At 69.6% G+C, this 55,292-nt stretch carries 53 protein-coding genes, 2 pseudogenes and 1 riboswitch (2 of these 56 running past the window's edge); of the genes and pseudogenes, 30 read left to right on the top strand and 25 right to left on the bottom strand.

Features of this window, described 5'->3' with window-relative positions:
* A protein-coding gene (locus JMO03_RS08280; protein WP_202842375.1) for an alpha/beta hydrolase family protein crosses the window boundary here: on the top strand, positions 1–148 show its final stretch. 920 nt of this gene lie to the left of the window's left edge; only the last 148 of its 1,068 coding nucleotides appear in the window; its start codon lies beyond the left edge, outside the window; its stop codon occupies positions 146–148.
* Here JMO03_RS08280 and JMO03_RS08275 read toward each other — a convergent pair.
* Positions 94–1,755 carry a pyridoxal-phosphate dependent enzyme gene (locus tag JMO03_RS08275; protein ID WP_202842373.1) on the bottom strand — a complete coding sequence of 554 codons (1,662 nt, stop codon included), beginning with the start codon at positions 1,753–1,755 and terminating at the stop codon, positions 94–96. The genes JMO03_RS08280 and JMO03_RS08275 overlap by 55 nt on opposite strands.
* Positions 1,752–2,459, bottom strand: a complete 708-nt coding sequence (locus JMO03_RS08270) for a transposase (RefSeq protein ID WP_202842371.1) — start codon at positions 2,457–2,459, stop codon at positions 1,752–1,754. The genes JMO03_RS08275 and JMO03_RS08270 overlap by 4 nt, the downstream gene beginning before the upstream one ends.
* Before the next feature lie 215 nt (positions 2,460–2,674).
* Here JMO03_RS08270 and JMO03_RS08265 point away from each other — a divergent pair, with 215 nt between their 5' ends.
* On the top strand, positions 2,675–3,088 hold the full coding sequence (locus JMO03_RS08265; protein WP_337926383.1) for a lipocalin-like domain-containing protein: 414 nt from the start codon (positions 2,675–2,677) through the stop codon (positions 3,086–3,088).
* Positions 3,089–3,217: 129 nt separating this feature from the next.
* On the opposite strand, the gene JMO03_RS08260 is transcribed toward JMO03_RS08265, so the two are convergent.
* Positions 3,218–4,183 (bottom strand): GlxA family transcriptional regulator, encoded by a 966-nt coding sequence (locus JMO03_RS08260; RefSeq protein ID WP_202842368.1) that lies wholly within the window; start codon positions 4,181–4,183, stop codon positions 3,218–3,220.
* A 295-nt stretch (positions 4,184–4,478) separates the two neighbouring features.
* On the opposite strand from JMO03_RS08260, the gene JMO03_RS08255 reads away from it, so the two are divergent.
* Positions 4,479–5,972, top strand: coding sequence for a serine hydrolase domain-containing protein (locus tag JMO03_RS08255; RefSeq protein ID WP_202842366.1), 1,494 nt, complete (start codon positions 4,479–4,481; stop codon positions 5,970–5,972).
* Between the two features lie 81 nt (positions 5,973–6,053).
* On the opposite strand, the pseudogene JMO03_RS08250 reads toward JMO03_RS08255, so the two are convergent.
* Positions 6,054–6,236, bottom strand: a pseudogene (locus tag JMO03_RS08250) (oxidoreductase); the annotation flags it as partial.
* Between JMO03_RS08250 and JMO03_RS08245 the strand changes: the two are divergent.
* On the top strand, positions 6,160–6,948 hold the full coding sequence (locus tag JMO03_RS08245; RefSeq protein ID WP_337926382.1) for a cupin domain-containing protein: 789 nt from the start codon (positions 6,160–6,162) through the stop codon (positions 6,946–6,948). The pseudogene JMO03_RS08250 and the gene JMO03_RS08245 overlap by 77 nt on opposite strands.
* Here JMO03_RS08245 and JMO03_RS08240 read toward each other — a convergent pair.
* Positions 6,855–7,382 (bottom strand): GNAT family N-acetyltransferase, encoded by a 528-nt coding sequence (locus tag JMO03_RS08240; protein ID WP_238345998.1) that lies wholly within the window; start codon positions 7,380–7,382, stop codon positions 6,855–6,857. The two genes, JMO03_RS08245 and JMO03_RS08240, sit on opposite strands and share 94 nt — an antisense overlap.
* Positions 7,383–7,497: 115 nt before the next feature.
* The gene (locus tag JMO03_RS08235) at positions 7,498–9,084 is read right to left on the bottom strand and encodes an SDR family NAD(P)-dependent oxidoreductase (RefSeq protein ID WP_202842360.1); all 1,587 of its coding nucleotides are present in this window, start codon (positions 9,082–9,084) and stop codon (positions 7,498–7,500) included.
* A gap of 481 nt (positions 9,085–9,565) precedes the next feature.
* Here JMO03_RS08235 and JMO03_RS08230 point away from each other — a divergent pair, with 481 nt between their 5' ends.
* The 3 genes from JMO03_RS08230 to JMO03_RS08220 all read left to right on the top strand — a co-directional run bounded on the left by JMO03_RS08230 (position 9,566) and on the right by JMO03_RS08220 (position 12,763).
* The gene (locus JMO03_RS08230; protein ID WP_202842358.1) at positions 9,566–10,492 is read left to right on the top strand and encodes a helix-turn-helix domain-containing protein; all 927 of its coding nucleotides are present in this window, start codon (positions 9,566–9,568) and stop codon (positions 10,490–10,492) included.
* 145 nt (positions 10,493–10,637) lie between these two features.
* On the top strand, positions 10,638–11,387 hold the full coding sequence (locus JMO03_RS08225) for an SDR family oxidoreductase (RefSeq protein WP_238345997.1): 750 nt from the start codon (positions 10,638–10,640) through the stop codon (positions 11,385–11,387).
* 263 nt (positions 11,388–11,650) lie between these two features.
* On the top strand, positions 11,651–12,763 hold the full coding sequence (locus tag JMO03_RS08220; RefSeq protein WP_202842353.1) for a serine hydrolase domain-containing protein: 1,113 nt from the start codon (positions 11,651–11,653) through the stop codon (positions 12,761–12,763).
* 1,027 nt (positions 12,764–13,790) lie between these two features.
* Here JMO03_RS08220 and JMO03_RS08215 read toward each other — a convergent pair.
* Genes JMO03_RS08215 through JMO03_RS08205 form a run of 3 tightly spaced genes read right to left on the bottom strand, consistent with a single transcriptional unit; the run spans position 13,791 to position 18,172 of the window.
* Positions 13,791–14,675, bottom strand: a complete 885-nt coding sequence (locus JMO03_RS08215; RefSeq protein ID WP_238345996.1) for a Rossmann-fold NAD(P)-binding domain-containing protein — start codon at positions 14,673–14,675, stop codon at positions 13,791–13,793.
* A 15-nt stretch (positions 14,676–14,690) separates the two neighbouring features.
* Positions 14,691–16,286: an FG-GAP repeat domain-containing protein gene (locus JMO03_RS08210; RefSeq protein ID WP_202842351.1), complete on the bottom strand. Its 1,596-nt coding sequence runs from the start codon at positions 16,284–16,286 to the stop codon at positions 14,691–14,693.
* Positions 16,283–18,172 carry a TonB-dependent receptor plug domain-containing protein gene (locus tag JMO03_RS08205; protein ID WP_202842349.1) on the bottom strand — a complete coding sequence of 630 codons (1,890 nt, stop codon included), beginning with the start codon at positions 18,170–18,172 and terminating at the stop codon, positions 16,283–16,285. Before JMO03_RS08205 ends, JMO03_RS08210 begins: the two co-directional genes overlap by 4 nt.
* A 278-nt stretch (positions 18,173–18,450) precedes the next feature.
* Here JMO03_RS08205 and JMO03_RS08200 point away from each other — a divergent pair, with 278 nt between their 5' ends.
* From JMO03_RS08200 to JMO03_RS08190, 3 genes are all read left to right on the top strand, one after another.
* Positions 18,451–19,389, top strand: a complete 939-nt coding sequence (locus JMO03_RS08200; protein WP_202842348.1) for an acyltransferase — start codon at positions 18,451–18,453, stop codon at positions 19,387–19,389.
* A 221-nt stretch (positions 19,390–19,610) separates the two neighbouring features.
* Entirely contained in the window at positions 19,611–21,173 is a 1,563-nt protein-coding gene (locus JMO03_RS08195) for a beta-N-acetylhexosaminidase (RefSeq protein WP_202842346.1), read from the top strand.
* 73 nt (positions 21,174–21,246) lie between these two features.
* Entirely contained in the window at positions 21,247–21,921 is a 675-nt protein-coding gene (locus tag JMO03_RS08190) for a hypothetical protein (RefSeq protein WP_202842344.1), read from the top strand.
* Positions 21,922–22,530: 609 nt separating this feature from the next.
* On the opposite strand, the gene JMO03_RS08185 is transcribed toward JMO03_RS08190, so the two are convergent.
* Positions 22,531–23,016 (bottom strand): RidA family protein, encoded by a 486-nt coding sequence (locus tag JMO03_RS08185; RefSeq protein ID WP_202842342.1) that lies wholly within the window; start codon positions 23,014–23,016, stop codon positions 22,531–22,533.
* Positions 23,017–23,084: 68 nt separating this feature from the next.
* Between JMO03_RS08185 and JMO03_RS08180 the strand changes: the two genes are divergently transcribed.
* Complete coding sequence (locus tag JMO03_RS08180) at positions 23,085–24,077, top strand: LysR substrate-binding domain-containing protein (RefSeq protein WP_202842340.1); 993 nt, start codon at positions 23,085–23,087, stop codon at positions 24,075–24,077.
* 45 nt (positions 24,078–24,122) lie between these two features.
* On the opposite strand, the gene JMO03_RS08175 is transcribed toward JMO03_RS08180, so the two are convergent.
* Positions 24,123–24,509, bottom strand: coding sequence for a hypothetical protein (locus JMO03_RS08175; RefSeq protein ID WP_202842338.1), 387 nt, complete (start codon positions 24,507–24,509; stop codon positions 24,123–24,125).
* A 210-nt stretch (positions 24,510–24,719) separates the two neighbouring features.
* On the opposite strand from JMO03_RS08175, the gene JMO03_RS08170 reads away from it, so the two are divergent.
* From JMO03_RS08170 to JMO03_RS08160, 3 genes are all read left to right on the top strand, one after another.
* On the top strand, positions 24,720–25,832 hold the full coding sequence (locus JMO03_RS08170) for a sensor histidine kinase (RefSeq protein WP_202842336.1): 1,113 nt from the start codon (positions 24,720–24,722) through the stop codon (positions 25,830–25,832).
* Entirely contained in the window at positions 25,829–26,608 is a 780-nt protein-coding gene (locus JMO03_RS08165; RefSeq protein WP_202842334.1) for a LytR/AlgR family response regulator transcription factor, read from the top strand. Before JMO03_RS08170 ends, JMO03_RS08165 begins: the two co-directional genes overlap by 4 nt.
* A gap of 199 nt (positions 26,609–26,807) precedes the next feature.
* Positions 26,808–27,395, top strand: coding sequence for a DUF6151 family protein (locus JMO03_RS08160; RefSeq protein WP_202842333.1), 588 nt, complete (start codon positions 26,808–26,810; stop codon positions 27,393–27,395).
* A gap of 130 nt (positions 27,396–27,525) precedes the next feature.
* Here JMO03_RS08160 and JMO03_RS08155 read toward each other — a convergent pair whose 3' ends face one another.
* Positions 27,526–28,386: a diguanylate cyclase domain-containing protein gene (locus JMO03_RS08155; protein ID WP_202842331.1), complete on the bottom strand. Its 861-nt coding sequence runs from the start codon at positions 28,384–28,386 to the stop codon at positions 27,526–27,528.
* 340 nt (positions 28,387–28,726) lie between these two features.
* Here JMO03_RS08155 and JMO03_RS08150 point away from each other — a divergent pair, with 340 nt between their 5' ends.
* A complete protein-coding gene (locus JMO03_RS08150) occupies positions 28,727–29,239 on the top strand; it encodes a Rid family hydrolase (protein WP_202842329.1) in 513 nt (170 codons plus the stop codon).
* Between the two features lie 123 nt (positions 29,240–29,362).
* Here the strand turns inward: JMO03_RS08150 and JMO03_RS08145 are convergent, their stop codons facing one another.
* The gene (locus tag JMO03_RS08145) at positions 29,363–30,727 is read right to left on the bottom strand and encodes a M14 family zinc carboxypeptidase (RefSeq protein WP_202842327.1); all 1,365 of its coding nucleotides are present in this window, start codon (positions 30,725–30,727) and stop codon (positions 29,363–29,365) included.
* Positions 30,728–31,234: 507 nt separating this feature from the next.
* Between JMO03_RS08145 and rox the strand changes: the two genes are divergently transcribed.
* Positions 31,235–32,680, top strand: a complete 1,446-nt coding sequence (rox, locus tag JMO03_RS08140) for a rifampin monooxygenase (RefSeq protein WP_202842325.1) — start codon at positions 31,235–31,237, stop codon at positions 32,678–32,680.
* A 69-nt stretch (positions 32,681–32,749) separates the two neighbouring features.
* Here rox and JMO03_RS08135 read toward each other — a convergent pair whose 3' ends face one another.
* From JMO03_RS08135 to JMO03_RS08125, 3 genes are read right to left on the bottom strand one after another with little or no spacing between them, the layout of a single operon-like run.
* Positions 32,750–32,953, bottom strand: coding sequence for a hypothetical protein (locus tag JMO03_RS08135; protein WP_202842324.1), 204 nt, complete (start codon positions 32,951–32,953; stop codon positions 32,750–32,752).
* Complete coding sequence (locus tag JMO03_RS08130) at positions 32,950–33,360, bottom strand: VOC family protein (protein WP_202842323.1); 411 nt, start codon at positions 33,358–33,360, stop codon at positions 32,950–32,952. Before JMO03_RS08130 ends, JMO03_RS08135 begins: the two co-directional genes overlap by 4 nt.
* Complete coding sequence (locus JMO03_RS08125; RefSeq protein ID WP_202842439.1) at positions 33,357–33,785, bottom strand: helix-turn-helix transcriptional regulator; 429 nt, start codon at positions 33,783–33,785, stop codon at positions 33,357–33,359. The genes JMO03_RS08130 and JMO03_RS08125 overlap by 4 nt, the downstream gene beginning before the upstream one ends.
* A 331-nt stretch (positions 33,786–34,116) precedes the next feature.
* On the opposite strand from JMO03_RS08125, the gene JMO03_RS08120 reads away from it, so the two are divergent.
* Complete coding sequence (locus JMO03_RS08120; RefSeq protein ID WP_202842322.1) at positions 34,117–34,578, top strand: hypothetical protein; 462 nt, start codon at positions 34,117–34,119, stop codon at positions 34,576–34,578.
* A 27-nt stretch (positions 34,579–34,605) separates the two neighbouring features.
* Here JMO03_RS08120 and JMO03_RS08115 read toward each other — a convergent pair whose 3' ends face one another.
* The gene (locus JMO03_RS08115; protein WP_202842321.1) at positions 34,606–35,508 is read right to left on the bottom strand and encodes an SDR family NAD(P)-dependent oxidoreductase; all 903 of its coding nucleotides are present in this window, start codon (positions 35,506–35,508) and stop codon (positions 34,606–34,608) included.
* Between the two features lie 123 nt (positions 35,509–35,631).
* Here JMO03_RS08115 and JMO03_RS08110 point away from each other — a divergent pair, with 123 nt between their 5' ends.
* The 3 genes from JMO03_RS08110 to JMO03_RS08100 all read left to right on the top strand — a co-directional run bounded on the left by JMO03_RS08110 (position 35,632) and on the right by JMO03_RS08100 (position 37,432).
* Entirely contained in the window at positions 35,632–36,108 is a 477-nt protein-coding gene (locus JMO03_RS08110) for a YehS family protein (protein ID WP_202842320.1), read from the top strand.
* 112 nt (positions 36,109–36,220) lie between these two features.
* Positions 36,221–36,445, top strand: coding sequence for an Lrp/AsnC ligand binding domain-containing protein (locus tag JMO03_RS08105; RefSeq protein ID WP_202842319.1), 225 nt, complete (start codon positions 36,221–36,223; stop codon positions 36,443–36,445).
* A gap of 225 nt (positions 36,446–36,670) precedes the next feature.
* The gene (locus JMO03_RS08100; RefSeq protein ID WP_202842317.1) at positions 36,671–37,432 is read left to right on the top strand and encodes an MBL fold metallo-hydrolase; all 762 of its coding nucleotides are present in this window, start codon (positions 36,671–36,673) and stop codon (positions 37,430–37,432) included.
* A gap of 448 nt (positions 37,433–37,880) precedes the next feature.
* Here JMO03_RS08100 and JMO03_RS21630 read toward each other — a convergent pair.
* The 3 genes and pseudogenes from JMO03_RS21630 to JMO03_RS08085 all read right to left on the bottom strand — a co-directional run.
* Positions 37,881–38,462: pseudogene (locus JMO03_RS21630) on the bottom strand (GAP family protein); the annotation flags it as partial.
* A 106-nt stretch (positions 38,463–38,568) separates the two neighbouring features.
* Positions 38,569–38,970, bottom strand: coding sequence for a GFA family protein (locus JMO03_RS08090; RefSeq protein ID WP_337926381.1), 402 nt, complete (start codon positions 38,968–38,970; stop codon positions 38,569–38,571).
* A 130-nt stretch (positions 38,971–39,100) separates the two neighbouring features.
* Positions 39,101–39,904, bottom strand: coding sequence for an alpha/beta fold hydrolase (locus JMO03_RS08085; protein WP_202842313.1), 804 nt, complete (start codon positions 39,902–39,904; stop codon positions 39,101–39,103).
* 240 nt (positions 39,905–40,144) lie between these two features.
* Between JMO03_RS08085 and JMO03_RS08080 the strand changes: the two genes are divergently transcribed.
* From JMO03_RS08080 to JMO03_RS08045, 8 genes are all read left to right on the top strand, one after another.
* Positions 40,145–41,074 (top strand): pseudouridine synthase, encoded by a 930-nt coding sequence (locus tag JMO03_RS08080; RefSeq protein ID WP_202842437.1) that lies wholly within the window; start codon positions 40,145–40,147, stop codon positions 41,072–41,074.
* A 133-nt stretch (positions 41,075–41,207) separates the two neighbouring features.
* On the top strand, positions 41,208–42,149 hold the full coding sequence (locus JMO03_RS08075; protein ID WP_202842311.1) for an ATP-binding cassette domain-containing protein: 942 nt from the start codon (positions 41,208–41,210) through the stop codon (positions 42,147–42,149).
* Complete coding sequence (locus JMO03_RS08070; protein ID WP_149101452.1) at positions 42,146–42,907, top strand: ABC transporter permease; 762 nt, start codon at positions 42,146–42,148, stop codon at positions 42,905–42,907. The genes JMO03_RS08075 and JMO03_RS08070 overlap by 4 nt, the downstream gene beginning before the upstream one ends.
* 205 nt (positions 42,908–43,112) lie before the next feature.
* Positions 43,113–44,066 (top strand): glutaminase, encoded by a 954-nt coding sequence (locus JMO03_RS08065; protein WP_202842309.1) that lies wholly within the window; start codon positions 43,113–43,115, stop codon positions 44,064–44,066.
* Between the two features lie 78 nt (positions 44,067–44,144).
* Positions 44,145–44,939 (top strand): EAL domain-containing protein, encoded by a 795-nt coding sequence (locus JMO03_RS08060; protein WP_484497248.1) that lies wholly within the window; start codon positions 44,145–44,147, stop codon positions 44,937–44,939.
* Between the two features lie 162 nt (positions 44,940–45,101).
* A complete protein-coding gene (locus JMO03_RS08055) occupies positions 45,102–45,512 on the top strand; it encodes a hypothetical protein (RefSeq protein WP_202842305.1) in 411 nt (136 codons plus the stop codon).
* An 11-nt stretch (positions 45,513–45,523) separates the two neighbouring features.
* Complete coding sequence (locus JMO03_RS08050; RefSeq protein WP_202842303.1) at positions 45,524–46,831, top strand: extracellular catalytic domain type 1 short-chain-length polyhydroxyalkanoate depolymerase; 1,308 nt, start codon at positions 45,524–45,526, stop codon at positions 46,829–46,831.
* Between the two features lie 105 nt (positions 46,832–46,936).
* On the top strand, positions 46,937–49,477 hold the full coding sequence (locus JMO03_RS08045) for a cation-translocating P-type ATPase (protein WP_202842301.1): 2,541 nt from the start codon (positions 46,937–46,939) through the stop codon (positions 49,475–49,477).
* A 159-nt stretch (positions 49,478–49,636) separates the two neighbouring features.
* Here JMO03_RS08045 and JMO03_RS08040 read toward each other — a convergent pair whose 3' ends face one another.
* Complete coding sequence (locus JMO03_RS08040; RefSeq protein ID WP_273544237.1) at positions 49,637–50,368, bottom strand: MOSC domain-containing protein; 732 nt, start codon at positions 50,366–50,368, stop codon at positions 49,637–49,639.
* 14 nt (positions 50,369–50,382) lie between these two features.
* Positions 50,383–50,459, bottom strand: a riboswitch (S-adenosyl-L-homocysteine riboswitch).
* 349 nt (positions 50,460–50,808) lie between these two features.
* On the opposite strand from JMO03_RS08040, the gene JMO03_RS08035 reads away from it, so the two are divergent.
* Entirely contained in the window at positions 50,809–51,210 is a 402-nt protein-coding gene (locus JMO03_RS08035; protein WP_202842297.1) for a hypothetical protein, read from the top strand.
* A 60-nt stretch (positions 51,211–51,270) separates the two neighbouring features.
* Here JMO03_RS08035 and JMO03_RS08030 read toward each other — a convergent pair whose 3' ends face one another.
* The 3 genes from JMO03_RS08030 to JMO03_RS08020 all read right to left on the bottom strand — a co-directional run bounded on the left by JMO03_RS08030 (position 51,271) and on the right by JMO03_RS08020 (position 54,291).
* On the bottom strand, positions 51,271–52,188 hold the full coding sequence (locus JMO03_RS08030) for a hypothetical protein (RefSeq protein WP_202842296.1): 918 nt from the start codon (positions 52,186–52,188) through the stop codon (positions 51,271–51,273).
* A complete protein-coding gene (locus JMO03_RS08025) occupies positions 52,185–53,618 on the bottom strand; it encodes a glycosyltransferase family 2 protein (RefSeq protein WP_337926380.1) in 1,434 nt (477 codons plus the stop codon). The genes JMO03_RS08030 and JMO03_RS08025 overlap by 4 nt, the downstream gene beginning before the upstream one ends.
* Before the next feature lie 259 nt (positions 53,619–53,877).
* Positions 53,878–54,291: a RidA family protein gene (locus JMO03_RS08020; protein ID WP_202842291.1), complete on the bottom strand. Its 414-nt coding sequence runs from the start codon at positions 54,289–54,291 to the stop codon at positions 53,878–53,880.
* 136 nt (positions 54,292–54,427) lie between these two features.
* On the opposite strand from JMO03_RS08020, the gene JMO03_RS08015 reads away from it, so the two are divergent.
* Positions 54,428–54,838, top strand: a complete 411-nt coding sequence (locus JMO03_RS08015; RefSeq protein WP_202842289.1) for an Lrp/AsnC ligand binding domain-containing protein — start codon at positions 54,428–54,430, stop codon at positions 54,836–54,838.
* Positions 54,839–54,952: 114 nt separating this feature from the next.
* Here JMO03_RS08015 and JMO03_RS08010 read toward each other — a convergent pair whose 3' ends face one another.
* Positions 54,953–55,292: the 3' portion of a VOC family protein gene (locus JMO03_RS08010; RefSeq protein ID WP_202842287.1), read on the bottom strand. 140 nt of this gene lie beyond the right edge of the window; the window shows 340 of its 480 coding nt (coding positions 141–480); the start codon falls outside the window, past its right edge; its stop codon occupies positions 54,953–54,955.

The raw sequence follows: 55,292 nt of genomic DNA, 5'->3' as shown, positions 1-55,292 counted from the left end.
CTTGTGCACCGATCCGCCGGGCTTCGATCGCGCGGACTTCCACCGAAAGTTCAATGCGCAGGTCCTGGAATTCTTCAGCAGGAACCTGCCCGCTCAGGGGGCCATCGCTCCAGCGGCCGCGACGGCCGGGGGAGACAGCGGGCGATAGCGGGACGGAGACAAGGGTGTCGGGAGCCTCGTGCCGCCTGCCGGCTCGATGTTGTTCCCGGACAGGACGGTCGCCACCTGCTGTCCGGCGAAATGGGCCGGGTAGGCCCGGATGGCGGCGATCCCCACCGCGCCCGCGGGTTCCAGCACGATCCCGGCGCAGTCGTGCGCCAGGACCATCGCACGCGCGATGTCTTCCTCGTCGACCAGCAGGACATCGTCGACGATGCCGTGCATGTCGTCCACGGCATCCGCGATGGGCACCCGCACCGCGATCCCATCGGCCATCGTCTCCGCGGCGGTGGTCTCGACAACGCGCCCGCCGCGCCAGGAGCGCGCCATGCTCGGGGCCGCGGCGGCGCACACGCCGATGACGCGCGTGGCGGGCGAAGCTGCCTTGGTCCAGCGCCCGATGCCGTTGAGCAGTGCGCCGTTGCCCAACGGCACCACGAGACTGTCGAAGTGCCGGTTGCGCGCCAGCAGCTCGATCGCGATGGTGGCGTGTCCCTCGCTGATCTCGGGTTCCTGGCCGTCTTCCACCATCCGCATTCCCGCCCGGGCAGCGAAGGCTTTCGCAGCGGCCTTGGCCTCGTCGAAGTCCGTGCCGTGCAGCCGGACTTCCGCGCCCAGCGCCCGCATGCGGGCGATCTTCAGCGGGTTCGCGTTATGGGCGGCGTACACCACGATCGGGAGCCCATGGAGGCTGCAGACGTAGGCCATGGCCTGGCCCCAGTTGCCGGCACTGGCGCAGACGACGCCTTCGCGTTCGCCGCGCCGGAGCATCTCGCTCACCACGAACGCCGCGCCCCGGGCCTTGAAGCTGCGGATGGGGTTCGCGAACTCGAGCTTGAGCGTCAGCCGGCACCCGAGTGCCTCCGACAGCGGCTCGTACTCGAACTGGGGCGAGTTCGCGAATTCCGGCGGGATGTCCCGGGCGGCGCGCGCGATGCGGGCGAGGCTGAGGCGATGGCGGGGCCTGGCCTGTGCCACGAGCGAGGCGTGTTCGGCGATCGGCCGGATCGGGTCGACATCCGAGGCCCGCGTGGTCATCAGCACGCCGTCGAGGTGATCGATCTCGTGCTGGACGAGCTCGGCCATGTCGGGGGGGCAGGTGCCGCCATTCGATTCGCTGCCCACGCTCGTCGTGGTAGGCGAGACTGACGCTGCGATGCCGCAGTACGCGGACGACCGGTCTGGGACGCTCAGGCAATCGTCCCAGACTTCCTGCATCTCGCTGCTGCGCCAGGTGATCTCCGGGTTGATCAGCGCGAATGGCGTCGCTCCCAGGTGCATGGCCACGATCCGCTTCGGGATTCCCACCTGCGGCGCCGCGATGGCCCGGCCATAGCCGCTTCGGGCGCGGAACTCGGCGAGCGTCGCATGCATGGCCTGCAGCTCGTCCGCGAGGCCGGGATCGGGGAACGACACCGCGGTGCACGGTGCTTCGAGTACGGGATTGCCCAGGGTCAGGACCGGGCGTGATGCGTTGGCGGCTGTCTTGTCCATGCGCGCAGTCTGCCCGTTCCGACCCAGGGAATCGCAGCGAAACCGGGCGCCCGAATGCGGCGAAACCGCGCAAGAAACCGGGGTCAGGTTCGACTTTCTCATGCTTCGGCGAGCGGCAGCGATGCCTTTCGCGGCCGACCCCTCTTACCCGGTCCCACAGTCCGGCCCAGCTGCGCTTCGATGGACGTGCGAACGCGGTCCGGACCATACAGCTGCTGGCGCCGCAGGTGCAGACGGATCGCATCCGTCTCGGCGGCATCCACGCGTTCCATCACCAGGGCGCGCCAGGCGCGATGCCTGGTCTGCGGGTCCGGCCCCAGCGCCAGCCAGGCACGATGCGGGTGCAGCAACGGATCATCGGCAGGCGACGTGTTGCTCCGGTGGCTCGACCACCGGTAGCGCGCAGGATCTTCGACCATCCCGGCGCGCAGCGGGTTGAGTTCGATGTAGCGCTGGCAGCGCAACAGGTAGGCATCCTCCAGGACCGGGCACGACCTGTAGCGCCCTTCCCAGAGGGTGCCGGTACGGTGGTAGCGGTCGTTGACGTAGCGCACGTAGCACCGGCCCAGCGCCTGCATCATGCGGCCCACGCCCCCCGCCGCCATCGGCGTCGCCAGCAGGTGGACGTGGTTGGTCATCAGCACGTAGGCGTGGATGCTGCAGTACTCGCGCCGCGCGATGTCGCGCAGGTCCTGCAGGTAGCGGATGCGGTCGAGATCGGTGAAGAAGCAGGGCTGGCGGTCGTTGCCGCGCTGGACGATGTGTTGCGGGATGCCGGGCAGGTCGATACGGGGCTGGCGGGCCATGATCGCGTCCTTGCGATGACGGGGGTCCAGACTGCGACGGTCGAGTGCCTGCGGCGATCGGCGACCGCCGCACCCGGGCGTAGGAAAATTCCACTCTGACCCCGGTTCTGGTCCAGGGTTGATCTCGGGGAAGGATCCGTTGCAGAGTGGGGACGATGTCCTCGCCCCCCAAGCTGAAAACGGGATCCGGGCCGGTTGCGGCGTCGCCTGCGGTCGTGGGCACGTGGTGCCTGGTGTCGTATGAAGTGGAGGTCGCGTCCACGGGCGAGCGGTTCCCGGCGATGGGCGACCGCCCGACGGGCTACACGATCTTCAGCCGCGAGGGCCGCGTGTGGTTCATGCTGACCGGCGATGGCCGCCTGCCGGGCGACAGCGACCGCGAGATGGCGCAGTTGCTCGAGACCCTCATCGCGTATACCGGTCGCTACCGGATCGAGGGCGACGACTGGGTCACGGCGGTCGACGTGGCCTGGAACCCGGCCTGGGTCGGCACCGAGCAACGTCGCCAGTTCGCGCTCGACGGCGACCGGCTGCAGGTGCTCACGCCCTGGCGGGTGATGCCGAACTGGGCGGACAAGGGCGAGACGCGCAGCATCATCACCTTCGAACGCGTTGCCGAGGGCCGATGACGCGATCGTCGGGCGCAATCGTGTACGGCACGGGTGATGGGGTGTTGTCCGGAGGGATCGGACCGGTTCCAGGCGTAGGTGGCGCAATGCGCGCGCAGGTTTGCAGGGCTGCGCCGCAGCCGTCGGCTGTCAGCCGGCGTCGATTGTCGCTGGCGCCCTTTGGCACGTCTTCAGGCTCGACGGAGGGCTGCCCAGGACGCGGACGAAGCTGCGCCGCATGCGCTCGGCATTGTCGAAGCCGTGCAGCTTCGCGACGCGATGAATGGAGCGGGCCCCGCTCTCCAGTGCGGCGCGTGCCGCATCCACCCTCAGCCGCTCCACGGCCTTTGCAGGGGCGATGCCGATTTCCGCGGTGAACAGACGCGAGAAGTGTCGTGGACTCATGCAGCAGTGGTTCGCAAGCTCGGTCACGCTCAGCCGGCGCTGCAGGTGCGTGCGCATGTAATCCAGCAGCGCAGCGAATCGCCCTTCGGCACGTTCGATGTCCAGGAGCGGGGAGAACTGGGACTGGCCGCCCGGACGCCGGTGGTAGACGACGAGCTGTTGCGCGGTCTTGCGCGCGATGTCTTCTCCCACGTCCTCGCCGATCAGCGCGAGCGCCAGGTCGATGCCCGCCGTGATGCCGGGTGACGTCCAGATATTGCCTGCCTTCACGAATATCCGGTTGGCGTCCAGCCGCACCTGCGGGAAGCGCCTGGAGAAATCCGCGCCGTGGCTCCAGTGCGTGGTGGCGCACAGGCCATCCAGCAGCCCTGCCGACGCGAGGACGTAAGCGCCGGAACAGATGCTGACTACGCGTCGCGCGCGCCTGGCGCAGGCCCGCACGAAGCGCAGCGTGGCGGGGCAGCGGGCGGCGGCCACGGAGCCGAATCCTCCCACGACGATGAGCGTGTCGACGTGGGCCGGCGTGCCGAACGGATCCGCCTGCAGGATGACGCCGGCCGAACTGGGAACCGGTCCCGGTGTCCCTGCCACCAGCCCCCACGCGTAGAACCCGGCGGCATGTCGCTGCGCGATCTCGAACGCGGCGAGCGGACCGGTCGCATCCAGCAGCTGGAAATCGGGGTAGACCAGCATGGCGATGCGGTGGGCCATGGCACGAAACGATGGAAAGTTGTCGGTCGTGCCGGGAGCGTATCAGGCATGCTGGATGGGTCAATCCGGGGGAGACCCACGGGATCGCGATGGGCACCCGCCTCGCCATGGCGGGGCGCGGTACCCGCAGGTCACGCTGCGGAGCGGGCGCGACGCCGACATGTGGCGCGCGTTCACAGGGCAGGGGTAGATAGCCCCCCCCATCGTGCCATCGACATTTCCCCGACCGACACGCCCAGAAACCGACAGGTATCCAATGGAACGACCGAGACGATGGAGTTTCCCTGCACTGGCGATGGCGCTCGTCGCCCCGGCATCGATCTCGTTTGCCGGGGACCAGGTTCCGCCGGCGCCCGCGCACTGGCCCACGACGCACTGGGAGATGTCGTCCCCCGAGGCGCAGGGTATGAGCTCGGCGGATCTTGCGGACGGATTGCAGTTCGCCCTGGCGAAGAATCTCAACGTCCACAGCGTTACCGTCGTGAGGAACGGCGTGATCGTGCTGGATGCCTACTTCCATCCCTATGCACCGGAGGTCCGCCACGACGTTGCGTCGGTGACCAAGAGCGTCGTCTCCATGCTGGTCGGCCTTGCGACGGACCGGGGCCTTCTCCAGGGGCCGGAGCAGAGCCTCGTCTCTTCACTGCCCACCGACGTCACGGCGGGCGCAACCGACGTCGCGAAGACGATCCGGCTCGGCGATCTGCTTTCGATGCGGTCGGGTTTCGACTGCGGCTTCAAGCGTGGCGAACCGGAGCTTCGGGCCATGCGTGGCACGGAGGACTGGGCGGCCCATGCGCTGCGACTGCCGACGCTGGCGCAGCCCGGGACGCGCTTCGGTTACTGCAGTCCCAATTTCCACCTGCTTTCGGCAGCGATTTCATCGGGTACGCGAATGTCCGCCCTGGACTTCGCGCGCCAGCACCTGTTCGGGCCGCTGGGGATCACAGACGTGCACTGGCCGGCGGACGCGCGGGGCATCAGCCACGGCTGGGGCGACCTGCAGCTGCGGCCGACGGATATGGCGAAGCTCGGCCTGCTGATGCTCAACGAAGGACGCTGGGCCGACCACCATGTGCTGTCGGAAGCCTGGGTCGAGACGTCGGTCGCGCACCATTTCCGGGCCAACGAAGACAACGACTACGGGTTGGGCTGGTGGATGCCCCACCGCTTGCCGGGCTTGTTCGAAGCGGTCGGGCGCGGCGGTCAGCGCATCAGCATATCGCCTGGGAACAACATGGTGGTGGTCACCACGGGTGGTGGTTTCGAACCGTTCGACATCGGCCAGTACATTCTGAAATCGGTGCGCTCGAATGCTCCGCTCCCGCCGGATCCCGCCAACCAGAGCAGGCTCGACGAGGCGCTGCGCCGGATTGCGGCCGCTCCCGCCCATCGCTCGCCCGCATCAGCGACGGTACCCGGGCGCCTGTCGGGTCGCGTGTACGAACTGGAGGAGAACGCGCTCGGCCTGCGCTCGTTCGCGGTCGAGTTCAAGGCTCGCGGCGCAAACGCGCTGACCCTCGGACTCGCAAACGGTGACACGCTCGTCCAGCCTCTCGGGCTGGACGGCCGGTATCGCATAACGACTGTGGAGGGAGGTGCGATCTCGGCCGGGCGCGCAGAATGGTTCGAGGACGGGCGCCTGCGGATCGAGCTCAACCGCCTGAGCCGGATCAACCGCTTCGTCCTTGACGTCGTGTTCCGGGATCGGGATCTGGAACTCGTCGTCTGGGAGCCGACGGAGTTCGGCACGTTGAGGGTGCGAGGCACCGCGCGGAAGCAGCGATAGCGCTCGGATTTGCGAGCGCGCGCGAGTACGCGCACGTACCCCCGGCCAGCATGCCGCACCGTGCCGGTGCCGTCCTGGGTTTCACCAGTCCGTCGACGCGTAATCCTTGAGGAACTGGCCCCAGACGTGGTTGCCCATGTTGGTGCCGTCGATGATCGGGTCGACGATGCGTGCCGCGCCGTCGACGATGTCGGGCGGCGGGTGGAAGCGCTCCTCGATGATCTTGCGCGCGGCGATCTCGGCCGGGTCCTCGTCGGTCACCCAAGCGGCTGTTCGATCCCGTCGCCGAGGGCCGTGGCGTGGATCCATCGAGGGCGTCGCCCTGGGCGGGGCGGTCACGGTGCTGGCCTACGGGACCGACACGCCAGGCGCCGGTCCACGTCTTCATGTCCATCCGTACGACGAGACGTTCATCGTCATCGAAGGACGGGCCAGGTTCTTCGTCGGGGAAGCGACCATCGATGTCGCCGCCGGCGAAGTCGTCCTCGGTCCCGCGGGCGTTCCGCATCGATTCGAGAATCTCGGACCGGGCCGCCTGCAGACGATCGACATTCATCACTCGCCGTGCTGGATCCAGACCGATCTGGACTGGATGGCTCGCTGGTTTCATGCGGAGATCCGGCGGGGCCGACCGGGGGGGCGGTTGGGCGATTGTGTACCCGGATGCGCTGCGCTTATCCGGGCTACGGGGCTGGATCCGGACCGATCGGGACTGGACTGGCATCGGGTCGAGAAAGGTGCCCGGGACGATGTCCGGACGGCTCGCAGGGGAACAACGGGTCGGAAACTACGGGCTGTGAGGCGGGCTTCCGCGGCCGGCATTCGTGCCGGCGGGGTCGGCTACCCGGGGCGGGGCGTCTGTCTTGCCTTGCGCGCTGCGCCTCACGCCTCGAGTCCGAGCCTGAATCCGAAGACCGGCAGGTTGTCCTGGAGAAAGTCCAGATCACCGGAACGCACGAAGCCGAGCTTCTCGTAGAGCCGCCAGGCAACGGTCATCGCCTGCGTGGTGTGCAGGATGACCTGCGAATGCCCCCGTTCACGCGCCCGTTGGATGCACGCCAGGGTGAGCGCCTTGCCCGCCCCCGAGCCACGGAACGCCGGGTCGACGCCGAGCAGGCGGATTCCCGCGGCGTCCCTGATCGACGTGGCGCTGCCCCCCGAGCCGTACTGGGCCATATCGTCGAAGTAGACGATCCCGCCGACCAGACGGCCGTCTCCGGAGAGCGCGACGAGCACGTGGGTGGAGGGCTTCTCGCTCAACCGGCCGATGTCGGCCAGCATCTCGTAGTAGCGCGGCTGCTCCGCCGGCGTGGGAAATCCTTCGAGGCTGGAGTACACCCCGACCATCAGCCGGCCCAGCGCCTCGAACTCGCTGGAGTGAACATCCCGGATTGTCAGCTTCATCGTCATTGGGATGTCCCCGCCACGGGCACTGCGCCACGGCGGGGCCAAGCTTAACGGGGGACCGCGGTCACGCAAGGGGGGCGGATGCCGGGCCCGATCGCTCCGCAGCCCGCTTCGAATCTCACCAATCCGTCGGCGCATAGTCCTTGAGGAACTGGCCCCAGACGTGGTGGCCGGTATTGATGCCGTCGATGATCGGGTCGACGATGCGTGCCGCGCCGTCGACGATGTCGAGCGGCGGGTGGAAGCGCTCCTCGATGATCTTGCGTGCGGCGATCTCCACCGGATCCTCGTCGGTCACCCAGCCGGTGTCGACGGCGTTCATGTGGATGCCGTCGCCGTGGTAATCGGCGGCCGCCGTGCGCGTCATCATGTTCAGCGCGGCCTTGGCCATGTTGGTGTGCGGGTGCTTGGTGGTCTTGAAGTTGCGGTAGAACTGGCCCTCGACCGCCGAGACGTTGACGATGTGCCTGTCGCGCGTGGGCGGCTGGCCGTCGGGGGTGCGCAGCATCAGCGCCTTCAGGCGCGCGTTGAGGATGAAGGGCGCCACCGCGTTGACCAGCTGCGTCTCCAGCAGCTCCACCGCGGGCACTTCGTCCATCTGCAGGCGCCAGGAATTGCGTCCGCGCAGGTCCACCTGCTGCAGGTCCTGGTCGACGCGTCCTTCCGGGAACAGGTGCGCCTGGCCGAGCAGTTCGTCGGCCAGCAGCGGCACCTGCGACAGTTCCGCCGCACGTGCCAGCCCCGCGGGCCTGGCTCCGGACGTCCCGTTCACCAGCGACTGGCTGCCGCCCGGCAGCAGGTCCGCCGCACGCAGGCCTTCGTAGCCGCCCACCAGCCTGCGCACGTGCTCGGGCAGGGTATGCAGCGCGGCGGTTTCGCCGGCCATCATGTGCGCGTAGAACGCCGGCGGACGGCGCACGGTCTGGCAGGCGTTGTTGACGATGAAGTCGAGCCGGTCGCGGGTGGCGAGCAGTTCGGCGCAGAACGCTTCGACGCTGGGGGTGTGCCGCAGATCGAGGCCGAAGATCTCGAGGCGGTGGCCCCACTGTTCGAAATCCGGTTCCTGCGCGTAGCGTTGCGCCGAATCGCGCGGGAAGCGCGTGGTCACGATCAGCGCGCAGCCGGCGCGCAGCAGCTTCAGGCCGGCCTGGTAACCGATCTTCACCCGCCCGCCGGTGAGCAGGGCGACGCGGCCGGTGAGGTCCGCGGTTTCGGTGCGCTTGCGGAAGTTGAGCTCGGCGCAGGTCGTGCACAGCTGGTCGTAGAAATGGTGGACGCGGGTGTACTTGCGCTTGCAGACATAGCAGTGCAGCAGTTCCGGCGACTCGCCATGCGAGACCGGATCGGCCGCATTGTTGCGAGGATCGTGCTGTCCGGGCGGCTGCGGCGGGAAATAGTTGGGAGTGGTGAACACCGGCTTGCGGCGCAGGGTGCGGATGCCGGTCCGGTCGAGCAACGCTTCTGTCGCGCGCGCCTTCTCGCGTGCGCGTTCGCGTGCCTCGTTCTTGGCCTGCTTGCGGCGCGCGCGCGGTTCCGGGTGATGCACCAGCGCGACCGCCTGCAGCAGGCGGATGCGGTCGGCCGGGTCCAGCGCGTCGAGCAGGCTGCGGTCGTCGCGGATCGCTTCGAGTACCTCGAGGGCGATGCGGGCACGTTCGGACAGGGAGGCATCGCCGTGGGCGGCGGCGCGGAGTCGGCTGGTCATGGGTGGGCAACGGAAACTGGATCGGGCCGTGCGATCGCGACCCGGAGGGACGCTTGCGCGGGAGGCGGGGCAGGGCCCGCCGGGGACGACATGGTAAGGCATGTGCCGGGGGCCCCGGAGGATGGCGGGCCGGGGCGAGGCGAATGCCGCCAAGCCGCACCTGCTCCGACGTGTAGCGCTCGGGAATCAGCCGTTTCCCGGAGATGACGCACCGGCGCCGGTGATACGGGCCGGATGCCTGCGCGCGCGTGTCGGCAAGGCATGGCGCGGCGCCGGTCGGGCGCCCTTCCTTCTTCCACGACTATCATTGCCCGCGGCCGCCGCCGATAAATGTGCCTGCTGGACGCGTGTCTGGGACGGTGCGGCGCTGCCCTCGCCAGTCCCGGGACTTCACCCGCCAGATCGGATCGTCGTCATGAAGACAACAGCGAGTCCGCGAACGAAGGAACCCGTGCGTCGTTCCGAGCGTACAGGGAGCGCGTTGTCGACGTCGCCCGCGCCCTTCGACGGGCCGGCCCGGAATCGCACCTCTCCGCGCGGGCTCGAGCAGTTCATTGCCGGGGACACCCTGGCGAGCAGCGACGGTCCGGCGTGGGCCGATCTGCTGGTGAAGGTCTACTCGCGCCAGTCTCTCCAGGCGCCGTTCCTTGTCCCGGCGGTGGCCGAACCCTTCGTCGTCTGGATCGTGTCCGGGGAGGCCATCGTCGAAGAGCGGGAACTGGAGGGCGACTGGGTCGCCAGCCGCGTCCAGGTCGGCGACTTCTTCCTGACCCGGACCCAGTCGCCGTACGAGATGCGCTGGCGCGCGGTCGGCGCCGACCCGTTCGAGGTCATGCACCTGTATCTGTCCGTCCCGCTGTTCGAGCGGGTCGCTCGCGAGATGCTCGGTTGCCCGGTGCCTCCCGTCTTGCGCGACGTCTCCGGCGGCAGGGATCCGCAGCTGTCGCACCTGCTGGCCCTGGTCCACGGGGAACTGGTTGGCGAAGACATCGGCAGCGAGCTGTTCGTCCAGGGCATCGCCCAGGCCATCGCGGTCCACCTGATCCGTCACTACGCGTTGCACGGGACCGCGGACGACCGGCACGCGGCGCTGCCCCGCTTCAAGTTGCGGCGCGTCATCGCCCATCTCGAGGCGCATCTGGCCGAGCCGTTCGATCTGGCACGAACGGCGGACGCGGCCGGCATGAGCAGGTTTCATTTCAGCCGCCAGTTCAAACGCGCCACCGGGCTCTCTCCGTCCCGCTACTTCATTCGCGAGCGCATCGCTCGCGCGCAGCAGCTCCTGCAGGAAACCGACGCGAGCGTCATCGAGATCGGCATGGCGGTGGGCTACTCGAGTCCGGGCCACTTCGCCCAGGTCTTCCGGCGCGAGACCGGCGTCTCGCCGAGCCACTACCGCCAGGGCTAGGCGCTCCGCCGTTTCTTACGTTCGAGCAAGACCGCGACAGGTCGCGCAAGGGCCCGTGAGAAAGCGGGCCGTGGATGGCTTAGCGTCCTCCTTGTGATCCGAAGGCCCATCACGGTGGTGGGCCGCACGACAAGGAGTGATGACAATGCGCAATCTGGACGGAAAGATCGCACTGGTCACCGGCGCATCGAGCGGCATCGGCGCGGCGACCGCGGCAAGGCTCGCCGCAGCGGGCGCGAAGGTGGGCATCGCCGCCCGCCGGGTGGAGAAGCTCGAAGCCCTGAAGGCCGGCATCGAACGAGAGGGCGGTAAGGCGCTGGTCATCGAGATGGACGTCGTGGACCCGGCTTCGGTCGAAGCGGGCGTCGCCAAGCTCGTCGACTCGCTTGGACCGATCGACATCCTCGTCAACAATGCCGGCCTGATGCCGCTGTCCGATATCGACCGCTTCAAGGTCGACGAGTGGCACCGGATGGTGGACGTGAACGTGAAGGGCCTGCTCAATACCACCGCCGCCGTCCTGCCCGGGATGATCGAGCGCCATTGCGGCCACATCTTCAACATGTCGTCGATCGCCGGCCGCAAGGTCTTCAAGGGTCTGTCGGTCTACTGCGCCACGAAGCACGCGGTGACGGCGTTCTCCGACGGCCTGCGGATGGAGGTCGGACAGAAGCACAACATCCGCGTCACCTGCATCCAGCCCGGCGCGGTCGCCACCGAGCTCTACGACCACATCACCGACCCCGGCTATCGCCGGCAGATGGACGAACTCGCCAGCCAGATGACCTTCCTCAAGGGCGAGGACATCGGCGACACCATCGTGTTCGCGGCGCAGGCGCCGGCCCACGTCGATGTCGCGGAGCTGTTCGTTCTGCCGACCGAACAGGGCTGGTGAAGGACACGATGGCCCCGTCTGCCTTGGCGCCGATGGTCGCCCTGGCGGCCGTGGGCTTGGGGAAGGTGGCCGAAGGGTAGGTCGCCTTCCGCCGACGTGCTCGGCGCCGGATGCGGGCGGAATCGCGCTCGGCTCGCGCTCCGGCTCCCGACCCGACCCGACCCGTCTTTGGCGAACGCAGAGTAGTCGGCAGTAGCCGGCCTGGGCCCGGCTCTGGTTCAATCGGCATCACGCCCGGGCCAGGGCGCACCGGGGAAAGCATCATGCTGCGTCGCGTCGTGGTCATCGCATCGCTCGTCCTGACGGGGCCGCTGCACGCACAGCCGGCCGGGGACGGGGCGAAGCTGGCGGAGTTCAAGGCATTCGCGCAGGCATACCGTGCCGAGCGCGGGATCCTCAGCCTGTCGTACGCCATCGCCAGTGACGGACGCATCGTCGCGGCCGAGGGCTTCGGCTGGCAGGACCACGACGCCGAGGAGCCGACCACGCCGGACACCAGCTACCTGGTCGCCTCGATCACCAAGACCTTCAGCGCGGCCACCCTGCTTGCGATGGAGGCCGATGGCCTGCTCGACCTGGACGATGCGTTCTCCGAGCTGTCGGACTGGCAGGATCGCTGTCGGTGGCTGGCCACCAGCGGCAACATCTTCGGTGGTGGGGTTGCGCTGGACGATGGCTACGTGCCGCCGAGGATCGACTGCGGTGCCCGCATCAGCGTGCGCGACGTGCTGCAGATGCGGGTACTCGGCACGCCAGGCAGCAACTTCCTCTACAACCCGATCGTGTTCGGGCGCTTGTCGAACTGGGTGGAGGAGAGGACCGGGCAGCCGTTCGACCACTGGGTGCGGCGTTACGTGCTCGACAAGGCGGAGCTCGAAGACATCGCCGCCGGCTGGCGCGACGCACATGGCGCGATGGCGCTGGTTCACCTGGCGCCACCGTTCCGGCTCGCGAAGGACGAGGCGGACGGGCTGGCGCCGTCGCCGCTGCCGAATCCCGAGATGAATGCCTCCAGCGGCATCATCGCCAGCGCCCGTAGTCTGGCCGAGTACTCGCTGGCGCTCGACCAGGAACGCATCCTGCCCAGGGCGCTACTGGGACAGATGTGGACGCCGCCGACCGATCCCGACGGCAGGCCGGCCGGCTATGCCTACGGCTGGTGGACACAGCAGTGGCGGGGCCAGCAACTGGTCTGGCACGGCGGCTGGTGGCCCGATGCGTACGCCGGCCTGCTACTTAAAGTCCCCGGCAAGGGCCTGACCCTGGTGGCGCTAGGCAACACCGACGGACTGCACTGGGGCAACCGCCTGCAGGTGGCGGAAGTGGAGAAGAGCCCGCTGGCGTTGAAGTTCCTGGAGCTGTTCGCCGCGGACTGACGCCGGGCCGGCGGAACGGAATGGTCCAGAGAACCCCTTGTCCCGTTGCGCCTGCCCTGGCGAGCGAGGAAACGACTGACGCGGGTGGGACCTTGCTTCGCGATGCCGTGGGCGACCCGGCGCCGCGGGGTGCCTCGAGGCATGCGAGGAAGTCAGCGTTCGGAGCATCGGCGGGCGGGGCGCCTGCGCCTGACTCCGGCCGGCCAGGCGCAGCGCGCCCGGCATTCCGACGTCGCCCGGCACCGGTGCCGCGCACGCGAGCCATCCCGCCTCCGCGCGCGGGAAGGGGTTCCAGCGCGCGTGGCGGTCACGTCCGGGGGATCGAAGCCGGCTTTCACGTGCAGGGTTGTCCAGGCGCCGACGGCTTCGTAGCGGTGGTCGTCGCCCTGGCCTCGGGCGCCGGACGCGTCCGCAGCCTGGCTCCATCACGGGAGCCGTGGCGAGGATCGGGTGCTGCCGTGTCGTCGCGACCGGCGGCGTGCACGGGGGCAGGGGCCGACGACTGGTCCCGTTTCGCGATTTCGGCGCGTGCCGGTTCCGACGACCTGATCAGTCTCTGTGCTTGCAGCCGTCCCCACATGTCGGCCTGGTCCTGTGCATCCCATGGGGTCTGCGCGAAGGCGGGAGGGCTGGCCGCCAGCACCGTGGCACACAGGCACAGGGCGGTTGCGGACAATCGTGAGGACGCATTCTTGGTGGGCATGGGGGTGACCTCCTTGACGGGTCGGGTGCGTGGCGTATGCCACGGCGCCGATTGGAGGCCGGAGACGACATGCCGTCCATGTGGAGAAGCTAGGGTTTCGCTACGGATTCGCTACGGCGAATGTGCTGGACCTACACGGCTGTAAAGGCCGGGTGCAGATCGAGCGGCGGGACGTTGTCCCCTACGGCATTGCCCCGGCGGCGGAGGTGAAGGAACTCGCGGGATGGCAGGGTGGCGTGGCGGGTAGCGCCAGGCCATTGCCGCCGACCGCGATGCCCGGTCGTACCGGCGGCAGGCCGCGTCCCTTCCGCGACCCGCCGCGAGTCAAGGGCCTTCGCCCCACTGGTTGATCCCGTCGTTCTCCACCACCGATGGCGGAGCGGCCGCCGCCGCGAGCGCCAGCATCGCCCTGCCCACGTTGGCGGTACTGGTCATCTGCCGCGGCAACAGCCGCACACCGAGTCCCATGACGGGCGCAGCCAGGCGATAGAACGGCCGCATCCAGGCATGCGGGCTGCGCTCACCGTGCGCGGGCGCGATGCCGCCGGGTCTCAGCATCACGGTGCTGATCGGCAGGGCGCGCAGCGCAACTTCCGTTTCGCCCTTCACGCGCAGGGGCATGACGCGGCTGGCCGGGTCCGAATGCGCGCCGGAGATGTAGAGCAGGCGCGAGCCGGGATTGCGCTGCGCGAACGCGCGCGCCACATGCACGGTGAGCTCGAGGGTGACGTGCCGGTACCTGTCTTCCGGCGTTCCCAGCGGTGGCGCGCCCGCACAGTAGAAGCAGGCATCGAACGGCGCGAGGCGATCGAGCACGGGAGTCAGCTCGTCGAACCGCTCCACCACCAGGTCTTCCACGCGTAGATCGGGGTGTGCGAGCGCGTTGCGACCGAGCACCGCGACCTTCGACACGTCCGGATGCGCCAGCGCTTCCACCAGCACGCCCTGTCCGACCAGCCCGGTCGCGCCTGTCATCACGATGCGCATGGCTGCCTCGAATGGATCAAAGGCGTTCGAGTCTAGCCCTCGGTCGGTGTGCGAGACGTGGACAGCCGGCCGCGGGATGGGGCGCAAGACATGTCGGGACGATTCACGGAGGAGCGAAGCGCCCGGCGATTGCCGGCAGCCCGGCAGGCGGATGACCTGCCCATAGGCAAGGCCCCCGCAGCCGTCCTGTCGTCGATCGCGCTCTGCCGGCGTTTCCGGCATCCTGCGGTGGCGACCTCAGTTCGCGTCGCCACGCCCGTCGACGGGCAGATTCTCGAACAGCAGCAATCGCGGATGGTCCCTCGCGGACCCGGGTGGGGGCGCGGGGCGCGTGTCTTCATTGACCGACATGCCCAGCAGTTCCTGCAGCAGATCCATGCGGAACGCACCGGCGACGATGTCGGGCCGGCCGTCGCCATTGATGTCGGCCAGTCGCAGCGAGGTCAGCCCGGCCGGCTCGCTGGCGATGCCATGCGCGGTGAAGTTCTGCTCGCCGTCGTTCTCGTACCACACGAGGGTGTGGCGACCCGGATCGCGCCAGTAATTGATCCAGCTGCTGGCCACCACGTCGAGGTCGCCGTCGCCATCGAGGTCGCCGACCGCCGTTGCGACCGCGCCATAGAACCGGCCGATGTCGCGGAAGGCGAACCGCATGCCGCCCAGGTTCTCCAGCCACTGCACGCCGTGGTAGGGCTTGGGATCGGTCTGCAGGTCGAAGGCGTCGCCGTTGGTGAACAGCAGGTCGATGTCGCCATCCTGGTCCAGGTCCACCGGTCGCAGGGAGGTCGAGCCGAACATCGGATGCGGGGCGCGCGCGAGCTCGGTGGCCTCGAACGCGCCTCCGCCCAGATTGCGGAACGCCATCACCACCTCGTGTTCCTGGGCGATCAGGCTGACCAGGTCCAGCCGGCCGTCGCCGTCGAGGTCCACGGCGTCGATGCCGAGCGCGCCGGCCAGCGACGTCAGGTTGTGCCGGTACAGGGCGCCGTCGCGGTTCTCCAGCCACAGGATGCCGCCGATGTCGTTCATGCCGAACACGGCCACCGCCAGGTCGATGTCGCCGTCGCCGTCGAGGTCGGCGGCGCGCACGTCGGTGACCCGCCCCAGGCCTTCGGCGAGGGTGCGGGGAAGGAACGTGCCGGAAGGCTCCCCGAGCAGCACGACCACCTTGCCGACGGGCTTGCCGGACGGGGCCATCTCGCCCAGTTCGGCCACCACCACGTCCAGCCGGCCGTCGCCGTCGAGGTCGACGACCTGGGCGTGGGCCGGCGCCACCAGTTCGGCCAGCGCGCGTTCGCGCCATTGGCCGTCTTCGCGCCACAGCCGCAGCACCTCGCGGCGGCCGGCGTCGGACACCAGCAGGTCGGTCGGTGCGACGGTCAGGCCCGGCGCGACGTGGGTGACCAGCGGGACTTGGGCCGGTGCGCCGAGAATCGAAGCGCGAAACCGCAGCGGCGAAGGCGCCGGCGCCAGGTACGGCAGGCGCGGCAGTTCGGCCGGGGCGCTTCCGTAGTAGAACGCCTTGATGTGGGGCAGCACCTCGGCGGGGATGAACGTCTGGCCGCGCATCTTTTCCGAGAGCTCGGCCATGGTCTGCACCGCGGCCGGCCAGTCGCGCTTGGGCATGAGGTTCGGCGGCGGAACCGCATGGCAGGCGCCGCAATACCGGTTCACCAGTCCGAGGGCCTCGTCGAGCGTGACGGGGGCGGGCGGCGACGCATCCTGCGCGTGGCCCGGCGCGGCGGGCAGCATGGCGAGCCATGCCAGGGCCAGCAGCGACAGGCCGATGCCGGCGCTCACGACCGCCCGCGCGGTGCCGGGGCGGGAGTTCATTGCAGGTCCCATCGCAGCGCCAGGCGCAGCCGGCGTCCCGGCGTGTCCAGTCCGATCGCTTCCTCTCCTCGTGCATCGGTTGCGTCGTCGAGCGCGAGCAGCACGGTCGCCGGTCCCCACTGTCGGCGCAATGCCAGGTCGAACGTGGTCATCGCGGCCAGCCAGCGGCCACCCGTGGGAATGGACGAGTCGAAGCGGCGCCCGAGGTGGTGCAGGCGCAGCGACAGTTCGTGCTGCCCCAGCGGCAGCGTCAGGTCGGCACCGGCCTGCAGGCGCGGCCGATAGCGCAGGACGACGCCGCCCAACGGATCGCGCACGCGCATCCAGGCGCCGTCCAGTCCCAGCCGCCAGTCGTTGCCGAACCGGCGTCCGCTGCGCCACTCCACGCCGTCGGCCTCGATGCGCGCGCGGTTGACCAGCTGTGGCGGCGGCCCGCCATCGAAATCCACCAGGTCGCGGTAGCGCGCACCGAACAGGGTGATCCGGCTCGGCCAGGCCGCGTCGCCGGCGGTGGCGTAGTGGAGCTCGCGATGTTCGGCGCGCTCGAGCCGCAGCCCGGGATTGCCGACCAGCGGATGGCCCAGCGCGTAGAAGCTCGGCGGCCTGGAACTGCGCGAGAACGAAGCGCCCCAGTGCGCGCCCGAGGCGCCGACCTGCCGCTGCAGCGACAGTATCGGCTGGCTGGCGTGGTCGGCACCGGCGCCGGCATCGCGGCGGCGCTCCTGGCGCAGTCCGCCCTGCGCGGTCCAGCTGCCGTGTCGCCAGCGCAGTTCGGCGAACGCGGCGTCGGTGGTGCGCTGCATCGCGAACGCGACCGGCGCCTGGAAGAAGCCGTAGTCGATCCGGCCGTCGTAGCGGCCGTGTTCGCGCTGGTGCAGCACGCCGGCGCCGAATTCGCCGACGCCGCCGAGCGGCCGTCGCCAGGTCGCCTGCAGCTCGTCGCGGCGGTAGTCGGTTTGCGCGGCCAGCGCGGGCAACCCGATCGGGTCGCGCGCACCGCCGGCCACGCCGGGCGAATCCTCGTCGCCCTCGCGCGAGAACCTCGCCCACCGCGCCTCGATCTCGCCCACCGCCGGCCGATACCGGGCCTGCAGCGAGACCTGGCGGGCACGCGCGTGGCGATCGTCCAGTTCACGCAGCACCGCGTAACGCGGACCGCCGCTGTCGTCGGGGAAACCCCGGCCCTCGCTGTCGCTGTAGCCGAACGCCGCACGCAGCGAGAGCGCGGGCAGCACTTCGCGTTCCCCGGCCGCATCGAATGCGCGCACGCCCTGGAAGCCGTGTCGGCCATCGCCGTCCTCGCGGTCGCTGGCAGCCAGGCTCCAGCCGCCGCCGGAGAGGCCGGCGTGGCGCGATCGCAGGCCGTCGCCTCCGATCGCGACGCTGGCGCTGGCGCCTTCCGCGGCGCGCCGGGTGTGGAGGTGGACCAGTCCGGCGATCGCCTCGGCATGGGCGACGCTGGCGCTGCCGCGCACGATCTCGATGCGCTCGATCCGCTCCAGCGACAGGGTGTTGAGGTCGACCGCGCTGCCGCGCGAGGACAGCGGGTCGTTCTGGCGCACGCCGTCGACCAGGATCACGACGTGGCTGGGATCGGCGCCGCGCAGGTACAGCGCGCCGTAGCCACCGCCGCGGGCGCTGCGATCCACCATCAGCCCGGCCTGGGCGGCCAGCACCTCGGCCACGCTGCGGCCGCGCCACGCTTCGAGTCGCTCCGGGCCGAGCACGGTGATGTTCTGCCCGGCGTCGTTCGCGGCGGTGGGCAGGATCGAGGCGGTGACCCGCAGGGTATCCAGGTCCCGTGTGGGGGGCGTAATCGCGGGTCCCGGCGCCTGCGCCCACGGCGTTCCCGCCGGGCACAGGGCCAGCGCGGCGATCCACGCCAATGGCCTCCAAGGCAGCGGCGCCCCGGACGGTCGAGTCGCCATGCCGGATCGCATGGGGCTCGTGGTCATCCGCGCGAGCGTTGCGTGTGCAGGAAAGCGGGAACTTGCCATGGACGGACTCTATCGCGCCGCGCGCGCCGATCGCGCTGACACAGGTCGATTTCGAAGTGGCATGCCTGTGCAAGGCGCTCGCGGACCCGGGGCGCCGAGGTGCGATGGGCGCGATCCCGACCCCGATTTCCGCGACAATGGCCACCCCGTCGTCGCGTTCGTGCCCCATGCTTCCACTGCGTGTCGCGCTGCTTTTCCTGCTGATCGCGGCCAACACCGTGCTGCACGTCGTGCCTCTGCTGGCGGTGGCGCTGGTCAAGGCGGCGCTGCCGTTCGATCGCCTGCGCAAGGCCGGCAATCCGTTGCTCGCTGGGCTGGCGGAAAGCTGGATCGGGGTGAACGGCTGGATGGCGGACCGCTTCCTGCGCACGCGCGTCCATGTGCAGGAGGACGCGGCGCTGCAGGCCGATGGCCACTACCTGGTGCTGGCCAACCACCAGAGCTGGGTGGACATCGTGGTGCTGCAGAAGGTCTTCAACCGGCGCATCCCGCTCCTGCGCTTCTTCCTGAAGCGGCAGCTGATCTGGGTGCCGCTGCTGGGGCTGGCGTGGTGGGCGCTGGACTTCCCGTTCATGGGGCGCCACACGCCGAAGCAGGTCGCGCGCCGTCCCGAACTGGCCAGGCGCGACATCGAAGCCACGCGCCGGGCCTGCGCGAAGTTCCGAGAGATTCCGGTGGCGATCATGAACTTCGTCGAGGGCACGCGGTTCACCCCCGCCAAGCACGCCAGGCAGGATTCGCCGTACCGGCACCTGCTCAAGCCAAAGTCGGGCGGCGTGGCGTTCGTGCTCGATGCGATGGGCGAGGGCCTGCACGCGATCCTCGACGTCACCATCGCCTATCCCGGCGGACGGCCGACGATGGTGGACCTGCTGGCGAACCGCGTCCCTGCGGTCCACGTGCGCGTGCGCCAGCGCCCGATCCCGGTGGAACTGGTGGAAGGCGACTACCAGAACGACCGCGCCTTCCGCATCCGCTTCCAGCAGTGGATGAACGGCTTGTGGCGGGAGAAGGATGCGGACATGGCGCGCCTGATGGGGGATGACCAGGGCCGGGGCCGGAGTTCGCATCCGTCGGTGCACGCGGATCAGGTCGGTTCGGGATAGGAGCATCCACCTGACCCCTCGGCCGTACGCCAGCAGGCGCCCGGGCGATGGTCTCCTCAGCTGACGATGCAACGCCTCCAAGGCCGATCGACACGGCCCGGCAGACCATTCCGGGACAGCGCGCGGAGCAGGATAGACTTGCCGCCTGTCGCTGGCGCAGACCGTGGTTCTGCCTGCGTCGCCATCGTGCCGATCCCGTTCCGCATGGATACCGCGTCGATATGAACTTCCCCTCCAGGCTCGGTGCCGCGCTGCTCGGTCTCGCGACCGCCGCGGCCATCGGCTGCGGTTCGTCGCCGGCCGCCGATGCGCCGGAGGCCACAGGCCCCGTGGTGCACCTTGTCCCCGTGCCGCAGTCGATCGACATCTTCCCCGGCGCGTTGCGGCTTTCGGACGCGGTGAAGCTGGAGTCGGATGCGGCCGCGCCGCATGCGAGGCGCGCGTTGGAGGAGGCGCTTGCTGGATCGGGCATCGGCATCGACGACGCGGCGACGACGCGCATCCGGTTGCAGCTGACGGACGACACGGCGCTGGGCGAGGAAGGCTATCACCTGGTGGTGGCCGACGACGTCCAGCTGAGTGCCCGCACCGATGTCGGCCTGCTGCATGCGGTGCAAAGCCTGCGGCAGTTGCTGCCGGCGCAGCCTCAACCCGGCTACCGCCTGCCGCGCGTCGCGATCACCGATGCGCCGGCGTACCCGTGGCGCGGCCTCTCGCTGGACGTGGCTCGGAGCTTCCTGTCTGTCGGATATCTGGAAAAGACCATCGACCGGATGGCGTTCTTCAAGTTGAACCGGCTGCACCTGCACCTGACCGACGACCAGGGCTGGCGCATCGAGATCGGGCGCTATCCGAAGTTGACCCAGATCGGTGGCGCGAGCGCGGTCGAAGGCGGGCGCAGCGGCCATTACACGCAGGCGCAGCTGAGGCACCTGGTGGCCTATGCGCAGGCGCGCGGGATCACGATCGTGCCGGAGATCGACCTGCCCGGGCATGTGCAGGCTGCGCTGGCCTCGTACAACGAACTGGCCTGCGACGACGTGGAGAACCTGTCGCCGTATTCGGGACGGGAAGTGGGTTTCAGCGTGCTGTGCCTGGACAAACCCGAGGTGGTCTACCCCTTCGTACGCCATGTGCTTGAGGAAGTGCTGGCGATCTTCCCGTCGCGGGAGATCCACATCGGCGGCGACGAGATCGAGCATCCGCTGTACGCCGACTTCGTGGCCCGCGCGGCGGCGATGGTGCAGGGGATGGGGCGCACTCCCATCGTCTGGGAGGAGGGTTCGGTGGCCGATACCAGCCCCGATGTCGTCCTGCAGTTGTGGAACGACAACTACGACATCGCCCCGGCGGTCGAGGAGGGACACCCGCTGATCCTGTCGCCCTGTTCGTACTTCTACGTCGACCACGGCAATTACGCCGGACAGTCGCAGACCTACGACTGGTGTCGCGAGGAGGGCGTGCCGCTGGCACGGCTCTACGCGTTCGATCCGGCCGCGTTCGGGACCGCGATCGGCATCGAGGCGGCGTTGTGGACGGAGCTGGTGCACACCGATGCGGCCGCGGACAATCGCCTGTGGCCGCGTCTCGCCGCGTCCGCGGAGCTCGCGTGGAGCCCGGCGGAGCGGCGCAGCTATGAAGGGTTCCGGCAACGCATGGGCGCGTTGCGACCGCATATGGATGCGCTGGGAATCGGCTACCACCCCGAGCCGGACCTGGGCTGGGCGGATGCGGGTGCCCGGACCGTACCGCAGGGGGCGCCCGCGGGACCATCATCCGACTGACGGCACGCAGGTTCACGCGCGTTCGACAGTGCGCGCTCGACCATTCCGCGACGTCGTGCGGAGGGAGGATGCCATGCATCTCCAGGATCGGATCGCGACACTGGAACGCGAGGTCCGCAGGCTGCGGGCGGTCGCTCTGCTCTGCGTGGCCTGTGTCGCGGCCCTGTTGCTCGCCGGGGCCGTGGATCGCCCGGCCGATGCCCGCTTCGGCACGCTCGACGTGGAGCGCATCAACGTACGCGAACCCGATGGCACCCCGCGCCTGGTCATCGCCGGTAGCGCTCGCTTCCCCGGACCGATGAAGCAGGGAACAGAGTCCGATCCCGGCAATCGCAAGGTCGCGCCGGCGGGCCTCGTGCTCCTGTCCAGGGACGGGTCCGAAGCGGGCGGCCTGGCGATCGCGGAGGATGCGAAGGGCAAGCTGTCCGCGCTGCTGTTCGACTACGACATGGCTCCGGTCACCACGGAGGCGACCGGCATCTACCGTCGCATCGGCAGCGACGGTTCCGCGTTCTCCGCATGGATGATCCAGGACCCGCCGTCCGCCGACGCCGACCCGGCCACGGTGTGGGAGACCGATCGCTCGCGCATCCGGTTGCAGAACCCGGGACAGGACGCGGAAGTGCTGCTCACCGACACCGCGGCCAACGAACGCATCCGTCTCCGCGTCACCAGAGGCGGCGATGCGTATATCGAGATCCTCGACGCGGATGGCGAGGTGGTGTTCAGGGCGCCGGAGCAGCGCTGAGGATTGCCGTGGGCCGCGCATGCCGGCAGACGATTGCGGGGCCGATGCCGCCGAGGCGGTCCCTCCTCGACGCCTTGTGCCGCATCCCCCGCCGCCGTGCGGCCAACCCGGGACCCGCGGCGCGGCACGCTCAGTTGATGTCCTTCCAGAACTCCTCGAGCATCTCGCGCAGCGTGGTGGCCTCGAACTGGGCGACGATGTCGTTGCGCAGCGCAACGCGTCGTGCTCGCGGGTGACCTGCTGGCGGTAACCTGCATGCATCTGCTGCAGATCCGGATCGTTGCGGATCCGCTGGGCGGACCAGGTGTTCTGGAAGTCGGCCAGGTTGCCCTGCGCCTGCCGGTAGGCCCGCGCGGCCTGGACGACCTGGTGCGCTTCAGGCGAGACCGGGACCGACACGGAGGCCGGCTCTGGCGCGGCGAGCGCCTCGGGTGTCGGATCCTGTGTCGCCGGCGAGACTTGCGGTGGCCATGTGGTTGGCCGGACGCCATCGGGCTGGAACATGTGCAGCTCCTGCGACACGGGGGACATGGCAGAAAAGCGATGCGTACGCCGCCTGCCGGGTCCTTCCCCGATGAATCCGAACGCAGCTCGACGACACTCCCGAGTCTAGGTCGGATCACCCGCCGGCGATGCGCGCAACTCGTCGGTTGAACGCGACGACCTGGTTGGGCTGGATCGACGGGCGCATCGGGCAACGACCGCCGTCGCCTCGATTTCGAACAGCATGCCGTCGAGCGCCAGGCGCGACACCGGCACCAGCGTGCACGCCGGCTTGCGCGCATCGCCCCAGAGGCGCGACAACTCGCGGCCGAAGGTCTCGAGCTTCCCCATGTCGTGATCGACGACCAGCACCTGCAGGCGCGCCACGTCGCGTGGTCCGGCACCGGCGGCCGCCAGGGCCACGACCATGTTGTCGACCGCCTGGCGTACCTGCGCGGCGAAGTCCGCCGCCAGCGCGCCGTCGGCATCCTCGCCGCCCTGGCCCGAGGCCAGGACCAGACGCGAGCCGGGTGCCACGATCGCGACGTGGGAGTAGCCGTTGGGTTCCGGGTCGTAGAGCCCGGGGGGATTGATCAGCTGGAGCAGGGACATGCGCTTTCTCCTTGGAGGATGGATGAGACAGACTCAGCAATTGCGACGGAGCGGGGTCATGCCATGGCATGCTATTCGGCGCCATATCTGCTGGACAAACGAAAATTTCTGTCCGTATGAGTGAATCAGGAGCATCTGTCAGGCAACCCAGGCGTTTGCCTCCGCTGGTGGCATTGCGCGCTTTCGAAGCCGCCGCGGCGCACGGCAGCTTCCGCGATGCCGCGCAGGAACTGTCGGTCACGCCTACCGCGATCAGCCATCAGGTTCGGGCGCTCGAAGAGGCGTTGGGCTATCCCCTGTTCATGCGTCTCACGCGCCGGGTCGCACTGACATCGGAAGGCAAGCGCCTGGCGGCCGCGTTGCAGGACGGTTTCGACCTGATCGAGGACGCAGTGCGTCGCGCGCGAACGCCGCACCCGGCCAATACGGTGACACTGACCGCAACGACCGCTTTCATCGCCCGGTGGTTGCTGCCGCGCGTGGCCGCGTTCCGTGAAGCCTGTCCCGACATCGACCTGCGACTGCATGCGACCGAGCAGGTGGTGGATCTGGTGCGTGGCGATGCGGACATCGCGGTGCGTGCCGGCAGTGGCGACTGGCCGGGCCTCGTAGACATGCCGTTGCTGGCGGATCGTTATGCGCCGATGTGCAGTCCACGGCTGAAGTTGCGTCGTCCCGAGGATCTGAAGCCGGAAATGTTGATCGGGTTCGACTGGCAGCCCCACGCGCGCTCGCCCGGCACGTGGCCGCGCTGGTTCCGCAAGGTGGGCCTGCCGCGCATGGCCCTGGCGGGTCGCCGGGGCGGGCTGGTGTTCTCGGACGAATCGCATGCCATTGCCGCGACGCTGGCCGGCCATGGCGTGGCGCTGCTGAGCCTGACGTTGATGGAAGCGGAACTCCGGGACGGTTTGCTGCGGCAGCCGTTCGGTCCGGAACTGGACACCGGACGCTTCCACCTGGCCGTTGCGCGGGGCCGCGAATCGGAACCGGCATTGCGACGGGTATGGGAATGGATTGCAGACCAGGCGCGAAACGGATCGAGGACCAGCCTCGGCGGATGACGCGCCGCCGGATGCGCTGGTTCCCCTGCCACGTCGCGACGACCGCTACCGGATCACGTCGCGACCACCTTCGGGATGTCCGCTGGCGCGGCCGTCCTGCGGCCTGAGCCGCAGCTGCCGGTTTCGGCACACATCGATGTCGCGGTAGAGCAGGACGCGGCCATCCCGGAATTCGAAGCGAAGATCCTGCACGCAGCCGTGATCGGCCGTGTCCAGCCACACGGTGGTCTCGGTATTGCCGCCGCGCAGCGGCTTGCCGATGTCGATCGGACGGAAGTCGTCGCTGCGGGCCCGGGCAACGGACAACGCGGTCACGCTGTCGTGGGTGGCGTTGAACAGCGAGAAGTAGTGGCCGGCGCTGCGTCCGGGGTTCGCTTCGGCGGCGGAGGCGGTGAGCAGGGCGGCCAGGGCAATGGCGTGCTTGAACGGCATGGGGCTTCTCCGGATGCAGGGACATGTCCGGCGCGGGCGTTGGTGCGCATGCGGGCCGGTGCCTGCATCAGGCGCGATCGCGGGCGCAGGAGATAGCGGTTCTGGACGAATCGTAGTGACGGGTGCGCGAGTCGTAGCGGTCGTGTCGCCGGGCTTTGCCATGTGCGGCGATACGCATACGATGCGGACGTCCCCAACGGCAGGTGTGCGATGCAGGTCCGCCTCGGCAGCACCGAAATCGGCCTTTACCGCTACCTCGGCCTGTGGACCCTGGTCGCGTTCGTGTTCGCCGTGCAGGGCGTCGTGCACGACGCGCTCGACGGCCGCTTGTGGCCACCGCCGACCTACCTGCGATGGGCGCTGATCCAGTGGCTCCCTTGGGCGGCACTGGCGCCGCTGGTGTTCCGGATCGCCGAGCGGCACCCGGTCCAGGGCCCGCGCAGCCTGCGGGCGCTGGCGACCCACGCCGCCGCGAGCCTCGGCGTGACGGTGCTGGCGCTGGTGATGGGGGCGCTGGCATCCACCTGGTTCGAACCCAGCGGCTTCGGCGAGCAGTTCCGCCACTTCCTAGCCAAGCACGCCGCCACCGGCATGCTCACCTACTGGGCACTGCTGGCGATCCGCCAGGCGCTGCATTTCCGCGCCGAGCAGAGCCGGCGCGAACTCGAAGCGAGCCACCTGGCGGCGGAACTGGCGCAGTCGCGCCTGCGGGTGCTGCGCACGCAGTTGCAGCCGCACTTCCTGTTCAACACGCTGCATGCGATCTCCACCCTGCTGTCCGAGGACGTGCTCTCGGCGGAGGACATGCTGCTGCGGCTGAGCGAGCTGCTGCGCGCGTTCCTCGAGGATTACGACGGGCAGGAGGTGAGCCTGCGCCAGGAACTGGTGCTGCTGGACCTCTACCTCGGCATCCAGCGCGTGCGCTTCAAGGACCGCCTGACCACGCGCATCTACATCGCGCCCGACACGATGGACTGCGCGGTGCCCAGCCTGATCCTGCAGCCGATCGTCGAGAACGCGATCCGCCACGGCATCGGCGAGCGCGTCGGTGCGGACTGCATCGAGATCGAAAGCCGACGCGAGGGCGACAGCCTCTGCCTGGAAGTGCGCAACCGCAACAGCTCGCTCGAAGGCCGCGGCGAATCGCCGTCGGGGCACGGCATCGGGTTGTCGAACACGCGCCTGCGATTGCAGGAACTCTACGGCGACGCCGCGCAGGTGCGCCTGGACACGACCTGGCCGCAGGGCGTGGCCTGTCGCATCCGGCTGCCGTTCCGCCCGCTCGACGACCTGGAGGACGCACCGGAAGTGACGCCGGCATGAGGATCTCCGCCCTGGTGGTGGACGACGAACCGATCGCGCGGCATGCGATCGTGCGCCTGCTGCGCGAGGATGCCGACATCGAGCTGGCAGGCGAATGCAGCGACGGGGTGTCCGCGGTCGAAGCGATCCGCAGCGGCTCGCCGGACCTGGTGTTCCTGGACATCCAGATGCCCGCCATCACCGGACTCGACGTCGTGGCGACGATCGGCGCCGCGCGGATGCCGGCCACCGTGTTCGTGACCGCCTACGAGCAGTTCGCGGTGCGCGCGTTCGATGCGAATGCGGTCGACTACCTGGTCAAGCCCTTCGCCCGTGAGCGGTTCGCAGACGCCCTGCGACGGGTGAAGGCGCGGTTGTCCGCCGCGCGGGGCGCCGATTCCGATCAGGCCGCGCGCATCGCCCAGGCGCTGCAGGAATTGCGCCAGCGCGACCACTACCTGCGCCGCATCCCGGTGCGCGAGGACGAGCGCGTGGTGCTGCTGGACGTGGAGGACATCGTCTGGATCCGCGCCAACCGCAACACCGTGCAGTTGCACGCGCATGGCAAGGTGCACGAACTGCGCGAGACCATGGCGGCGCTGTCCACGCGCCTGGATCCGGGCCGCTTCGCGCGCGTGCATCGTTCGGCGATCGTCAACATCGACCGGATCCGGTCGATCGATCCGTGGTTCAACGGCCACCACGTGGTGACGATGGACAACGGGCAGCAACTGCGGATGAGCCGCTACCAGCACGAGACGTTCCTGCGGCTGGCGACCCTGCGTCGCGAGGGGTGAGGGGCGAGGGGTGAGGGGCGAGGGGTGAGGCCTGGCGGTGGAGCGCGGCCCGGGCGGTCCGAACCGGAGATGGACTGCAACGCGGCGACGGGTCAGGATTGCCACATACGTTGGGCAATGGCAGCGCACCCGCCGTCTTCACGCACCCGTATCGGCGCCACCATTATCCAGTTTCCCCCGATCGAGCGAGGTCACTCCGATGGCATTGTCGTTGCGCTGCGAATGCGGGCAGGTGGAAGGGGCGGTGGAGCCGGGGCCGGCGTATACCCGGGCCACGTGCTACTGCCGCGATTGCCGGGCGTATGCGCGCTGGCTGGAGCGCCCCGGGCTGATGGATGCGCGCGGCGGCACCGACATCGTGGCGATCAACCCGCGGGCCGTGCGCTTCACCGCCGGCGTCGACCGCGTGGCGTGCATGTCGTTGAGCCCCGGGGGGCTGCTGCGCTGGTATGCCTCGTGCTGCCGGACCCCGCTCGGCAACACGCCGCGCGACGGCAGGATCGCCTACGTCGGCCTGCCTGCCGCCAGCCTCGCGCCCCCTGCGGCCGTGGACGCGGCATTCGGGCCTGCCGGCCGCACGCTGATCAATACCGGATCGGCGCAGGGCGAGGTGAAGGCAACGCCGGTCGCCTTCCTGGTCGACGGCCTGCGCATCGTCGCGGGCATCCTGGGTGCACGACTGCGCCGGCAGCGGCCTTCGCTGTTCTTCGATGCCGAAGGACAGCCGATTCGCGCGCCCGCAGTGCTGGCTCAGGCGGAGCGGGCCTCGCTCTACGATCGCGGGTGACGCGAAGCAGGACCCGGTTCCTGCGACCGGAACCGGAGCCGGAAGCGTTCCCGCCACGTGAGGCAGGGATGTCCGCGGCGGAAGGTCGGGCGGCCGACCGGGTTTCCAGTTCCCTTGCCGGAGGATCCGCTCAGCGCTCGCTCGTCAGGGTACCCCGCTTGACGGCGTACATCGCGCGGTCGGCGTGGGCGAGCAGGGAGGCCGCGTCATCGCCGTCGCCCGGAAAGCAGGCAACGCCTACGCTGGCGTCGAGCTGGAACGGTCGATCGGCCACGCGGTCGACCTGTCGCAGCCTGGCGCGCAGGGCGTCGGCGACACGGCGGGCGGCATTGGCGTCCCTGCATCCGGGCAGCAGCACCACGAACTCGTCGCCGCCGACCCGCGCCGCCACGTCGCCGTGCCGCAGGCCCTGCCTCAGCCGGCCGGCGACGTCCTGCAGCAGGCGGTCGCCGGCGTCGTGGCCACCCAGGTCGTTGGCTGCCTTGAAGCCGTCGAGATCGAGATAGAGCAGCGCAAGGCGGTCGCCGGTTGCGCGCGCATGCGAGAGCGCCCTCGTCAGCGCATGCTGCAGGCGGTGGCGGTTGGGCAGCCCGGTCAGCGTGTCGTGACTGGCCAGATGCTCCAGTTCCTCCTCGGCGCGCCGCAGCTCGGTGACCTCGCGCCCCACGCCGATGCGGATGCGATGGTCCGGATGCCAGCGGGCCGACCACTGCATGTCCACGAGATGGCCGCGCTTGTGGACGTAGCGGTTGCGGAAGTGACGCTGGATCGCGCCTGCGGTGACTTCCGCGGCCTGGCGGATGGTGTCCTGGCGATCGTCGGGATGGACGAAGTCGAACGCCTGCCGCCCCAGCACCTCCGCGGGCCGGTAGCCGAGGATGCGCTCGAAGCTGGCGCTCACGTACAGATAGCGGCCGTCCTCGTCGACGACGCATACGGCATCCGGCAGCAGGTCGAGCACATCGGCAAGCGGGGGCAGGGTCGGATTCATCGTCGGGCAGGCGGTCGGTCGCGAACAGCATGACAGGGTCCGCCCGCGGCGGCTGGAACGCAGGGCATGCCAGGCGACGCGCCTGCGCATCGGAATCGACCGGGCGTGGCTGGACCCGACCTGCCGACGCATTCCGGTTCGGGCATGCCGCCGGTGAACAGGCCCCGGCGACGCCCGCCCCGCCTGTCGCACGCACGGGGACTCGCCTTCGGCGCGTTCGCGCACACGGCGAGGGGCGTCCGGTTCCTGGCCTGGTCGAGAGATCGCTCATGACCAACGGCAGGTTGCGCGTAGTGGCGGGCGTTCGACAGCATGGTGGCCTCGCCCCCGGGAGCCCGTGATGACGAACCTTCGCAATGCGTGCCTGCTGGCCGGGCTGCTGTTCTCCGCCGCATCCGCGCGCGCCGGGGAGGACGTGCCGACCCGCGAACACCTCGTGCCGCCCGGTGCGGAGCGCGCCTACCACGCCTGGCACTACACGCCGGTGGTCAAGGTGAAGGACATGGTGATCGTCTCGGGCATCCCGGCCGCGGGACCGGGCAGCTACGAAGACAAGGTGCGGCGGATGTTCGACTCCCTGAAGCGGCAACTGGAACTGGCGGGCAGCAGCCTGGCCGACGTGGTGGAGCTGACCAGCTTCCACACCGGACCGACCGATGCCGCGAGCTTCCAGGCCGAGTTCGCGAAGTTCGGACCGATTCACCACGAGTATTTTCCGTCGCACTATCCCGCGTGGAGCGCGGTCGGAACCTCGGCGTTGCTGGCGGAGGGTGCGGTGGTCGAACTGCGTGCGGTCGCGATCATCGGTTCCGGGCGCGCGCCGAAGGCCGACGTTCCTCTCCCGACGCCCTGACAGCGCGGCAGATCGCAGGACGCGGAGATCCATGGGAGCCCAGCTGCATGTGCGTGGCTTCAAGGTCGTGGTCCGGACGCGGCAGAAGCTTGCGTCGCGCCTCGAGGCAAGCCTCCGGGTGCCTCAGTCCGCCCGCGGCACGCGCCTGTCCGGATCCACGTCGCGGGCCAGCGTCCATACGATGTGGCGGCCCTGCGGATCCCGGCTGAGATGGAAATACGCCGGGGCGTGCCGGGCGATCTTCCGGTGTTCTGTGTTTCCGTCCGCTCCCTCGCCGGCAACGGGCACGATATACAGGCCGGAGGCGTCGATCGTACGGCGCGCCTGGCTGTCGGCAAGGTCGCCGATCTCGAGGATCATCCCGCCGCGCTCCAGCAGCGCATCCTCGAACTCCACCAGCAGGTCGACCCTGGCCGGGGCCTTTCCGGGCAGGGCCAGAGTGCCGCCCGCGATGCGCAGGTCCGCCCAGTCGCGCCCGTTCTCGGGCAGTTGCTCGTACGCGGCGCGCGGCAGGCCCGCATGCGTCCCGGTGGCGATGGCGTCCAGCGCGCCCGCCAGGGCGAGGAAATTGAGCTTGCGCAGCCGCTGCTTCTGCAGATCGCCCTCGATGCCGCCGGACTCGATCAGGATGGTGGACACGCCGGCCTGCGCGGTGAGATCGCCGAACGCCCGCGGGTTGAACGTGTCGTCCCACCTGGCGATGTAGCCGGCGATGTAGGGCTCGAGCACGGCGCGGATCGCCACGGACACCTCGATGGCGCGCGCCCGCGAGTCGTCGACCTCGCGGGCGACGTTGTAGGGCGGCGCGAGCAGCGCGATGGCGGTGCCGCGGCTGCTGTCGCCGACGCGGGTGCCCACGTCCTGGTCGTGCAGGTTGAATCCGAAGTGGGGCTCGAGCCGCTCGCGCAGGTCGTGCAGCGCGCGGCCCTCGGGCGAGGCCAGCGCACGGGCATCGCGGTTGATGTCGATGCCCTGCGCATTGCGACGCTGGAAGCGCGCCGCGCCGTCGGGATTCACGATCGGCAGGAGGTGCAGGGTGGTGCCCCGGCGCAACCGCTGCACCAGCGGATGCCGCGGATGTTCGCCGAGGAGCCGGAACAGGTCGGCGATCGCCATCGACGCCGTGCTCTCGTCGCCATGCATCTGCGACCACAGCAGCACACGCGTGTCGCCGCGGCCCCAGGAGACGTGCTGCAGCGGGCGCCCCTCGGCGCCCCGGCCGATCACCCGGGTGTCGAAACCGCCGGCCCTGGTCGCCAGACGACCGGCGAGATTCCACCAGTGTTCCGGCGAGAACCGTCGGTCTTCCAGCCCCGCGACCCGGATGCGCCGGTCGTACAGCGCGTCCAGCGCACCCAGCCAGGGCGGGGCGGGCGGCAGCAACACGTCCGCGGCCGCGGGCGGCGGTGGCGGGGCCTCCCGGGCCGCGGACACCTGCGGCGACAGCAATGACAACGCGGACAGAGACAACGCGAGGAGTCGGCGCATGGGACGATGGTCCGCGGCGGAACGTCGCATGCTCCGAGGCACTCCCGGCATTGTCAAACGAAGCCGGTGGCAAGGGGAGACTGGTGTTGCACGAGCGGTGACCCGCGGTCCAGGCATGCTTGCCGGTGGCGATCGGCAATCGGCGAATGGCGGGTTCGGCCCTCGTCCGCATCGCGTGGCGTTTCCCGCGGCATGGGCGCGGTCCACCATCTCCCGCCGGCGCGGGCGCGTGACCTGCATGGGCCCCGCACAGGTATTGCGGGTTTCGTTCGCGGTGGGCCTGGTCCGGAGCCGTCGATTCTTGCAGCGCCTTGCGCCTGTGGAAGGCCCGATTCCCTCCAGACGGCAAAAAAAATGGGCCGACGCCGCAGCGCCATCCCACCAGCACTTTATATCCCACGCACGGGCTTGCGGCAAGGCCGGCGCGATGGTGCACAGTCGCCCACCTTCCTGGACTGGACCCGTGCGGAGGTGGCTGTGCGAAAGGGCTTGAGCGCAGCGGCGGCAATGGACGCGGACGTCATCGTGGTCGGCGCCGGGCCGACAGGCACGATGCTGGCAAGCGAGCTGAGGCTGCACGGCGTGCGCGTGATGGTGCTGGAGAAGGACACCACGCCATCCCCGGTGGCGCGGGCGCTCGGACTGCATGCGCGCAGCCTCGAGATCCTCGACCAGCGCGGACTGCTGGACCGGTTCCTCGCGCTCGGCCAACGCTATCCGGTCGGCGGCTTCTTCGCCGCCATCGACAAGTCCGCACCCGAAGGACTCGACTGCGCGCATGCCTACGTGCTGGGCATCCCGCAGACCGTCACCGATCGCCTGCTGGAAGCGCGCGCCGCCGAACTGGGCGCGGACATCCGGCGTGGTGGCGAAGTGGCCGCCTTGGAGCAGGACGAGGCCGGCGTCACCGTGCAGTTGGCGGATGGCGCCTGCCTGCGCGCGTGCTACCTGGTCGGCTGCGATGGCGGCCGCAGCACGGTACGCAAGCGTCTGGGCGTGGGGTTTCCGGGCGAGCCGTCGCGGGTCGACACCTTGCTCGGCGAGATGCAGCTCGCCGAGCCGTGGGAGGCGATCGCCCCGGTGGTGGGCGAGATCCGCAAGACCGAGAAACGGTTCGGCATCAGGCCGCTCGAAGACGGCGCCTTCGGCGTGGTGCTGCCCGCCGGGGGCGTGGCGCAGGATCGCGCCACGCCGCCGACGCTCGACGAGTTCAGGCGGCAGCTGACGCGGGTCGCCGGCAGCGATTTCGGCGCGCATTCGCCGCGCTGGTTGTCGCGCTTCGGCGACGGCACGCGGCTGGCCGAGCGCTATCGGGTGGGCCGCGTGCTGCTGGCCGGCGATGCCGCGCACATCCATCCACCCGTGGGCGGACAGGGGCTCAACCTCGGCGTGCAGGACGCCTTCAACCTGGGCTGGAAACTGGCTGCGCAGGTCAGGGGCTGGGCGCCGACGGGATTGCTGGACAGCTACGAGGCCGAACGCAGGCCGGTGGCCGCCCATGTGCTCGACCACACCCGCGCGCAGATGCACCTGCTCTCGACCGAGCCCGGTCCGCAGGCGGTGCGCAGGTTGCTGTCGGAACTGATGGACTTCGATGTGGTGAACCGCCATCTCACCGGCAAGATCATGGCGATCGACATCCGCTACGACCTGGGCGACGGACATCCGTTGCAGGGCCGGCGCCTGCGCGACATCGCGCTGGGGAGCGGGAGGCTGTACGCGCGCATGCATCGCGGGCGCGGCGTGCTGCTCGACCGGACGGACGCGCTGTCGACGGCAGGCTGGGCGGAGCGCGTGGACCACCTGGTCGACACCAGCGAGGCGCTGGACGTGTCCGCGGTGCTGCTGCGTCCCGATGGCCACGTGGCCTGGGCAGGCGACGATCCGCACGCGCTGCGCGCCGCGCTGGCCAGGTGGTTCGGTGCGCCGGTGCCGGCATCGGGAACGGCCTGAAGGCCGGGTGGGATGTCGCGTTCAAGCGGTCACCCGGGGGTGCGGGATTGCGTCACAGCCCGACACCGCTCATTGCCTGTCGCGCCGCCCGGCGGCATACGGCAGCACGAACATGTACAGGCCGCTGGCCATCAGCAGCAACAGCGGCGGCAATGGCGCGTAGACCACCCAGGCGGGCGGCTCGCCGAAGGCCATGGCGACGAAGTTGGCGACGACGGTCGCGGTGAAGGCGATGGCCAGCCAGCGATGGAATTGCCGGATCCACGCGCTCATCGCGATGCCGCCTGGATCATCTTCCAGCCGTTGCCGGACGGATCGCGGAAGGTGGCGTCCACGTTGCCGTAGCGGTCCACCGGCTCCTGCGTGAACTCGACCCCGAGCGCGTGCAGCCGCGCGTAGTCGCCGCGACAGTCGTCGACGTGCAGGACCAGCGGCGGCATGGCGCCCTTGGCGACGATTTCCTGCAACGCCTGTGCGGTCGCCACGTCGTGCACCGGCGGCCCCGGCAGGAACAGGCCGAGCTGGAACGACGGCTGTTCCGGATGCTGCACCGTCAGCCAGCGATAGTCGCCGTTGCGCGCGTCGGTGTGGACGCGGAACCCGAGCTTGTCGACATAGAACCGCAGCGCCTCCTCCTGGTCGCGGACGTACAGCCCGACCACCCCGATGCCCTTGCTCATGCGACCTCCGGTCGTTTGGACGCGGGGATGCTATCGCCGGCCTCCCGGCGCCGCTTCTCCGAAACTGCGGTGGTGAGGGCGGGGCGCTGGGCGGCGGCGAGGTAGCAGGGCGGCACCCGGTCCAGCGGATGCGCCGCCGCCTGCTGCCGCGCGCGCAGTTCGCCCGGACTCTCGCCGGTGATGTCGCGGAAGGTGCGGCCGAAGGTGCCCAGGCTTTGCCAGCCGGTCTGGAAGGCGATGTCGGTGATCGGCAGGTCGGTATCGCGCAGCAGGGTCGTGGCCCGTTCGATCCGCCGCGTGAGCAGGTAGCGGTGCGGCGGCACGCCGAAGGCGTCCTTGAACGATCGCGCGAAGTGCGCCTCGGACACGCCGCTCACCCGCGCCAGCCGCCGCACCGGCCAGGCCTCGTGGGAGGCGGCGTCCATGCGGTCCTTGGCGCGCAACAGGCGGCGCAGCAGGCGTGGATCCTGGCTTGTGCGTGCTTGCACGGGATCGATCGCCGAAGCGTGGGCTGCGGGTGGCTGGCGGGGCGTGCGCATCGGGGCGTAGTTTGCATCCGTCTCCATGGGGGTGCATCTCCCTGGCGACCACCGATTCGGCGACGGCAACCCGGCAATGTGGGACCGCCTGATCCGTCGCGCCCCGCCTCTCCGCAAGGCCGCGTAGCGCGTGTCCGCGATGGGTGCCGTGCGTCGTTGTGATGCTGTAGGGGGCGCGCAAAGGGGGTTGGCAGGGTTCACAACGAGGGAGGACGTCATGAAGATCCGGATCGGAGTTGCACTGGTGGCGCTGGCCATGGCCTCGTCGCCGGTCCCGGCGCAGGAACTGGTGTTGGCGGCAGGTTCGCACTGCCAGCCCACGCAACCCGCCTACGCGTCATCGTTGAGCTATGCCGACGGCGCGGTGACCAACAGCGGCGCGAGACGGGTGCAGGTGACCTGTCCGCTGCCCTCGGTGGTACCCGGCCATGCCATGGTGGGCGCGAGCGTGGCCCAGCTCGACTTCGACGAACAGTGGGGGCGCCGCTGCCTGTTCCACAATCTGTGGCCCGGCCTGGCGCCTCGGGCCGGCGTATTGAACGGACTGCCGGCTAGCCCCTGGATCGGCATCGCCGAGCTCGACGTGGACAGCAGCGAGTTCGTTCCGCATTCGGTGATCTGCCCGCTGTTGCCCGGGCAGACGCTGTACGCGCTGACGGTCGAAATCGAGCCGTTGTGAGTCCCGGAAGGCGGGCGTGAGCCCGCCCTACGGCCCGGGGACGCCGGTCAGTTCGGCGCTCAGTTCGACGAGGCGCGCACGCGCCTCGGAATCGCCTGCCTGCTCGTCGAAGGGCGCGGCCGGTCGGCCGTCCACGTAGAAGGCGCCAGGCTGCAGCGCCGTCGCGGTGACCAGTCCCATCACGTGGTCGCGTCCTTCGGCGACGGTGGTGCGGGCGGGTACGCCGATGCCCTTGACCATGGTGGTGTCCATCAGCGTGGCCGGGTGCACGGAGATCATGGTGACGCCGCGTGCGGCGAACGCTGGGGCGAGTTCCATGGTCATCATGACCTGCGACAGCTTGCTCTGTCCGTAACCGCGGTGGTGGGCGTCGGGCCGTTCCAGCATGACGTCGTCGAAATCGATCGCGTGTGCGCTGATCGAGGAGACGTTGATGACCCGCGACGGCGCCGCAGCTTCCAGATTGGGCAGCAGCCGGTTCGCCAGGATCCAGCCGGCGAGGTAGTTGACGACGAACTGCAGTTCGTGGCCGTCTTCGCTGGCGCTGCGGCGCGGGGCCTGACGGATGGCGATGCCGGCGTTGTTCACCAGCAGGTCGAGCCTGGCGTACTCGCCTGCGATCGTGTCGGCGAACTGGCGTACCGCTTGCAGCGAGGAGAAGTCGGCGGCGACGAACCGTGCCGAGCCCTTGCCCGATCGCGTGATCTCGTCCACCACGGCCTGGCCGCGTTCGGCATTGCGGCCGTGCACGATGACGTGGGCGCCGTCGGCCGCAAGCGAGAGGGCAAGTTCGCGCCCGAGTCCGTCGGTCGACCCGGTGACGAGCGCGGTCTTGCCGGTGTAGGACAGCGGCTCGTCCGGTACCTGCGCCTGGCCCGGCGGGGCCGCGAGCAGGAAGGACAAGGCGAAAGCGACCATCGCGATGCGCATGACGAATCTCCTGTCGGGCAGGAAGCCAGCATAGGCGATAACGAGGCTGGCGACCGGGTCCGCTGCGACGCACCCCGGCCACCCGCTAGACTGCATCGCATCCCCCAGCCGCATGTTGGATCGATGATCAACAACGACGTCCTGCGCAGCATCCGCTACATGCTCGACCTGAGCGAGCAGAAGGTGATCGACATTGCCGGGCTGGCAAGCCCCGCATTCGTCCTGGGCAGGGATGAAGTGCGTGCGATGCTGCTGAAGGAGGATGAGCCCGGATACGTGCCCTGCAGCGACGAGGTGCTGGCGCACGTGCTCGACGGGCTGATCGTGCACCTGCGCGGGCGCGAGGAGGGCAGGCCGGTCCGGCCGGTCGAGAAGCGCGTCAGCAACAACGTGGTGCTGAAGAAGTTGCGGGTGGCGTTCGAACTGACCGACGCCGACATGCACCGGATCTTCGTCGACCCGGGCTTCCCGGTGACCAAGCCCGAGCTCTCGGCGCTGTTCCGCCAAGCCGGGCACCGCAACTTCCGCCCCTGTGGCGACCAGTTGCTGCGCAATTTCCTGAAAGGGCTGACGCTGCGGCTGCGCGGCGCCCAGGCCTGACCCGGCCGCAGGCATCCGGCCGTTCGCGCGGCGGGTTTCGGACCCGAAGCGCACGGGGCCCTGCACGTTCTTCATCGCCGCGCTGACGGTCGAACGCGAACGGCCGGACCTGATGGCGGCGGTCCGCAAGTGGCTGCTGGCCGAACCCGGCGTCCAGCAGATCTATTACGTCACCGGCGACGCCGATTTCGTGGTCGTGCTGTCGGCGCCCGATGTCGATGCCTATCACGCGCTGATGTCGCGCCTGATGGCCGATTGCCCGGGCGTCACGCGTTTCGCGACCAACGTGGCGCTCGATGTGATCAAGCGCGGGCTGACGATTCCGGTGCCCGAGTAGCGCGCCAGCCCCCGGGGAGGCTCGGGATTTCCGCGTGGTGACGCCCCTGTCGGCGGGCGACAGCGCGCCGCGCGGACGATGACGCCGCCATGCCCAGTCGCCACACCGCTTGCGCACGGACGAACCGGCGTGCCCTTGCGCTCGGGCCTGCGGCTCGCGCTGCGGGAACGCGACCTTGCGCCGGCGTTCCCGTGATTTTCACGCCGCCCGCCTAAGCTGTCGACGATGAAGCAGCTGTCCGACACCTTCTGGAACATCCGCGGCGTGCACCGGGTCGCCGGCGTGCTCGACATCGGCACCCAGATGTCGCTGGTGCGACGCGACGATGGTCGCTTCGTGGTCATCGACGGGTGCCCGCTCGACGATGCGCAGCGCGATGCGCTGCTGGCGTTGACCGGCAACGGCGAACGCGTGGCGGCCGTGGTCCACGTGCATCCGTTCCACACCCTGCATGTGGAGGCGATGCAGCGCTTGTTTCCCGGGGCCACGCTCCATGGCACCGCGCGCCATCGCCGGCTCGCGCCGTCGCTGCCATGGTCGGCCACCCCGGTGGAGGCGTGGGGTGAGGATCACCCGCTTGCCGAACTGTTCGATCTCTCGGTACCCGGCGGCGTGGCCTTCGTGTGCGCGGACGAACGCGTGCACGTCGCTTCGGTACTGGTGCGGCATCGACGCGACGGCATCGTGCATGTCGACGACACGCTGAACGTACTGGCGGCACCGGGCCTCCTGCGCGGTCTGCTGCCGCAGTCTTCGCTGCGCATGCATCCATTGCTGGCGCGCGCGCTCAAGCCGGAGGCCGGGGCCGCCGATGCGTATGCCGCGTGGGCGCGCACGCTGGCCTCGCGCTGGGCGGACACACGCATCGTGTGCGCTGCGCACTCCGCGCTGCGACGATTCCCGGAGGGCGGCTTCGCCGATGAAGTGGAAGCGGCGCTGGAGCGCGTTTCGCGTGCCCTGGATCGTCACCGCGTCCGCTACGGCTAGGACCGCGGCGGATCCGCCGGCGACGCCACCATCGGGGCGCCGGGTTCCGGCCGGTGGTGTCGACCAGTCCACCCGGCGAACGTGGTCGTCCTCGCCGACAGCGTGCTCGCGGTAGCGGGCGACGGCTAGGGCTTCGCCGCCCCTTGCACATACGGACCCGCCACGGCGCCGACGAACCCGCCGGCGACCACCGTGGTCGGTATGCCTGCGTCCGCTTCGCCGAGCAGGGTGGTGAACGCCTCGCCGTCGGCGCTTTGGCGAACGCGGGTCGGTCCGGGTCCGCGATGCGGACGACGGCGATGTCGAACCCGGGCCCGTGCACGGGCGGGACCAGCGCGTGCACCGACACCGGGTCGCCGCGATCGCGCTCGCCGGTGAACCAGCGCGAGAGCGCGTCGCTCAGCAACGCAACGCCGACGATGCCGAAGATCCACAGCGTCGCCTCTCGCGCGCCGCGGCGCAGGCGCTCGCGCCAGCGGACGAAGCGCGCGTCCGTGCGCTGGCCCAGCAGCACGTGCAGCGCGAGCAAGGCCAGGGGTGGCGCCACGAACACCAGGTTGTAACCCGCGAGCAGTGGCAGCCACTGCGCGGGCGACAGTCTCGCCTCGACCATCAGCGCGAGCGCCGCGAAGTAGGGCAGCGCGGTCGCCAGTTCCAGCAGCGTCACCGTCATCCCGAGGAGCACGAAGGCGGCCAGTCCTCCACTACCCGGCAGCGGCGGTTCGCGCGCCTGGTGCGCGTCGGACGGCGCGAAGATCGCATAGGCCAGCAGTCCAGCGCCCAGCAGCGCCTGCGCGGCCATCGCCAGCGGATGGTCGAGCACCACGGCCAGGGTGTCGTGCGCTGCGGTGGCGCCCAGCATGATCGCGATACCCAGGCCGAGGTAGGCCACCACGATCCCGGCAACGTAGGCCAGCAGGCGCGGCCTGGCATGCGGCTGCGCCAGCAGCCACAGCGCCACCACGAGGGCCGACGGATTCAGGCTGTCGAGCAACGCCAGGATCAACAGCGATGGCAGGAGGTGGTCCATGGCGGCGCGGTCAGGGTGGCAAGGCGCGGAGCGTAGCGCATGCGTCCCGGTGCCCGGCCGACGGTCGCAGGCGTTGCAGTCGACCCGTCTGCGGGGCGACGCGCGGCTAGAACCACAGGTCGCGCACGCATCGGCCGTCCGAGGGCAGGTCGTCGAAACTGTCGAGTCCGTCGAAATGGTCGATCGGCAGGTGCGCCACCGTGTCCGGTTCGGCCAGCCGCACGTTGACCGCGATCCGCCGCCGCCCGCCGTCCTCCAGCCGCACGCCTCGCCAGCACACCACGCAGGCGCAGGTCGGGCAGAAATGGATCTCGAGCGCGGGATCGGCCTTGCCTACGCGGGTGTACACGCGGGTGTCGCCGTGGATGGCGATGCGTCCGTGCTCGAAATCGTAGGCCCACAGCGCGCCGTAGCGACGGCACAGGGTGCAGTTGCAGGAGGTGACCGGGCCGGGGTCGCCCGAGACGCGCCAGCCGGCGCCGCCGCAGTGGCATCGACCGGACAACACGTCAGGAGCCAAGGCCTGGTCCGGCAGACGGAACGGGTGCGAAGGTCGGCGGCATCGGCATGTCTCCCGTCCGGCGGGGAGCCGCCGGCGCGGCAGGACGATAGCATCGCGCGGCTGGCATCGCTCCAGGCTATTCCGCTGCTGGCGCAGGCGCGGTGTTGCGATCCTCCATCGATGCCGCGATCAGCGTCGCCACGCCGCGCGGATCCTCCTGCTGCGCGACATGCCCGCCGGGGAAGGTGCGGATGGTCCAGCCCCGCGCACGCGCATTGCGCCAGCTCCTGTCGGTCTTCGCGCGTTCTTCCGCCGACTGGTCCTTCGGCACGAAGGCGACATAGGTCACCGGCAGCGCCAGCGCGGCGGGATTGCGGTACGACACCGGCTGGTTGAAGCACCTGATCGACTGCCTGACGCTGTAAGGCGGCTTCGCGCCCGGTTCGACCCAGGGCACCTGCATGAAACCGTCCCTGAAGCGCTCCGGATCCTGCGGAAAATCGCTGCCGAACAGGTCCCAGATCGATTGCCCGTCCTCGGGCACCGCGGCGTCGAGGAACACGACATGGCGCAGCCGCTCCGGAATGCGGTCCATCACCCCGGTGATCACCATGCCGCCGTAACTGTGGCCGGTGAGCACGACGTCGTGCAGGTCCTCGAACAGGATCAGGTTGACGACGTCGTCGATGTGGGTCTGCAGGTCGATCTCGGTGCTGTTGAGGTGCTCGCGCTCGCCCAGGCCGGTGAGGGTGGAGCGGTAGACGGTGTGTCCGTCCTCGACGAGGAACTGGCCGGTGCGTTTCCATTCCCAGCCGCCGGCGGTAGCACCATGGACGAGCACGAAGGTCTGCCTGTCGGCGGCGGCCAGGGGCGCGGCGACACAGCCCAGCAGCAGGGCGCCGAGGAGCATTGCGATGATGCGGTATGGAAGCGGGCTCATGGTGGTCTCGCAGCGTGGACGGAAGCGCTGCCGGCAGGGTGCCATGCGCGACGGCGCCTGCGGGTGTCGAATGTGCCTGCGATTCCGTAAATCCATTGCGGTATGCCGGTACGGAATCGGTCGGCATGCCGAGGGATTCGTCGCCGCACCACGGAGTGAATAACGAAGCTGTCGTAGTTCGGCTCGACGGCGCGCGCGCAGGCTCCGTACCATGCCGGGCACGAAGTCCGATCCGCGCGGATCGGGCCAACGAGCCTGCCCGGGATACGCCCGATCTCCTCCGCCGACGACCCGCCACCTAGCCGCCTGCAACTGCCGCCCGGCCCCTGGGCGACGGTGCTCGAAGCCCTGTGCGCGCACTTCCCCGCGGTGGACGAAGCCACCTGGCGCGACCGGTTCGCCCGTGGACGGGTGCTGGATGCGGACGGATGCGCGCTCGACGTCTCGGCCGCGTACCGCGTCGGCGCCGAGGTCCGCTATTTCCGCGAGGTCGCCGATGAGCAAGGGATTCCGTTCGCCGAAACCGTGATCCACGCCGACGCGCACCTGGTGGTGGCCTGCAAGCCGCACTTCCTCTCGGTGGCGCCGACGGGCGCGTACGTGCGCGAAACCCTGCTGACGCGACTGGTGCGCCGTTTCGACAATCCCTCCCTGGTGCCGCTGCACCGCATCGACCGGGACACGGCCGGGCTGGTGATGTTCTCGGCCGATCCCGGCAGTCGCGCGGCCTACCACGCGCTGTTCCGCGAACGGCGCATCCGCAAGCACTACCTCGCGATCGCGCCGCCGTTGCCGGATCTCGCGTTTCCGCATGTGCACCGCAGCCGGCTGGAACGGGGCGAGCCGTTCTTCCGCATGCGCGAGGTGCCGGGCGAGCCCAACAGCGAGACGCGGATCGAGGTGGTCGCGCGCGGCGCGCACGCCTGGACCTACCGGCTGGAGCCGGTCACCGGGCGCAAGCACCAGTTGCGCGTGCACCTGGCGGCGCTCGGCGCGCCGATCCTGCACGACCGCCTCTATCCGGTGTTGCAGCAACAGCGGCCGGACGACCATGCCCGGCCGCTGCGACTGTTCGCCCACGCGCTGGCCTTCGACGATCCACTCGACGGGGCGTCCCGGCGTTTCGTGGCGACGCCGCATTTCGCGGTCGCGCCCACGCCGCCGGAATAGCGGAGGCGGCTCCGGGCCAAGGTTGCGGACAGGAACGGACAGGTCGGGATGCAGACTCCCGGTCACGGGACACTGCCGCTGCCGACAGTCCGGTACGATCCCCGCCTCGTTCACGCATCACCGCAGGACTGCCGTGTCTTCGATCATTTCGATCCGCAACCTCAGCAAGACCTACCAGTCGGGCTTCCAGGCCCTCAAGTCGGTCGACCTGGAGATCCGCAAGGGCGAGATCCTCGCGCTGCTGGGCCCCAACGGCGCCGGCAAGACCACCCTGATCAGCATCGTCTGCGGCATCGTCAATCCCAGTCAGGGCACGGTGACCGCCGACGGCCACGACATCGTGCGCGACTACCGCGCCGCGCGGGCGAAGATCGGCCTGGTGCCGCAGGAACTGTCCACCGACGCGTTCGAGACGGTGTGGGCGACGGTGAAGTTCAGCCGCGGCCTGTTCGGCAAGGCGCCGGATCCGGCGTACCTGGAGAAGGTGCTGCGCGACCTGTCGCTGTGGGACAAGAAGGACAGCAAGATCATGACCCTGTCCGGCGGCATGAAGCGCCGCGTGCTGATCGCCAAGGCGCTGTCGCACGAGCCGACCATCCTGTTCCTGGACGAACCCACCGCCGGCGTCGACGTGGAGCTGCGCCGCGACATGTGGGAGATGGTCCGCAAGCTGCGCGAGAAGGGAGTGACCATCATCCTGACCACGCACTACATCGAGGAGGCCGAGGAGATGGCCGACCGCATCGGCGTGATCGACAAGGGCGAGCTGGTACTGGTGGAGGACAAGCAAGTGCTGATGCGCAAGCTGGGCAAGAAGCAGCTGACGCTCGCGCTGCAGGAGCCGTTGCACCGTATCCCCGACGAGTTGTCCCCGCTGGCGCTGGAACTGGGCGACGAAGGCCGTACCCTGGTCTACACCTTCGATTCGCAGACCGACCAGACCGGCATCGCCGCGCTGCTGCGGCAGCTGGGCGAACTGGGCATCGATTTCAAGGACCTGCATTCGAGCGAGAGTTCGCTGGAGGAGATCTTCGTCGGCCTGGTGCATGCCGGCGGCCGGGAGGCACGCGCATGAACTGGCACGCGATCCGCGCGATCTACCGCTTCGAGATGGCGCGCACCTTCCGCACCATCACCCAGTCCATCGCCTCGCCGGTGCTGTCGACCTCGCTGTACTTCGTGGTGTTCGGCGCGGCCATCGGCTCGCGCATGGGCGAGATCGACGGCGTGTCGTACGGGGCGTTCATCATCCCCGGCCTGATCATGCTGTCGCTGTTGAACGAAAGCATCTCCAACGCCTCGTTCGGCATCTACATGCCCAAGTGGGCGGGCACGATCTACGAACTGCTCTCCGCGCCGGTGTCGTATGTCGAGGTGGTGATCGGCTACGTCGGGGCGGCGGCGACCAAGTCGCTGATGCTGGGCGTGCTGATCCTGGTGACGGCGCGCGTGTTCGTGCCCTACGAGATCGCGCATCCGCTGTGGATGCTGGCCTTCCTGCTGCTGACCGCGGTCACCTTCAGCCTGTTCGGTTTCATCATCGGCCTATGGGCCGACGACTTCCAGAAGCTGCAGGTGATCCCGCTGATGATCGTGACCCCGCTGACCTTCCTGGGCGGTGCGTTCTACTCGATCAGCATGCTGCCGCCGGTCTGGCAGAAGATCACCCTGTTCAATCCGGTGGTCTACCTGATCAGCGGCTTCCGCTGGAGTTTCTACGGCGTCTCGGACGTCGGCGTGGGCATCAGCATGGCGGCGATCCTGGGCTTCCTCGCCTTGTGCCTGGGCGCGGTGTGGTGGATCTTCAGGACGGGGTGGAAGCTCAAGGCCTGAGCCCGCGCGACCGGAGGTTCCGACGGGACTTCGGTCGAGCCTCCATCGTCCCGTGGATCGAGGGCGAACGGTCTGCCCGGTGTCCGCTCTTCGCCCTGCGCGCCGGAAGCCAGGGACCCGGCGGCGCGCCGGTCCTTGACGGCTGACGCGGCCTTACAGGCCGCTGCATACAGTGGGCGCATCCGCACCGCAGATGGAAGCCCGCATGCGCAAGCCCCCGTCGAATCCGCACGACCTGAGTCGCCACGACCTGGACGATGTCCTCGGTACGATCGACGAGGAGGTGCGGCAGCGTTTCGGCGAGGGCAAGGTGGCCGACTACATCCCCTCGCTGGCCGACGTGCCCAGGGACCGCTTCGGCATGGCCCTGGCCTTGCCGGACGGCAAGATCCACGAAGCGGGCGATTCGCGCGAGCGCTTCTCGATCCAGAGCGTGTCCACGGTGTACACCCTGACGCTGGCGCTGGAGGCGATCGGCGACCAGCTGTGGAAGCGGGTGGATCGCGAGCCGTCGGGCGATCCGTTCAATTCGCTGGTGCAGCTGGAGTACGAGAAGGGGATCCCGCGCAATCCCTTCATGAACGCCGGTGCGTTGATCTCCGCCGACGTGATCCTGTCGAACTTCGAGGATGCGGAGGCGACGCTGCTCGGGTTCATGCGCGCGCGCTCGGGCAATCCCGACGTGGGCACGGACGAGGTGGTGGCGGAGTCCGAGCGCGAGAGCGGCTACCGCAACGTGGCCGTGGCCAACTTCATCCGCAGCTTCGGCAACCTGGACAACGACGTGCAGAACGTCCTGGACTTCTACTATCTGCAGTGCTCGCTGCGCATGGATTGCGTGGACCTGGCGCGCAGCGTGCGCTACCTGGCCGATGCCGGCCATTGCGCATCGTCGGACGTGCAGGTGACGACGGCCGAGGGCGCCACGCGCATCAATTCGCTGATGATGACCGCGGGCACCTACGATGCCGCGGGCGATTTCGCGTTCTACGTCGGGCTGCCCGCCAAGAGCGGGGTGGGCGGCGGCATCGTCGCGGTGGTGCCGCACGTGATGGGCCTGTGCGTGTGGTCGCCCGGGCTGGACGAGAAGGGCAATTCGCTGCTCGGGCGCCATGCGCTGCACCGCTTCACCCGGATGACCGGGCTGTCGGTGTTCTGAGCGCACGCAGGGCACAGGTTCGCCCGGCCGTGCCGTTATCGTCGCAATACGGGCACATCGCGGCACCGGAGGGCTTCCATGTTCTTGCAGCGGTTTTTCGGGGAGAAGACGCCGGATCCGCGGCCTTGCGCGAATTGCCAGGGCGACCAGCGTCTGGATTTCGAGATCAGGATGGCGTTCCAGCCCGTGGTCGACGCGCGGGACCGCTCCATCTACGGCTATGAAGCGCTGGTGCGCACCGCCGACGGCGGTGGCGCGGCCGAGGTGCTGGCGCGGGTCCGGCCGGAGCAGTTGTACCGTTTCGACCAGACCTGCCGGGTCAAGGCGATCGTCACGGCGGCGGAGCTCGGCCTGCGGCAGCGGCTGTTCGTCAACTTCTTCCCCAATGCGGTCTACCAGCCCGCCACCTGCATCCGGCTGACGCTGCTTGCGGCGCAGATGACCGGTTTTCCCACCGAACGCCTCGTATTCGAAGCCGCAGAGTCCGAGCAGGTCCGGGACCATGCGCATGTCTCGCGCATCTTCAACGACTACCGCAGTCGCGGCTTCCAGACCGCGATCGACGACTTCGGCGCGGGCTACGCAGGCCTGCCCAGCCTGATCGCCTTCCAGCCGGACCTGATCAAGCTGGACATGGGGCTGATCCGCGGGATCGACGCCGACCCGGTGCGTCGGGCCATCGTCTCCGGCATCGCCCGGATCGGCAGCGGCATCGGCTCGACGTTGCTGGCCGAAGGCGTCGAGACGGCGGCCGAGTACCGGACCCTGCGGTCGATCGGAATCGACCTGTTCCAAGGCTATCTGTTCGGCAGGCCGGCGCTGGAACGGCTGGAACCGGTAGCCGATGCGACGTGGGCGAGCCTGGCGGAATAGCCGCGCCGCATAGCCGTTCCGCCTTTGCGTGGTCCGGATCTTGCGTTTCCGCGACGGCTGGCGCGCCGGTCCCTTTGCTTCGTGGACAATGGAGGGCGCGGTTAACATACCATCTATATGGATGGTGATAGGATGGCATATACCATCCAGTAGCTGCAGTCCATGTCCGACACACGTCCGCGTGTCCTCGCCGAAAGCGAAAAGATCACCATCAACCTCGGCGTCGTCGACCTGGGACAGATCGACCTGCTGGTGCAGGAAGGCTTCTACTCCAACCGCACCGACCTGATCCGCACCGCCATCCGCAACCAGCTCGCGACGCATGGCGACGCGCTGCGGAACACGGTGGCGCGCCGCACCCTGGTGGTCGGCCTGCAGGATTACGGTCGCTCCGAGCTGGAGGCCGCACGCGATGCGGGCGAGCGCCTGCGGATCCAGGCCCTGGGCCTGGTGCGGATCGCGGAAGACGTCACCCCGGAACTGGCGCGCGAGGCGATCGAATCGATCGCCGTGCTCGGCGTGCTCCAGGCAAGCCCGAAGGTCAAGGCCGCACTGGCCGGCCGCATCCACTGATCAGGAATTCCATGAAACCCAGCAACGACACCATGCGCCGGGCGATGCGCCAGATGCAGGCCGGCGACCTTCACGCGGCCACGCGCACCCTGCAACATGCGTTCGGCGGCCATGCCGCCCCGGCGCCACCGCCCGCCCGGCGCGAGGACCGCAGTGGCGACCTGGGCACGTCGGACGCGACCATCGAGGGCGAGTTCCGCGTGATCGAGGCCGGCCTGGCGCCCGCGGCCAGCGCGGCGACCGACGCCGACGCCGACGCCGGTGCCGCATCCGCACCCCGCGATGCATCCGCTGCCCGTGAAGATGCGTGCGCCACACCGTCCGCGGGTGGCGCCCGCAGCCGGACGGCGTCGCGCTCGCGCATGTGGCCAGCTACCGCGACGATGTCCCCGGGCGCCAGCGCCGGTGTGCAGCGCACCTTCCGGCCCTCGCATGGCGGCGAGGGCAGGACCAGCGACCTGCCGATGCATCGTTTCTCCAGCGACGCGGGCGAGCTGCAGTACGGACTGTACGTTCCCCCAGGTCTCGATCCGTCGGGTGCGCCGTTGCTGGTGATGCTGCACGGATGCACCCAGACGCCGGAAGACTTCGCCCGCGGCACGCGCATGAACCAGCTCGCGGCCACACACGGGTATGTCGTCGCCTGGCCCGCGCAGGCGGTCCAGCGCAACCAGAACCGGTGCTGGAACTGGTTCCGCGGCAGCGACCAGCAGCGCGGGCAGGGCGAGCCGGCCATGCTCGCCGCACTCACCCGCCACCTGGTGGCCAGCCACCGGCTCGACCCGAACCGGGTCTACGTGGCCGGCCTGTCCGCGAGGGGCGCCATGGCCGCGGTGCTCGCCAGCACGCATCCGGACGTCTATGCCGCCATCGGCGTGCACTCCGGCCTGCCGATCGGGCTGGCCAGCGACGTGCCCTCGGCCTTCGCCGCCATGCGCAAGGGCGGAACATCCCGATCGCGCCCGCCTGCGGCAGGTGGCGCGCCCGTGCCTGCGATCGTCTTCCACGGCGACAGCGATACCACCGTGCACCCGTCGAACGGGCAGGGCGTGGTCGAACACAGCCTGGGCGCGGGGAACGGTGTCGCCGCCATTGCCAGCACGATCGAACGCGATACCGCACCGGGCGGACGCCGTTCGACCCGCACGATCCACCGCACTGCCGACGGCCGGATCGCGGCCGAACACTGGATCGTCCACGGCTCCGGGCACGCCTGGTCGGGCGGAGACGCGTCGGGAAGCTATACCGATCCGCAGGGTCCCGATGCGTCGGCGCAGATGCTGCGGTTCTTCGACGGTTGCAGGCGCGCCGGACGCTGAAGGTCTGCCAGGATGCGCCGACCCCGTTCGCCGATGCGGCCCGGGCGGCACGGAAGGTTCCCGCGAAGCGCTTAGAGTAGTCGCCATCCCGGGACGGACGCGCCGATGCCGACCAGGCAACTTCCCCGCGAGCCCCTCGAATGCAGCGATCCGGACACCGGCCTGCGCAGCGACGAGGTCGCCGAGCGCCGCCGGCGTTTCGGCGAGAACGACGTGGCCGAGACGGCGCCGCGTCGCTGGTGGACGGTGGCTGCCGCGTCCGCGCGCGACCCGATGCTGTGGTTCCTGCTGGTCGTGAGCCTGCTGTTCCTGGCGCTCGGCGATCGCACCGAGGCGATCGTGCTGCTGGTCGCGATCGTGCCCCTGCTGGGCATGGACGCCTGGTTGCACCGGCGGACCCAGGCATCCACCGAAGGCCTGGCCAGCCGACTGGCCGCCGAGGCGCGGGTGCTGCGCGACGGCAGCTGGCGGGTGCTCCCGGCGCGCGAGCTGGTATCGGGCGACGTGGTGGAAATCGCCGCCGGCGACTGGGTTCCGGCAGACGGCCTGTTGCTGGCCGGCAGCGATCCGCAGTTCGACGAATCCTCGCTCACCGGCGAGTCGCTTCCGGTCCGCAAGCGCGTGCTCGACGTCTCCGGCGTGCTGCCCGCCAGCGTCGATGCAGGGCACTGGGCCCATGCCGGCACCCGGTTGCTGACCGGCGAGGCACGGCTGTGGATCGTGCATACCGGCGCGCATACCCGCTACGGCGAGATCGTGCGCCTGGCCCGCGCCGGCGGCCAGGCGCGCACCCCGCTGCAACGCTCGGTGGCGCGGCTGGTGCGCTGGATGCTGGTGGCCGCGCTCGCGTTCTGCCTGGTACTCGCGGCGGTGCGGTTGGCCCAGGGGCATGGCCCGGTCGACACGCTGATCAGCGCCCTGACCCTCGCGGTCGCCGCGCTCCCGGAGGAATTCCCGGTCGTGTTCACCCTGTTCCTCGGGGTGGGCGTCTATCGACTGGCGCAACGCCAGGCGCTGGTGCGGCGCGCGGTGGCGGTGGAGAACATCGGCCGGGTCAGCGCGATCTGCTCCGACAAGACCGGCACGCTCACCGAGGGCGAACTGCGGCTGGTGGAAACGGTCCCCGCCGACGCGATGGAGGCAGCCGCGCTGCTGGCGCTGGCGGCGCGCGCCTCTGGGGCCGCCGGACACGACCCGATGGACCGGGCGATCCGCGATGCCGCTTCGCCGGTGGTGGGGAACGAAGCGCGTCTGGCCACGTTCCCCTTCACCGAGGAGCGCCGCCGCGAAACCGCCCTGCTTCGCGACGGCGATGGCGTGCTCGCCGTGGTCAAGGGCGCACCTGAGACGGTGATGGCGATGTGCGCCGCCGGCCCCGACGGCGTCGCGGCCTGGCGCGAACGGCTCGATGCACTGGCCGGTCGCGGCTACAAGGTGATCGCCTGCGCGCGCCAGGCGCTTGCGGACGACCATGACCCGGCGCTCGAACCGCAGTCGGGCTACGCGCTGGCCGGGCTGCTGGCCTTCGGCGATCCGTTGCGCGAAGGCGTGCGCGAGTCGGTGCAGGCCTGCCTGGCCGCCGGCATCCGGGTGGTCATGGTGACCGGCGACCACCCGCTGACCGCAGGTGCCATCGCCCGCGACATCGGCCTCGGCGGCCGTTCGCCGCAGGTGTTGAACCTCGAGGAACGCCAGGACGAACCGCTCGATGCCAACGAGCTGGCGCAAGCCGACGTGATCGCGCGCGCCGCACCGGGGCAGAAGCTGCAGTTGGTGCAGGCGCTGCAGGCACGCGGCCACACCGTGGCGGTGACCGGCGACGGCGTCAACGACGTGCCCGCGCTGCAGACCGCCGACATCGGCATCGCGATGGGGGAACGCGGTACCCGCAGCGCCCGCGAGGCGGCCGCCATCGTGCTGCTGGACGACAACTTTCGCACTCTGGTCAACGCCATCGCCGAGGGCCGCCAGCTGTTCGCAAACCTGCAGCGTGGCTTCGCCTACCTGCTGCTGGTGCACCTGCCGCTGGTGCTGTCGGCGGCGCTGGTGCCGCTGGCGGGTTTCCCGTTGCTGTACCTGCCGATCCACATCGTCTGGCTGGAGCTCATCATCCACCCCACCGCGATGCTGGGGTTCCAGCAGCGCAGCGGCACGCGGCTGCGACGACGTGCCCCCGCGTCCGGACCGGTGCGCTTCTTTTCCCGGCGCGCCTGGTGGGCGCTGTGGCTGGCGGCCACGGTCGCCACCTGCGCGGTCCTGGCCGGATACCGGGTCGGCAGCCTCGCCGGGGCGCCAGTGGATCCGGCCGCGGTGGCGCGTTCGCTGGCGCTGGCGGTGCTGATCCTGTGCAGCGTGGTGTTCCTGGCGGTGCTCACCGGCCTGCGCGACAGGATGCCGCGGCTCATTGCCGTGGCGGGCCTTGCGAGCGTCGCGCTGATCCAGGTGCCGGCGTTTTCCGGGCTGCTCGAGGTGCAGCCGCTGTCGCCCTCGGGACTGGGCCTGGCCGCCACGCTCGCTGGCCTGGTGTGGCTGGCGACGTTGCCGCTTCGCTGGACGCTGGACGGTGAGGAGGGTCGCCCACGGACGGTTTCCCGGCGCAGACCGGGGCCGGCCGCGCACCAGGACGGCGACGCTGCGTCGCCGTGAGTGCGGCGATGCGGGCACGGAAGCTCTCGTGGCCACGCGCCTTGTGCTGGCGCGCAGGCGAGTGCTGCGGGCCAGCGGGCGCGCGCATCCGGCACCAGGCGCCCGGTGTTCCGGGGCGTCGAAGATGCCAGGAGCAGGCGGCCGGAAATCCAGGCGCGTTCACGCGGGCGACTCGAGCAGCACCGGATCATCGATCGCGACGCGGCCTGGCGCAACGGTCGAGCCGTAGACGCCGAGGCATCCCTGGCGCTCGCGCGCCACGGTGCGGAGGATTTCTGGATTGCGCCGGGTCGTCACGGGGTCGATGGTGATGACGACGCAGCGGCCATCGCGCTTGTCGACGCGCATGCGCATGCCGCCCACGTGCAGCACGCTGCCCACCCAGTCGTCCTCTGCGAAGGGTGTGCCATCTGCGGCCTCCACCAGGATGTTCGGGCGGAAGCGCCCGACGTCGAGCGCCTCGCCCACCGCCTCGCCGAGCCGGCCGATCGTCCGGGTGGTGATGAGGGACAAGGGAAACGTGTCGAAAACGCCGCGGTCCTGCCGGATCACCCGTGCGCCTTCCGGAGACAGCTCGGACGCTAGGGCCGGGTCCGCGACGTCGAACGTCGTTCCCGAGGGCGTCCGCACGACGGTCCGTGACCTGTCCGGCCGGTCCGGCTCGACGAACGACGGGCGATAGTGGTTCATGTCTGCGCGCTCGCGCAGCGTGAGCCAGGGAAATCCACTGTGGGGGACGCCGTTGCGCATGAACGCCCATCGCCGATCGCCGGTGAACCCGTGCCAGGACACATCGACTTCGGCCAGCGCTTCGGCCGCCATCGACTTCACCGGGTAACGCCACAACCCGACGACGCGACCGACCGGCCTGCCATTGCGGGAACCATGCATAGCGCATCCTCTTTCGCAAAGAGGCGCCCTTGCCATCCGAACCAGCGTCGAGCGTGACGGGATGGAATCCGCTGCAGCGCCCCTCGACGCAGGGTCTGCGCTGCCGGCGGCAGCGCGACGGAGATAACGTGCGCAGCACACCAGAGGCCGCGTGCGCCTGTCAAGCTCGTTCCAACGCGCGACTTCCGCACCTCGAAGAACATGGTGTCCGGTCTGCCCCGGATTCCGGTCGTTCCTGCGTTCGCCCGTTGCTCGCAGCGAGCATCCAGTTCCCCTTGGAGGCATACTCCGGTGACGCGACCGTCGGCAGACGGGTCGCTACCTGGCAGGACATTCGATCGACCCCGCACAGCGGCGCAGATCGAACGGTGGGGGCGCCATGGTGCCGATCCACCTCGGAGCGTCGCCTGCAAAGCGCTGCTCGCCCCGGCCGCGTCGTCGTGCTGCCTGCCCCGCGCCGCCCGGACTGCCGATTCTTCCACGCCGAGACCGCTCCGCGGCCCGGCCTGCTCCAGGGATTTGCCGGATCGATGGACCATCAGCTCGTGATCAAGTTCTGGAGGAAATCGCTGGAAGGCGAAGATTTCCTCGCCACCATCGAAGACGAACTGAAGGCGGCCCTGGGTGATGCCGCGGCGCTCGACGGGTTCGACGTGAGCGCCAAGGAAATCAACCTGTTCATGCTGACGGCCGACCCCCGGCACGCCTTCCGGCGCGTCAAGGCGGTGCTGGAGCGACTGGGCGTGTTGCACAGCGTTTCGGCGGCGTATCGCCTGGTGGGGGGCGCGCGTTTCACCTCCCTCTGGCCGCTGCGCGCAAGCCGCAAGTTCACCCTGCCGTAGCGGATGCGAGCGAGCGGCCTGCGAACAGGGCGGGCTCGGGCTGAGCCATGATTCCGTGACTCAGAACGCCACGACGCCCTGCACCTGCACGTACCGGTACGAATAGCTGTCCGCGCCGCCGTCGGCGACGACCGGCGTGTCGGAGTAGCCGGCGTCGAGGCGCAACCAGGCATTGTTGCGGCGCGGCGTTTCCAGGCCGAACTGCAGCATGCGGGCACGCTTCCAGTCCTCGCCCGCGCTGCGCTGCCGGCCCATGCCCGCCACTGCGCGCCACTGGTAGCCGCCGACGAAACGGCGCCAGCCCAGCACGCCCATCGCCTCGCCATACCAGGATGGCGAGAAATAGTCGGCTTCGCGCGGATCGCTGTCGTGGAAATAACGCGTGCGCAACTGCAGGCTGAGCCCCTGGTCCGGGACCAGCGCGTGGACGAGGTTGGCGCGCAGGTGGGTACGCAGGTTGCTGCCGGTACCGAAGTCCTGCGCGCCGCCGAGCACGGTGGTGCTCCAGCGATCGCCCATCGGCAGGTCGATCGCGGCGCCGGCGAAGGTCTGGACCCAGCCATTGGCGACGCCGCCGCGGGTCTCGAGCACGTCGCGCTCGATGAAGAACTCCTTGCGCCGCGCATCCTTGCTGTGGATCGAGCCGCGGCCGACGAGGTCGTGCCCGTTGCTGCCGATATCGCCCTGCCACGACCACCCGCGCAGGTCGCCCGCGCCGGACAGGTACGCACGATCCTCGCTGTCCGACCAATCGTCGCCGGAGAAGCGGGCGCGTTCCACCTTCAGCCCCCACCAGTGATCCGGATCGCGATGCGACACGTCCCAGCCGAGTGCGAGTTTCCGCGTTTCGTTGCCCTCGGCATCCGAACTGACCCATGCGTCCGCGCGCACGGCCTTGCCGGCCGCGTCGTCCTCCTGCGCGAGCGCCGGCATCGCCAGGACCAGTCCCAGCGCGACGACCAGGGCGCGCGGGCTCATTTCGTACCCCAGGTCTTGCGCAGCCGGAACAGCTCGGCGGCATAGCCCATCACGCAGACCGGCTGCAGGATCATGGTGTAGCCCAGCGAATAGAAGAGGAAGCCGCCCAGGTTGCGGCGCACGCGCAGATCCTGGGATTTGAACATGCGCCGTTGCACGTGGAAGATCACGAGGTTCCAGATCGCGGCCAACGGCAGCACCAGCAACGTCATGATGCCGGCGATCCAGTAGTAGCCGAACAGCGCCAGCACGATGCCGGGCAGGAACGCCAGCGTGTAGACCAGGTCCAGCGGCAGGAACAGCAGGTTCCACCAGATGAACAGCGTGGTCATGCGCGGCTTGAACAGCAGCGGCCAGTGCCGGGCGAAGGCTTCCATCAGCCCGCGCGACCAGCGCTGGCGCTGGCGCGAGAACTGCCCGAGGCGGGTGGGGACCTTGGTGAACAGGCAGGCGTCCTCGCAATAGCCGATGCGCGCGCCGGTTTCGAGCAGCGCCCACGACACCACGATGTCCTCGCCCACGCATTCGGGCCAGCCGCCGACCTGCTGCAGCGCCTCGCGCGTGTACAGCGAGAACGCGCCCTGCGCGACCAGCGTGCCGTGGTACATGCTCTGCATGCGCTTGACCGCGGCGATGCCGTGGAAGTAGTCCCACTCCTGGCTGCGGGCGAGCCAGTTCTCGCGCGAGTTGCGTACCAGCACCGCACCGGCGACGGCGACCGTGCCGGGCGGATCGGAGAGGAACCGCTCGACGATCTTGCGCAGGGCGTCGGAACGCAGGTAGGAGTCGCCATCCACGGTGATCACCAGCGCCTGCGTGGTTTCGGCCAGCCCGCGGTTGAGCGCCTTCGACTTGCCGCCGTTGCGCGGTTGCGCCAGCACCCGGATCGACAGGCCTTCCCTGGCCAGGCGGGCGGCGGCGTCGCGGGCGAGGGCGAGGCTGTCGTCGGTGGAACCATCGTCGATCACCACGACCTCGACCAGGCCGGGATATTCCTGGCGGGCGAGGCTGTCCAAGGTATCGACGATGTTCCCGGATTCGTTGTAGCTGGCCACCAGCACGCAGACATCCGGCAGGGTTTCGAACGCGCGTCGCACGGGCCGGCGATCGGACAGGATCGAACCCACCAGGAACGCGTTCATGAAACCGGGCACATAGGCGATGAAGGCGATGACGAAGACCGCCAGCCCGAAGCCCAGCGGCTTCGACAACTCGTCCAGCCAGGGCTGGGACAGCTTCACCGACAGCCCCATCCACGCCACCGCGAACAGGAGGATCAGCGCGTACTTGACGCGCAGGGGGACGTAGAAGCGGCGCCGAGGCGGCGGGGCCGGTGCAGGCGCGAGGCTGCCCACCGCAGCGGCGACGCTGATCGGGGCGGCGATGTCGTCGTCGTCGGCGACGTGGTGCGGGGGGCTGGCGTGATCCACTTGGCGATCCGGAGGAAACTTGAGCGCAAACGGAGCAAGACCCGTGCCAACTACTGCCGCACGCCGGCGCGGCTCCCGCATTAACGCCCGGCGTGTCGGTGACTGGATGCGTCAACTAGTGACGCGTATCACGTTATAGGGCCCGGAAATCCCCGTTCCTGAAGCACCATCGCCGGAGACGCCCGATCAGCAGGAAGGCAGGGCCCGTTCGCGAATCCACGCCAGCCGGAAAGACTGCGCGCTGCAGCGCAGCCGGCGCCTATGCGGCGGCGACCGCCTCGATCTCCAGCAGCCAGCGGCTGTCGTAGATCCCGGCGATGACGATCGTCAGCGCCGGCGAGCGGTCGCCGAGGATGGATTGCCGCAGGCCGCCGCTCTGCGCGATCAGCGCCCGGTCCGACAGGAAGATGGTGATCTTGACGAGGTTGTCGAACGTCATCGCGGCGGCATGCAGCTGTGCTTCCACATTGCGCCAGGCAAGACGGTACTGCGAGGGGTAGTCGTCGGGAATGCGGCCGTCGGCGTCCTCGGGCACCTGGCCGCTGACGAAGAGCCAGCGGGAGGCAGCGGAAACGAGGCTGGCCTGCGCATAGGCCAGACCGGTGGGCGCGATCGGTTCGATGGTCATCTCGGTCGGATTCGAACGGGAGGGAAGCGGCATCGCGAAGGCCATCGGGGCGGCGATGCAGGGCAGCACGTCACGTCGTCGCATGGGAAAAAAGGATGGCCGCGGGTGCCCTATGATGCCGCCTGACGTTTCGACGGCGCCCGGGCATTCGTCCGGCGACGCCCGTCAAATGGACGGCCCCGTGGATGCCATCGACCGACGCCTGCTGGAACTCCTGCGCGAGGACGCGAGCCGCCCGCTGAAGACGCTGGCGGCGGAAGTCGGCCTCTCGCGCAGCAGCGTCCGCGACCGCATCGTGCGCATGCAGGCGCAGGGCGTGATCCGCCGCTACACCATCGAAACGCCGGCGCAGGACGGCGCGTTGTCCGCGATCTGCATGCTGCGCCTGTTGCGCACGCCGGACATGCGGGTGGTGGAATCGGTGACCGCAATGCCCGAAGTGGTGCGTTGCGATGCGCTGTCGGGCGAGATCGACCTGCTGGTCGAGGTGGCTGCCGCGGATGCGGCGGCGCTCAACGAGACCCGTGACCGCATCGCCGCTCTGCCTGGCGTGGTCGAGGTGACGACATCGGTGGTGCTGACGCGCTACTGAAGTCGCGCAGCCGATGCGGGAAGCGCGTTCCGGTCGGCGGACCGACATCGCCAGCCGATGTTGCTCGCCCGTGTCCGAAGCCGCGCCCGTACCCGCCACCCCGACCTGCGGACGTCAGCCCCGTCGCGCCGCCTCGATCGCGGCGATGTCGATCTTGCGCATGGTCATCATCGCGTCGAACGCACGCTTGGCCGCATCGCGGTCGGGATCGGTGATCGCCTCGACCAGGACGCGCGGGGTGATCTGCCACGACAGGCCCCACTTGTCCTTGCACCAGCCGCAGGCGCTTTCCTCGCCGCCGTTGCCGACGATAGCGTCCCACAGGCGGTCGGTCTCGGCCTGGTCCTCGGTGGCAACCTGGAACGAGAACGCCTCGCTGTGCTTGAAGGTCGGGCCGCCATTCAGCCCGATGCAGGGGATGCCCAGCACGGTGAACTCGACCGTCAGCTCGTCG

It is taken from the genome of Luteimonas saliphila, assembly GCF_016774335.1.
Taxonomy (GTDB): domain Bacteria; phylum Pseudomonadota; class Gammaproteobacteria; order Xanthomonadales; family Xanthomonadaceae; genus Luteimonas; species Luteimonas saliphila.
This window is presented reverse-complemented; position numbering and strand designations above follow the sequence as displayed.

Excerpts from the sequence above, each read along its gene's own strand:
- JMO03_RS08060 (WP_484497248.1), top strand. The coding sequence starts at position 44,145 with ATGTTCTTGCAGCGGTTTTTCGGGGAGAAGACGCCGGATCCGCGGCCT.
- JMO03_RS08175 (WP_202842338.1), bottom strand. The coding sequence starts at position 24,509 with ATGCCGTTCAAGCACGCCATTGCCCTGGCCGCCCTGCTCACCGCCTCC.
- JMO03_RS08030 (WP_202842296.1), bottom strand. The coding sequence starts at position 52,188 with ATGAGCCCGCGCGCCCTGGTCGTCGCGCTGGGACTGGTCCTGGCGATG.
- JMO03_RS08160 (WP_202842333.1), top strand. The coding sequence starts at position 26,808 with ATGGCATTGTCGTTGCGCTGCGAATGCGGGCAGGTGGAAGGGGCGGTG.
- JMO03_RS08105 (WP_202842319.1), top strand. The coding sequence starts at position 36,221 with ATGGCGGCGGTCCGCAAGTGGCTGCTGGCCGAACCCGGCGTCCAGCAG.
- JMO03_RS08020 (WP_202842291.1), bottom strand. The coding sequence starts at position 54,291 with ATGGCCTTCGCGATGCCGCTTCCCTCCCGTTCGAATCCGACCGAGATG.
- JMO03_RS08225 (WP_238345997.1), top strand. The coding sequence starts at position 10,638 with ATGCGCAATCTGGACGGAAAGATCGCACTGGTCACCGGCGCATCGAGC.
- rox (WP_202842325.1), top strand. The coding sequence starts at position 31,235 with ATGGACGCGGACGTCATCGTGGTCGGCGCCGGGCCGACAGGCACGATG.
- JMO03_RS08125 (WP_202842439.1), bottom strand. The coding sequence starts at position 33,785 with ATGGACGCCGCCTCCCACGAGGCCTGGCCGGTGCGGCGGCTGGCGCGG.
- JMO03_RS08270 (WP_202842371.1), bottom strand. The coding sequence starts at position 2,459 with ATGGCCCGCCAGCCCCGTATCGACCTGCCCGGCATCCCGCAACACATC.
- JMO03_RS08195 (WP_202842346.1), top strand. The coding sequence starts at position 19,611 with ATGAACTTCCCCTCCAGGCTCGGTGCCGCGCTGCTCGGTCTCGCGACC.
- JMO03_RS08115 (WP_202842321.1), bottom strand. The coding sequence starts at position 35,508 with ATGCGCATCGCGATGGTCGCTTTCGCCTTGTCCTTCCTGCTCGCGGCC.
- JMO03_RS08215 (WP_238345996.1), bottom strand. The coding sequence starts at position 14,675 with ATGCCGGAAACGCCGGCAGAGCGCGATCGACGACAGGACGGCTGCGGG.
- JMO03_RS08150 (WP_202842329.1), top strand. The coding sequence starts at position 28,727 with ATGACGAACCTTCGCAATGCGTGCCTGCTGGCCGGGCTGCTGTTCTCC.
- JMO03_RS08100 (WP_202842317.1), top strand. The coding sequence starts at position 36,671 with ATGAAGCAGCTGTCCGACACCTTCTGGAACATCCGCGGCGTGCACCGG.
- JMO03_RS08145 (WP_202842327.1), bottom strand. The coding sequence starts at position 30,727 with ATGCGCCGACTCCTCGCGTTGTCTCTGTCCGCGTTGTCATTGCTGTCG.
- JMO03_RS08200 (WP_202842348.1), top strand. The coding sequence starts at position 18,451 with ATGCTTCCACTGCGTGTCGCGCTGCTTTTCCTGCTGATCGCGGCCAAC.
- JMO03_RS08220 (WP_202842353.1), top strand. The coding sequence starts at position 11,651 with ATGCTGCGTCGCGTCGTGGTCATCGCATCGCTCGTCCTGACGGGGCCG.
- JMO03_RS08055 (WP_202842305.1), top strand. The coding sequence starts at position 45,102 with ATGTCCGACACACGTCCGCGTGTCCTCGCCGAAAGCGAAAAGATCACC.
- JMO03_RS08235 (WP_202842360.1), bottom strand. The coding sequence starts at position 9,084 with ATGACCAGCCGACTCCGCGCCGCCGCCCACGGCGATGCCTCCCTGTCC.
- JMO03_RS08165 (WP_202842334.1), top strand. The coding sequence starts at position 25,829 with ATGAGGATCTCCGCCCTGGTGGTGGACGACGAACCGATCGCGCGGCAT.
- JMO03_RS08120 (WP_202842322.1), top strand. The coding sequence starts at position 34,117 with ATGAAGATCCGGATCGGAGTTGCACTGGTGGCGCTGGCCATGGCCTCG.
- JMO03_RS08275 (WP_202842373.1), bottom strand. The coding sequence starts at position 1,755 with ATGAGAAAGTCGAACCTGACCCCGGTTTCTTGCGCGGTTTCGCCGCAT.
- JMO03_RS08050 (WP_202842303.1), top strand. The coding sequence starts at position 45,524 with ATGAAACCCAGCAACGACACCATGCGCCGGGCGATGCGCCAGATGCAG.
- JMO03_RS08110 (WP_202842320.1), top strand. The coding sequence starts at position 35,632 with ATGATCAACAACGACGTCCTGCGCAGCATCCGCTACATGCTCGACCTG.
- JMO03_RS08245 (WP_337926382.1), top strand. The coding sequence starts at position 6,160 with ATGTCGGGCGGCGGGTGGAAGCGCTCCTCGATGATCTTGCGCGCGGCG.
- JMO03_RS08240 (WP_238345998.1), bottom strand. The coding sequence starts at position 7,382 with ATGACGATGAAGCTGACAATCCGGGATGTTCACTCCAGCGAGTTCGAG.
- JMO03_RS08065 (WP_202842309.1), top strand. The coding sequence starts at position 43,113 with ATGCGCAAGCCCCCGTCGAATCCGCACGACCTGAGTCGCCACGACCTG.
- JMO03_RS08170 (WP_202842336.1), top strand. The coding sequence starts at position 24,720 with ATGCAGGTCCGCCTCGGCAGCACCGAAATCGGCCTTTACCGCTACCTC.
- JMO03_RS08210 (WP_202842351.1), bottom strand. The coding sequence starts at position 16,286 with ATGAACTCCCGCCCCGGCACCGCGCGGGCGGTCGTGAGCGCCGGCATC.
- JMO03_RS08070 (WP_149101452.1), top strand. The coding sequence starts at position 42,146 with ATGAACTGGCACGCGATCCGCGCGATCTACCGCTTCGAGATGGCGCGC.
- JMO03_RS08255 (WP_202842366.1), top strand. The coding sequence starts at position 4,479 with ATGGCGCTCGTCGCCCCGGCATCGATCTCGTTTGCCGGGGACCAGGTT.
- JMO03_RS08185 (WP_202842342.1), bottom strand. The coding sequence starts at position 23,016 with ATGTCCCTGCTCCAGCTGATCAATCCCCCCGGGCTCTACGACCCGGAA.
- JMO03_RS08040 (WP_273544237.1), bottom strand. The coding sequence starts at position 50,368 with ATGCATGGTTCCCGCAATGGCAGGCCGGTCGGTCGCGTCGTCGGGTTG.
- JMO03_RS08190 (WP_202842344.1), top strand. The coding sequence starts at position 21,247 with ATGCATCTCCAGGATCGGATCGCGACACTGGAACGCGAGGTCCGCAGG.
- JMO03_RS08045 (WP_202842301.1), top strand. The coding sequence starts at position 46,937 with ATGCCGACCAGGCAACTTCCCCGCGAGCCCCTCGAATGCAGCGATCCG.
- JMO03_RS08135 (WP_202842324.1), bottom strand. The coding sequence starts at position 32,953 with ATGAGCGCGTGGATCCGGCAATTCCATCGCTGGCTGGCCATCGCCTTC.
- JMO03_RS08155 (WP_202842331.1), bottom strand. The coding sequence starts at position 28,386 with ATGAATCCGACCCTGCCCCCGCTTGCCGATGTGCTCGACCTGCTGCCG.
- JMO03_RS08260 (WP_202842368.1), bottom strand. The coding sequence starts at position 4,183 with ATGGCCCACCGCATCGCCATGCTGGTCTACCCCGATTTCCAGCTGCTG.
- JMO03_RS08180 (WP_202842340.1), top strand. The coding sequence starts at position 23,085 with ATGCTATTCGGCGCCATATCTGCTGGACAAACGAAAATTTCTGTCCGT.
- JMO03_RS08130 (WP_202842323.1), bottom strand. The coding sequence starts at position 33,360 with ATGAGCAAGGGCATCGGGGTGGTCGGGCTGTACGTCCGCGACCAGGAG.
- JMO03_RS08085 (WP_202842313.1), bottom strand. The coding sequence starts at position 39,904 with ATGAGCCCGCTTCCATACCGCATCATCGCAATGCTCCTCGGCGCCCTG.